The sequence below is a fragment of the Leuconostoc palmae genome (assembly GCF_019656075.1).
In the GTDB taxonomy this organism is placed as follows: Bacteria; Bacillota; Bacilli; order Lactobacillales; family Lactobacillaceae; genus Leuconostoc; species Leuconostoc palmae.
Genome location: NZ_BPKZ01000007.1, coordinates 57,672 through 107,559 on the forward strand (window position 1 = coordinate 57,672; position 49,888 = coordinate 107,559).

Consider the following 49,888-nt stretch of genomic DNA (forward strand, 5'->3'; position numbering starts at 1 on the left):
CGCCCGGCTGTGGGGAAAACCGCGTTTGTACTTAATATTGCCAAAAATGTTGCAAAAGCTGAACAAGTTCCCGTAGTCGTCTTTAGTTTAGAAATGGGTGCAGTTGATTTAGTGACAAGATTAGTAGCAGCAGAAGGTGCAATTGATTCGGCTCATTTAACCACTGGACAGATGTCACAAGATGATTGGCAATCACTAACCTTAGCGATGCAATCCTTAGCTAATATGCAAATATATATGGATGATACGCCAGGAATTAAAATTAATCAAATTAGTGCTAAACTAAGAAAGTTGGAAAAAGATTTATTAAACGATATGTCTACTGACCAACGCATTAATAATCCTCATCCAATTGGAATGGTAATTATTGATTATCTAGGACTAATTGAATCTAATAATACGGAAAGTCGTCAGCAAGCAGTTTCGGAAGTATCGCGTTCCATCAAGAAATTAGCTAAAGAATTACATACACCAATTCTGGCTTTAGCTCAATTAAGCCGAGGCGTAGAACAAAGAACAGATAAAAGACCAGTGTTGTCTGATTTACGTGAGTCAGGCTCAATCGAACAAGATGCCGATATTGTTGCTTTCTTATATCGTGATGATTATTATCGAAATGATGACTCCGATGAAAATAATAATAGTGATCCACGTGATGAGGATGAGGCTGTACCGATTGAAGTGATTTTAGAGAAGAATCGTGCTGGTGCTAGAGGCACAGCAACCTTGATGTTTAATAAACCAACGTTTAAATTCAGTCCAATGGCTCCATTATATCGTGATGAATCAACTTCTGGTTCAAGAAGTAATGCAGGATGGTAAAAAGAGATTAGCTTATTAGCTAATCTCTTTTTATGAGTTAAAATCTATTCTACTAAATCAACAAATTTAGCCTCGGTTAAATCAGCGATGTCGACAGGATTTACTTTATCAGAGCGTCCTAATTCACCACCACTCACTAAAAAGAAAGACATCGTCTGTGCAGTTTTATCTATAAAAATTGGGAAATGTTTGTTTTGCCAAATACCAACCGGATTATTAGCACCATGTACATACCCAGTTGTTTTTTGTAATATCTTTAAAGGTAACATGGTTACTTTTTTGTTTCCTGATGTAGCAGCTAGCTTTTTTAAAGATAGTTGTTCGGTGATTGGTAAGACAGCAATTAAAGGACCTGATTTATCACCAAATAATGCTAATGTTTTATAAATGTCTTGATGATGAATATTAAATTTATTTAATATTACATCACGTTCAGACTCTGATTTATCCAATATATTGAGCTCTAAAGGCTCATAATCTATCTGGTGTTTTTCCATTACTTGTTCTGGTAACGTTTTTTTAATTTTTTTCTTTGCCATAGTAACTTGATTTTAACACATATTGGCTCAACCAAAAAGCCACAAGGTCCGACCAATTTATGATATACTACTTTACATGAAACCAGAAGCAATTTATGTGACTATACAAGCAGATTTAAAACAAAAAATATATAAAGGTGATTTTTCGAATTTGAAATTACCAGATGAACGAACACTTGCTGAAAATTATAATGTTTCGCGTTCTTCTATTAAGCGAGCCTTGAATGTACTAGTGCAGCAGGGCATTATTTTCAAAAAAAGAGGTAGTGGTACCTTTGTTAACCCGTTATATTTGAAAAATCATGATTTATTTCAACATGAAGGCTCTAATTTAGGTGTTTCTGATTCATTTAGAGTTGATGGTAAGGCGCCTAGCATTGAACTATTAGATTTTCGTGTGCTTCCTGCAACCCAAGAACAGCAGCTAGCCCTATTTCTTAATGAAGGAGACTTTGTTTACGAAATTAAGCGTTTACGTCGTTTAGAAGGTATCCCTTTTATGATTGAGAGGGGATATGTACCAATCAATGTTTTGCCAGGATTGAACAAGGAAATTGTTGCCGGTTCGGTATACGAGTACGTTGAGAATAGTAAAAACCGTACGGTGACGAAATCTTTCATGACCATTATGGCAGAACCATCTACAGATGAGGATCAAAGATTACTTGAATTATCCGATAAGGAACCAGTTGGCATTATGGAAGGTATATTTTTTATGGATGACGGGACTCCTTTGGAGTTTTCCACAATGAGATTACACTATAAGTACCTACGTTACAACGCATTTGTCAGCATTGATTCAGAGTAAAAAGACCTTTAGGTCTTTTTTTATTACTTTTTAAATGGTACGTACCAATTGTTTTTATGAACCAACCAAAAAAGAAATCGAAATCAACCAATCAAAGTTTTTTTCTTGAACAAATACTTATAATCGGTTATACTGTAAGAGTAAATAACGGAGAAAGATTCGTGGTTTACGATTCTCTCAAAAAATAAGGAGTACTTAATCTCATGGCAGATTTCGATTCAAAAGAGTACTTAGAACTTGTTGATAAGTGGTGGCGCGCAACTAACTATTTGTCAGCAGGGATGATCTTCTTGAAGAGCAACCCATTGTTCTCAGTTACTAACACACCAATCCAAGCTGAAGACGTTAAAGTTAAGCCTATCGGTCACTGGGGAACAATTTCAGGTCAAACATTCTTGTATGCACACGCAAACCGTTTGATCAACAAGTATGACGTGAACATGTTCTACATCGGTGGACCAGGACACGGTGGCCAAGTAATGGTTACTAATGCTTACTTGGATGGCGAATATACTGAAGATTACCCAGAAATCACTCAAGATTTGGAAGGTATGAGCCGCTTGTTCAAGCGTTTCTCATTCCCTGGCGGAATCGGATCACACATGACAGCACAAACACCAGGTTCATTGCATGAAGGTGGTGAATTGGGTTATTCATTGTCACACGCCTTTGGTGCTGTTTTGGACAATCCTGATCAAATTGCTTTCGCCGTTGTTGGTGATGGTGAAGCCGAAACCGGCCCATCAATGACATCATGGCACTCAACAAAGTTCTTGAATGCTAAGAATGATGGTGCTGTTTTGCCAATCTTGGATTTGAACGGATTTAAGATTTCTAACCCAACAATCTTCTCACGTATGAGTGATGAAGAAATCACAAAGTTCTTTGAAGGTTTGGGTTACTCACCTCGCTTTATCGAAAATGATGACATCCATGACTACGCAGCATACCACGAAATCGCTGCTAAGGTCTTTGACCAAGCCATCGAAGACATCCAAGCTATCCAAAAGGATGCCCGTGAAAACGGTAAGTACGAAGATGGTACAATTCCTGCATGGCCTGTAATTATTGCACGTTTGCCAAAGGGTTGGGGTGGTCCAACGCACGATGAAGATGGTAACCCTATCGAAGATTCATTCCGTGCCCACCAAGTGCCATTGCCTTTGGCACAAAACAAGCTAGAAACATTGCCACAATTCGAAGCATGGATGAACTCATACAAGCCAGAAGAATTGTTCAATGCTGATGGTTCATTGAAGGATGAATTGAAGGCGATTGCACCTAAGGGTGACAAGCGTATGTCAGCTAACCCAATCGCTAACGGTGGTCGTCGCCGCGGCGAAAAGGCAACTGATTTGACATTGCCAGATTGGCGTCAATTCACAAACGACATTACAAGTGAAAACCGTGGACATGAATTGCCAAAGACAACGCAAAACATGGACATGACAACACTTTCATCATACTTGGAAGAAGTTGCAAAGTTGAACCCAACTTCATTCCGTGTCTTCGGACCTGATGAAACAATGTCAAACCGTTTGTGGGATCTCTTTAACACAACTAACCGTCAATGGATGGAAGAAGTTAAGGAACCAAACGATCAATACGTCGGCCCAGAAGGTCGTATCATTGATTCACAATTGTCAGAACACCAAGCTGAAGGTTGGTTAGAAGGTTACACATTGACTGGTCGTGTTGGAATCTTCGCCTCATACGAATCATTCTTGCGTGTTGTCGACACAATGGTGACACAACACTTCAAGTGGTTGCGCCACGCTTCAGAACAAGCATGGCGTAATGATTACCCATCATTGAACTTGATTGCAACATCAACTGCCTTCCAACAAGATCACAACGGTTACACTCACCAAGATCCAGGTATGTTGACACACTTGGCTGAAAAGAAGTCTGACTTCATCCGTGAATACTTGCCAGCCGATGGTAACTCATTGTTGGCTGTTCAAGACCGTGCCTTCTCAGAACGTCACAAGGTTAACTTGATCATTGCTTCAAAGCAACCACGTCAACAATGGTTTACTGCTGATGAAGCTGATGTATTGGCTAACGAAGGTTTGAAGGTTATTGATTGGGCTTCTACTGCACCTTCAGGCGATGTAGATATTACATTTGCATCAGCTGGTACAGAACCAACAATCGAAACTTTGGCCGCTTTGTGGTTGATCAACCAAGCCTTCCCAGAAGTTAAGTTCCGCTATGTCAACGTTGTTGAATTGCTTCGTTTGCAAAAGAAGTCAGAATCACATTTGAACGACGAACGTGAATTGTCTGACGAAGAATTTAACAAGTTCTTCCAAGCTGACAAGCCAGTTATCTTCGGCTTCCACGCTTATGAAAACTTGGTAGAATCATTCTTCTTCGAACGTAAGTTCAAGGGTGATGTCTATGTTCACGGTTACCGTGAAGATGGTGACATCACAACAACATATGACATGCGTGTTTACTCACACTTGGATCGTTTCCACCAAGCTAAGGAAGCTGCAGAAATCTTGTCAGCTAACGGCACAATTGATCAAGCTGCTGCTGATACATTCATTGCTAAGATGGACGAAACTTTGGCAAAGCACTTCGAAGTGACTCGCAACGAAGGTCGCGATATCGAAGAATTTACTGAATGGAACTGGTCACCTTTAAAGTAATTCCATTGCTTTTTAAATGATTGATCAGATGAAAAAGTGAGCTAGAAAATTTTCTAGTTCGCTTTTTTTGTGTCTTTTGAGTAGAATGTTAGTTGACAGCCAATCAATGAGAACGGATGTCATTAATTTAAATGAGTTCGAAGTAGTTTAGGTTGATTTTAATCATAGCAAACACGGAACAATTATCAGTATACGCAACTAAAATGACAGAAATTAGTTGAGAACTAAAATTAAAATATCTTTATTTCGTACGAGGCATTATGGGAGAATTTTTAAAATTAAATCGCAATATTCAACTGCGCATTCTTATGATGTTAATTACCGTTGCTATCGGTTCTTCTGTGGGACCTAATATGACGATATATTATATTGAATATTTTGGACCTTTGGTTATTGGTATCTTACTGATTATTGTCCAATTATCAGGTTTTTTAGCTGGTTTATATGGTGGACATTTGTCGGATTTATGAGGCAGAAAGAAAGTTATGCTAAATGGCATTAGTCTTATGGTTGTTGGTTATAGCATAGCTGCAAGTATGAACTAACCATTCTATGTAAATCCTGACATTACCTTTTTAGGTTTCTTGATGGCTGCTGTTGGGTTAAGTTTTGCTTCACCCGCTGAGGAAGCTATGATGATTGATGTTTCAACAGTTAAAAATCGAAAATTTATTTATGCAATTATATATTGGGTCATTAATTTATCAATCATGATTGGGGTAGCCTTAGGTGGTTGGTTTTTTAAAACAGCAAGATTTGAATTACTGGTTGGCACTGCCATTGGTGCGTTTATAAGTTGGTTAATAGTTTGGTTATGGATATCTGAGACATTGACTTTTGAGCGGTTACCAGAACAGGGAAAATCAGTTTGGGCAGTTGTTAAAAGCTATCGTGCTGTTTTTTTGGACCAAAGATATCTTAAATTTATGGTAGCAAGTGTTGGTGCAACAGTCATTTTTTCATCACCGGATTATTATTTAGCTGCCCATCTTGCTCAGACATTTCATCAAATTACTTTTTGGGGGATACCGATTTTTGGGCAACGAATGCTATCAATTATTACTGTAACAAATACGTTAATGATTGTTTTAATGATGGGATTAATGACTAGATTATTTACTAAATGGTCAGAATTAAAATCTAGTTTAGTGGGGACAGCAATACAAGGTTGTTCGTTTGCAATCATGTTTTTATTAACTGACTTTTGGCCGTTACTGATTTTTGCGGTTTTACTAACAATCGGGGAGATGATAGTGACACCAGCTAGTCAATCATTAAGAGCAGAGATGATGAATCCAGAAAAGATTGGTGTGTATAGTGGTTTTAGTTCTGCTACTAGGCCAATAGGATACATTATTTCTTCAGGCATTGTGAGTGTGTCTGTTATAGTTGGGAATGTAGGGGCAGCTATTTTATTGATGACTATGACAGCTGTTAGTATGTTATTTACATGGTCAGCTGTTATAATGTTAAACAATAAACGCATACGCTGAATCCTACATAATTAATCGAAACAGTGGATACTCCGTTTGCTATAAATTTGTTATAATTAGAATAAATATCATAGCAAAATGATATTTTTATTTAGCTCAATAAAGGAGAACAATAGGCTCAATTTGTGATAATAGCCTTAAATTAATTATGTCAAAAATTAAGATTGTTTCGATTGATATTGATGGCACACTACTCAATGATCAACGAGAAATTACTACTGATGTTAGAAATGCAATTCAAAAAGCTATTGATAGTGGTGTGAAAATTGTCATTACAACTGGTAGACCTTTACCGGGAGTTAAATCTATTTTAAACGAGCTAAATATTACTGGGTCCCAGCAATATGTTATTACTTATAATGGTGGGCTGGTTCAAACAGCAGATGGACAAAAAACACTATTTCGTCAAGAATTGTCAACATCAGAGTTCAAGAAAATTAATGATTTTATGGCCGAACAAGATGCATATGTACAGGTCGAAACACACAATGCCGCTTATACAACTAATCATCGAGTACATCCTTGGGCTAGCTTTGAGAATAGTTTGGTCAATTTACCACTTTTTGTACTTGATTCAGAAACTGAACTTGAACAAGTGGCATTCATTAAAGCGATTGCAAATGATGAAGAAGATAGACTAGACTATATTGAGTCACAAGTACCAGAAACGATTAGTTCTAAAGTTAACGTGATTCGTTCGACAGCTAATAATCTAGAATTTATAGATCGTCAAGCCTCAAAAGGCAATGCGTTATTAGCTTTAGCAAAAGAGCTGGGAATAGATCAATCTGAAACCATGTCTATTGGTGATCAGGCTAATGATTACTCGATGATTGAGCAAGCAGGTATTGGTGTGGCGATGGGGAATGCTATCGATCAAGTCAAAGAGATCGCTGATTATCAAACTGAAACAAATAATAACTCTGGTGTCGCTAAAGCAATCAACGAACTTGTATTACAATAGTATTTGTAAAATTGGAAAGTAGAGGAAACATCATGAATGTATTAATAGAAGGTGAAGTTGCTGAATTGGTGGGAGAACCTGTTAAAGTTGGAGAAATGCTACCACACTTTAAGCTTGAAGATCAAAATGGTGAAAAGGTTAAAACAGCAGATTTAATTGGTAAAGTAACGCTATTTTCGGTTGTTCCTGATTTGAATACAGGAACATGTACGCTACAAACACGTCACTTTAACAAAACAGTAGATCAATTTGATAGTGTCCAATTTATCACAGTATCTACAAATTCTGTGGAAGAACAACGCAATTGGTGTGCTGCTGAAGGTATAAAAAATCTACGTATGCTTTCAGATGAGCAGGAATCATTTGGATATGCAACAAAGTTGTATTTACCAGCAAATGCTATCGATACACGTGCAATATACATTGTTGATTCGGAAGGTGTTATCCGTTATGCACAAATTGTACCAGAGGTTTCCGAAGAACCAAATTATGATGAAGCACTTGAAACACTACGTAATATTATCAAATAAGAACGGCTGGAGCACTCATTGAGATAGAGTGCTTTTATTATATTCAAAAACTCAGTTAGTGAGTGGTTTTTAACTACAATTTTTGTTAAAATTAGTTTGAACATAATCTTTACATAAAATATATGGAGCCAGACATGCCAGAACCTAAATTGAAACTTTTTTCTCTAAGTTCAAACGAGCCACTAGCAAAAAGAATCGCTGATTCAGTTGGTGTCCCCTTGAGTGAAATATCTGTTAAAAGATTTGCCGATGGTGAAGTACAGATCAACATTGAAGAAAGTATTCGTGGTGACAACGTATTTGTCATTCAATCAACATCTTCACCTGTGAATGATAATTTGATGGAATTGTTGATTATGGTAGATGCCTTGCGTCGCGCTTCAGCAAACCAAATTAATGTTGTGCTTCCCTATTATGGTTATGCAAGACAAGATCGGAAAGCACGCTCAAGAGAACCTATTACCGCTAAATTAGTGGCAAACATGTTAGAAAGAGCTGGCGCTACTCGAGTATTAGCATTGGATTTACATGCTGCTCAAATTCAAGGATTCTTCGATATTCCGATGGATCATCTTCAAGGGGCTCCGCTTTTAGCGGATTATCTAATTGAATCAGGTATTGCTGATAAAAAGAATGCTGTTGTAGTGTCACCAGACCATGGTGGTATGACACGGGCTCGTAATTTAAACAATATGCTAGATCTTGAGGCCCCAGTTGCTGTGATCGACAAACGTCGTCCCAAACCCAATGTCGCTGAAATCGGCAGCATCGTAGGAGACGTAGCTGGTAAAACGGCTATTATGATAGATGATATGATTGATACAGCTGGTACCATAACACAGGGTGCTGAATTAATTATGTCTCATGGCGCAAAAGAGGTATATGTAGTTGCTTCTCATGCTGTTTTCTCTGGTCCGGCTATTGAGCGTCTACAAAATTCTGTATTTACCAAGGTTATTTTGACAGATTCAATTAATTTACCAGCAGATAAGAAGTTTGATAAGTTAGAAATCGTATCTGTGGGAGAATTAATTGGTGAAGCCATTCGCCGTATTAGTAATAATGAAGCCATTTCTTCATTATTTAAAACACGTTTCCACCGTCGTTCAAAATAATTTCCGTTACAAGCTGATTATAGTTCGGCTTTTTTTGTGCAATATATTACAGGTTGCTCAAAAAATGATATACTTATAGACAGACGAATACTTATAAAAATGCGAGGAGAACATCTATGAGTAAAATTTTAGTTGTGGATGATGAGAAACCAATCTCAGATATCATTAAATTTAATTTAACAAAAGAAGGCTATGATGTCCTCACTGCAGCAGATGGGCAAGAAGCATTGGTAATGTTTAATGATGAGCAGCCAGATCTGGTGTTATTAGATCAAATGCTACCAGAAATTGATGGTGTGGAAGTTTTGAGGAAAATTAGGTCAAAATCAGAAACACCGGTCATTATGGTTACTGCTAAAGATTCTGAAATTGATAAAGTTTTAGGATTAGAAATGGGTGCAGATGATTATGTTACCAAGCCATTTTCAAATCGCGAATTAGTTGCACGTGTTAAAGCTAATTTACGAAGTCGTAAGTCAGTTTCGCAACATACAGAAGAAGTTGCTGTTAACAATGAAGATATTACATTAGGTGATTTGACAATTCATCCCCAGGCTTATATGGTATCTAAAGCTGGCCAAGATATTGAGTTGACGCACAGAGAGTTTGAATTATTATACTATTTGGCTCAACACATTGGACAAGTTATGACACGAGAACACTTATTGCAGCAAGTTTGGGGTTATGATTACTTTGGGGATGTTCGTACAGTTGATGTTACCGTTAGACGTCTACGAGAAAAAATAGAAGATAATCCTAGTCATCCTAACTGGTTAGCAACACGTCGTGGTGTTGGTTATTATTTACGACCAGAAGCCGAATAATTATTGGCAAAAGATTAACATAATTATCGTTTGCTAACGTCACCAAGACACCCTTTTATCATGCTAGATCAAGGAGACAGACGCGTTGCGTCAGCAAACTATGAACAACCCAACAAATTTTTTCAAATCAATACGCTTTAGGATAGCACTTGTTTTTGTGTTGTTGATGATTATCGCACTCGAACTTTTGGGTGCGTTTTTTGTGCGACAAATAGAACATCAAAATTTAGCCACTTTTCAGCAACAAATTACTTTACCGAAATATATTACTGATCAGATTACTACAGCTTTGAAAAATAAAGATAGTAATGAAGGTAATCATGAAATTCAAGATATCTTATCTAACCTAAGTAATACTAACTTACAAGAAGTACAAGTCATTGATAGGACAGGAACTATAAGAGGTACTTTATCTGTCTCTGGACAACAAACTATTGGGCAAAAAACAACAGATTTGAATGCTCAGAAAGCTATTTCAGGTGAACAATCATTTCTAAAAACTCGAACAATTAAAGAAAATGGTGATAGTAAAGAATTACTGATAACGATATTAGGTAACAACAATAGTCGTGTTAAAGATATTTCAGGTGTGCTAATTGTCAAAGCCAGTTTAGCACCAGTCTACAAAAATATTGAAAGTGTCATGCAACTATTTATTGTTGCTGGATTAATTGCATTGATTGCTAGTATAGGGCTAGCATTATTTTTAGCTCGAACATTAACTAAGCCAATTGAACAAATTGATGAGCAAACAACCAAAATTGCGAATGGCGATTATTCAAAAGTAAATCATATATACGGGTCCGATGAATTGGGACATCTTGCCCGCTCAGTTAACGAACTATCTACACGTGTTGAGGAATCGACAGAAACGGTCAACGCTGAACGTAATCGTTTAGATTCTGTTTTGACACATATGGCAGATGGGGTGCTAGCTGCTAATAGACGTGGTGAAGTGACAATCATTAATCAAGCGGCTGCTGATTTTGTTGGCATTAATAGAGAAGATGCTATTGGTCAAAATGTTATTGAACTTTTGCATTTAAAAGGACAACGAACATTACGAGATATGCTTGAAAATTTGGATGATTTCCGAGTGGATTTATCAGATGATAGCAAAGATTTATTGGTACAAGCTTACGTGTCATTAATTAAACGGCAGTCAGGTTTTATTTCTGGTTTAGTAGTGGTTTTACATGATATTACTGAGCAACAAAGAATTGATTCTGAACGTCGTATGTTTGTGTCCAACGTTTCTCACGAGCTACGAACCCCCTTAACTTCTGTTCGTTCGTACGTTGATGCATTAGCAGAAGGTGATATAGATGATAAAGAAATGGCACAGAATTTTTTGGGTGTTGTTCAAGATGAAACACAGCGCATGATAAGGATGATTAACGACTTGTTAGAATTATCACGTATGGATCAGGGGACAATGGCTGTTAAGTTAGAAGTTGTTAACTTAAATAGTCTGTTTGACTTTGTTTTGAATCGTTTTGATATGATTATCGAAAATGATGCTAAAAACCGAGAGACACCTACTAAAACGTATAACATACAACGTGAGTTTAGCAGTGAAGATATTTGGGTTGAGGTCGATCCCGATAAATTCACCCAAGTACTAGATAACATTATGAATAATGCTGTGAAGTACTCTCCTGATGGCGGTACGATCACGGCAAGATTGATTAAAACGAAAACACGAGCTATTTTAAGTATATCTGATCAAGGATTAGGGATTCCTAGAAAAGATTTAAACAATATCTTTAATCGCTTTTTCCGTGTCGATAAATCTCGTTCTAGAGCACAAGGTGGTACTGGGTTGGGACTGGCAATTTCAAAAGAAGTTGTTGAAAAGTTTAATGGTCGTATTTGGGTTGATTCAGTAGAAAATCAAGGATCTACTTTTTATATTTCTCTAGCATATGTAGATGATGCAGAAATTGAGGAGGAAGACTGGGGTGCGGAATAAAAATCAATTTTTGCATAGTGTCATTATCAGTTCTCTTCTTGTAGTATCGATTATTGTATCAGTAGTTTTAACTGGTTTTATTTTTAGTTCTTTTGGGAGAAGTGATATTGCGGATTCTGCTAATATACAACAACCAGAACAACAAACACAGTTATTTAGACCAACACAATTTATTGTTAACAAAACAAATGGTAAGCAATTTATAACGTTGACAGGGACAGGACAACAATCACAAGTTATTGATGATGCGGTTTCTAATTCTAAAATGTCACAACCAGAAACAAACAAAGTGACAACAAGCAAAGTAGAAGATATATTAGCAACAAAGAAAGCACATATTTTTAGATATCCAGATGTGATTCCAGTAACGTATTTTAATGCTAAATATGGCCAATCTATTAAACATAATCAACCGTTTAATTTTGATTATTTTGTTTTACCTTTTGATCAAAAAAAAGTTGCCTATTTTGTCAATTCACAAACAAATGAGGTAACCAAAGTCAGAGTAGCAAAGTTTGATTTCACTAAAATATGGCAAAAAATAAATAACTTACCAGATGATGTTCCTATTCGTTTCAAAACATATCAAGATAGAGTTATTTTAAATTATGCAAAACAAATTAAGTTACCAGTGTATTCTTATTTAATTAATCAACGTGATCCTAAAATATATGTTTCTGCACTTTTAGGTACAATTAATCAATTATCTGTTACTCAAGATGGTGATAAGACTGTATATACTAATAAATTGAATAATCAGAAATTAATTTACGACCCGGATTGGGAGACTGTGACATTTGAAGATAAAAATCCTAAAAACAAATTACCAACGGACTACTTAGGTCGATTAAACTTAGCATTTTCTCAAATTAATTTGTTACAACTTAATTTAAATGACACACGATTTTATGAAAGTAGAGAATCCGGGCAAAAACTAACCTTTAGAACCTATGTTAAGGGATTTCCGGTTTATTTTCAGTCTGAAAGTGGCGCTATTCACATTGAAATGCAAAAAAATGGGAATCAACAGGCGACTTATTCATTAAATGAAATAGGTGTGCCTGTGCCAAATAATAGTGCTCAAGTGACCTTACCCGATACTGATACTATTTTAAACAGACTGCATGATGCTGGTATAAAATCCAGTGACTATAACTTTATAACACCGGGTTATGAGTGGTTGATTAATCAGGATAGTCAAGCAGCCGTAAACATGGTACCAACGTGGATGATTGAAACACATGATGGTTGGCAAAGTGTAGATAGTTATTTAAAAAACAAGACTGTTAATGATCAATCAAATTAATGAAGGAGAAAAATATGCAAATTAGACAAATTAAAATCCTAATGCTAATCCTATTTGTTTTATTGGATATTTTTTTATTTAATTGGTGGCGTGCAGGCGAGATTTCTGGGACACAAGTCAGTGATGCCAATGCTGATATGATTACAGAAATGCGCAATCAAAACATAAAATTACCTTCGTTTAGTCGAACAGTCAAATATAGCAGTTATATTGCTGCTGAAAAAATGAAAAAAGATAATATGTCAAAATTACCAAATGGATTGGTAATTGAACACAGTAATGATGAGACAGAGTTAGTTGCACGGATTAAAGTAGATAAAAATCAATCAAAACAAAGTTCAGGTAGCGCTGATAACTCAACTATAAAAAAAATTGCTGACGAATTTGGTTATACGTATAATCCTATCAGTACAGCACAACAGAACAATGGCAATAAAATTTATTCTCAAAGTATTAACGGTTTACCTGTATTAAGCAGCGCAGGAACACTAACGTTTAATCATTCAAAAGATGGCTTTACTAATCTAACCAAAAGAGAGTTGACGAATATACAAAAATTAAGAGATGATCGGCCTACAATTACTGAAGAAGAAGCAATTGTGGCTTTATATCGTTACAATGAAATTAATAGTGGTGATGTTTTGTCATCAGGTGATTTGTTTTACTACCAATCACTCTCAGTAAATGGTTACGATATTTATCTTCCTGTATGGGCGTTTAATGTTGAAAAAAATCATCAAAAGTCTATTTTAAAAATAAATGCTTTTACTGGTGATAATTTAACTGAGTAATTTTAATCTTATGTTAATTTGTGTCAGTTAAAATTGTTACAAACAAGGGATGGGTAATATTATGTCACAACAATCTTTAAGTAAAATAATCGTCACTGGTGCGCTAGCTGGTATGGTTGGTGGCGGTGTTTTGTTATATGGACAACGGGAAGTTGCTAGCTTACAAACTAAAACTCAAAAAGTTGATACTAAAGCTAAACAAACAAAAGAGATTCCAACAAATGCTACCGCAACGTCTGCCTACAATAAAGTTTCAGATGCGGTTGTTTCGGTTCTAAATTTTTCTCAGACGAATAAAGAGACTTTTGCTGAGTCTTCTGAAGGTTCAGGAGTAATCTACAAAAAGGCGGGTGATGCAGCCTACATCGTTACGAATAACCATGTCATTAATGGTGCTGCAAAAATACAAGTTTTAATGCATAATGGCAAAAAAGTAGAGGCAACACTTGTTGGAAAAGATGCTATGACTGATTTAGCTGTTTTAAAAATTGATCCTTCTGATGTTACAACGACAGCATCATTTGGTGATTCAAATGACATTCAAGTTGGTCAGAAAGTATTAGCTATTGGGTCACCATTGGGTGCAAAATATGCTTCATCGGTTACAGAAGGCATAATATCTGCTAAAAAGCGATTAGTTGATGCCAGTTCCGAGGGGGGGCAGAATTACGGCGGATCAACTGTTATTCAAACAGATGCAGCAATTAATCCAGGTAACTCAGGAGGCCCACTTATCAATTTTGCTGGGCAAGTTGTTGGTATTAACTCAATGAAGTTGTCTTCATCAGCATCAGGGACAAATGTAGAAGGAATGGGATTTGCTATTCCTTCTGATCAAGTAGTAGACATTGTTAATAAACTAGCTAAAGATGGTAAAGTTACAAGGCCAGCTATTGGTATCGGTTTGGTAGACTTGTCTGCTGTAACAGTTGATGATCAAAAATCATTACTCAAAATACCAACTTCAATAACAGGTGGTGTGGTTGTCATGAGTACAACACCTGATGGTCCAGCTGCAAAAGCGGGCATGAAAAAATATGATGTGATTACAGCAATTGATGGCAAAGCGGTATCAGGGCAAGCAGATCTTCGTGAAGAATTATATAAACACAATCTAAATGATACTGTTACCATAACGTACTATCATCAGTCAGAGAAGAAAAATGTTAAAGTTAAATTGACACAAAAATTGGCAAGCTAATGTTCGCATTAGCTTTTTTTAGATCTTTTTGTGTTTTCTATTTGAAAAAAACTTTTTCCTGAAAATGTTGAAAACTTTGTTGAAAATGTGGATAAAAATATTAAAAAAGTGAAAATATTGTGGTTAATTACAATATTTTTGTGGATAACTTAGATAATTAATTAAAAAAATCTAAAATTGGATCAAAACACAAATAATTGAGTTTTTAATACTAAAAAACACAATGAACAAGTTGTTTTTAGTAATGTACGTTATTTATGTGTTAGTGATAATAAATTTCTACGAAATTTATTTAAATTAGACAATTATTTAACAATATATAGTGTTTCTATATTTATTGTAAAGGGAACACATGTGCTTATCCACAGCTGTGGATAAAAAAGTGGAAAACTGTGGATAAATACAAAATTTGTCGCTCATATTTGATTGAATCAAGCTAAAATAGCGTTGATAAAGTTATCCACTTTTATTTTAAAATTTAAATAATATGTGGATAAATAATCATACGAACAATATCACACTTGATATAATAGCAACATAGCATAAAATAAATATGTTTTGTTCGTGTGGAAATATGTGTAATGAGTCTTTTTAATAACGCATGATGATTTTACAGAAAGCTTAAGTGATATGAATATTAAATTAATTACAGTTGGTAAGTTAAAAGAAAAGTATTTAAAGGAAGGTATTGCCGAGTATAGAAAGCGTATCTCAAGATTTTCAAAGTTTGAAATGATTGAATTACCTGATGAAAAAACACCTGAAAATGCTAGTGAAGTGCAAAATCAGCAAATAATGTCGAAGGAAGCTATGAGAATTAATGCAAAAATTGGTCCACGTGATTATGTCATTGTATTAGCGATTGAGGGAAAACAATTGCCTTCAGAAAAATTCTCTGAAAAATTGGCTGATATTACTGTATCAGGGTATTCGAACATCACATTTATTATTGGTGGATCGTTAGGGTTAGATAAGCATATTAAGGAACGTGCTGATATGAAGGTCAGTTTTGGATTATTGACTTTACCTCATCAACTAATGCGCTTAGTATTGGTTGAACAAATCTATAGGGCTTTTATGATTCAGCAAGGTTCTCCTTATCACAAATAAAAAAGCACAACGTTGACGTTGTGCTTTTTTAAAATTACTTTGTTGTTGGCAATTCTTCTGATTTGCCTTTTGCCCATTGTTGCAACTTTGCGATAGCAGTTTGACGTTGCTTCTTGGCTGAGTTGTGTCCGACCTTACGAGCACGGGCGAATGAATTAAGTGGCTTCTTTAATGCCATGATGGGTACTCCTTTTTAAAATGATTTACATACAAGACATTATTATACGGCATAAATGTTTGAAAATCAACCTATATCAAGATAACTGTTAAAAAATAACCGTTTTTTAGGGTACAATAGATATATGAAATTATGGTCTGAAGAAACAATTAAATCATTTCGTACAACATTATTAAGATGGTACGATCAAGAGGGACGTGCTAATTTACCTTGGCGACTCAATCATGATCCTTATCGTGTACTAGTGTCAGAAATTATGCTCCAACAAACACAAGTAGATACGGTTTTACCATATTATGAACGCTTTCTTGATGTGCTACCCTCAGTGCAAGATTTGGCTGAAGCACCTGAAGAACAAGTGTTAAAGCTATGGGAAGGCTTGGGTTACTATTCTCGTGCACGTAATTTACAAAAGGCTGCTAAATTTGTTGTAGATGATTTGAAAGGATGCTGGCCTGAGAGTTCAGACGATTTACAAGAATTACCTGGTGTAGGACCTTACACAGCTGCTGCCATTGCTTCAATTAGCTTTAGTGAAGTTGTTCCAGCTATTGATGGGAATGCTTATCGTGTATTTAGCAGACTACTAAAGATAGATGCCGACATCGCTAATACTAAATCAAGAAAAATATTCTACGATGCTATTTTACCCATTGTTGATCCAAAGAGACCTGGGGATTTTAATCAAGCTATTATGGATTTGGGATCAAGTTATATGACAGCAAAGAATCCTGATAGTGAAAATTCCCCTGTAAAAGAATTCAATGCAGCATATTTAGATGGTGTCGAACTTGATTACCCAGTAAAGACAAAGAAAAAAAAGCCGATCAAACAACAATTTGTGGCCACTGTTACCGAAAAAGAAGGTAGGTTATTATTCGAGAAGCGACCTGAAAAAGGACTATTATCTGGATTCTGGACATTTCCACTTACGGAAATTCAAAACATTGAAGAAATCAAGGGTGAGCAGTTAACCATTAAACCAGTTATTCATGTATTCACACACAAACGATGGGAAATATGGTTGGTTAAACAAGCAATTACACCCAACAAAAATCAACAGTTTTTCAAACCTGACGAATGGCAACAACTATCGTTACCAACTTTACAACATAAATTGCTAAAAGCATTGGGGGAGTTATAATCATGTTTCCAAATACAAAATTGAAACATCTATTTTTTTGGACAATGGAGCTTTTAGGTATATCATTGCTGATATTTATTGTGTCAGGATTTGATTTCTTAATGCGTCCCATCTCTGTATTTATCTCAACGGTATTTGTACCATTGATTGTTTCAGGATTTTTATATTACATTTTAAAGCCATTGTTATCTTTAATTAAAAAAATGACTATACATGGTAAGAAATTACCACACCAGTTGGCAGTAATTATCACTTTTTTAATTTTTCTTGCTGTGATAGGCGGAGCCTTGATTATGTTAGTGCCTACTTTAATTAAAGAAGTGACTAATCTTGTAAGTGCATTACCAGGATTTGCGCAAGATTTACAACAGTATGCTACCAAAACTATGAACACGAAGTGGTTTAGCAATCTTAATTTATCATTAGATGTTTCAGAAGTTAAAAATGCTATTAGTAAGTACGCGGCTTCATTTCTAACCATTACAGCCGGAACATTGGGAGCAGTTGTGTCAAGCATTACATCATTTACCATTAATATGATAACAATACCGGTTGTTTTATTTTATATGCTAAGTGACGGAGAACGTTTGGTACCAGCTATCAAAAAAATGTTTCCTGAAAGACATGCTGAAAAAATATCTGAATTAACTGCAGAAATGGATCATACTATTGAAAAATACATTTCAGGGCAAGCGATTGAAATGGGATTTGTTGGTTTATCAATGACGATTGGTTATTTTATTATTGGGCAACCATATGCTTGGCTACTAGGTGTTATTGCAGGTATTACAAATATTGTGCCTTATATTGGCCCTTGGATTGGTGTTGTGCCATCATTAATTGTTGCAAGTACACAATCTTGGAAGCAGGTTGTTTTTGTATTAATTGTTATGACTGTAGTACAACAATTAGACGGTAATTTTATTTATCCAAATGTTATCGGGAAGTCATTAGCTATTCATCCATTAACTATTATGTTATTACTGATGGTAGCCGGAAATTTATGGGGTATCGTTGGGATGATTTTAATTATTCCTGTGTATGCCGTGTTACGGGTAATTGTTAAATTTGGTATTGAATTATTTTCACTGACGAGAGCAGAATAGTTTATATTAAAATAAAAAAGGTATTGACGAATCTTAAATTATCAAGTAAACTAATATAGTTGTGTTAGCAACTACATGCGGGTGTGGCGGAACTGGCAGACGCGCTGGATTTAGGTTCCAGTGCCGCAAGGCGTGCAGGTTCGATTCCTGTCACCCGTATAAGAGAATCGAGTGTTCTCTGGGGTATCTAGTATATGAAATATACTTGAGTACTTAGAGTTGCCGACTTAGCTCAGTTGGTAGAGCATCTCACTAGTAATGAGGGGGTCAACGGTTCGAATCCGCTAGTCGGCATAATCAAAAAGCACTAATCTTAGATTAGTGCTTTTTATTTTGTAGTCTAGTGTGCTTTACAATATAGTGATTTCATTTTATAATACTAGTGTGTTAAACAACATAGTAAAGAGGTCTTTTCAGTATGAAGCAACAAGTGTCTAGTCAAATGCTCAAAGGTATTTTGCAAGGAATGATGTTGATTATTTTAGAAAAACAGCCAGACTATGGCTATGGTATTAGTAAACAAATAAACAAATACGGTTTGGCGGAAATTCCAAAAGGTACAATTTATCCACTATTAACAACCATGGAGAAACGGGGGTTAGTGGTAGGCAAGATGCGAGCATCTGCAGATGGACCAGATCGAAAATACTATTATGTGACATCAGTCGGTGTTGAAGCCAAACAAGAATTTATTTTATCGTGGGAAACATTGTCAGGGGCAGTTAATAGTTTGATTAATGAGGGGGAATGACATGAATATCAAAAAAATGATTACGCAAAATAATCAATTAAGAGAAAAATTGACTAATGAAAATAAAGTTTATTATGAAAATTTATTACTCTATTTACGATTTGAAGGTATCATGCGGGATGAAGAAAAAATAGAGGCGTTCTTATTAGAAGTATTGCAAGATATCTTATTAGCCCAACAAGATGGTATATCTGCTAAATCTTATTTTGGGAAAGAACCCAAAGTTATAGCAGATGACTTTCTTGTAACTTTACCACGTAGCTTATGGGAAGGGATTAAATTATTCTTACTTGTTCTAGTTAGTTATGCTGGTAGCAGTATATTACCATCGTTAACTACAACTGGAAAACCAATAGATATTGGTATAATGGTTATTACTAGCATATACGCTTTCATTGTTATTATGGTTTCGTTTAAATACTTGGCCAGTACAATATATAAATTAACTGTTTTTATCAAGCATAAGGTGATTCGGTTGCTGGTATTATGGGTTGTTTTAATGGTTATTTTGGCGCCTGTGCTACTCATCAATTTTTGGGTACATACACCGTTCAAGATTAATGTTAATGGGGTATTAGGTATTGTTATAATCATGGTATTATGGTTAATTGGGTTATTTTTTTATTTGAGAATAGCCGATAACAAATTTTGGACACCATTTGTTTTTGTAGCATTTGTATTTGGTGTAATGGGTATTGCAGCCAGATTACCGTATCTCGCAACGTTTATTAACGTTAACTCAGGTCGTTATGTTTATGCTGGTCTTATGATTTTTACTATGGTAATTTTCTACCTCATCAGTTATTTGACCATCAGAAACATGAAAAAAGATACAAATGAACATTAAAAAACCAAACTGTACGACAGTTTGGTTTTTTAATGCGTTAATCACGACGTGTTAACTTGACAACGCCTTCCCAACGCGCAGTTTGTGGAAACATGTCAATACTTTGAATGTAATCAACCTTGTATGCTTTGGTTAAATCAACTAAATCGCGTGCCAGCGTTGATGCGTTACATGAAATATAAACAAATTTCTCTGGTTTTGTCCGAATAATTTCACGTCGTAACGCGGTATCTAAGCCAGTACGCGGTGGATCAACCACCAACGCGTCAGCTAACCAACCTTCGGTTTGCCATTTTGGAAAGAGTACTTCAGCAGTGCCAACTTCATACTTAGCATTTGAGATATGATTAATTTTAGCATTGATATTAGCGTCGTCAACAGCTTCAGGAATGATTTCCATGCCACGGACTTCGCCAGCTTTATCAGCAAGGCTGAGACCAATTGTACCAACACCAGCATATGCATCGACGAGTTTATCGGCATGTGTTAAATTAAGTGCCGACAGTGCCTCATTATAGACAACGGTCATTTGCGTGTGGTTTAACTGCATGAATGCACGCGGTGATAGTTGGAATGTCTTACCCATCACCGTTTCTTCAATATAATCTTTGCCCCATAACTTAATAGTCTCTTCACCCCAGACAAGGCTCGTACGACCGGGGTTGAAGTTTTGGAAAATACCATTAACTTCTGGTAATGCTTGGTTAATTGCTGCAATAAGTGCGACATCACCAGGGAACCCATCGGTATTTGTGACGAATGTTAATTGTACGTCACCTGTGGTGTGTGACACACGGGCGACAATTGTTTTAACTGTACCACGATTCTTATCTTCATTATAAATAGATACTGATAATTTATCTAATAGATCACGTACGGTGCGTAACACTTTCATTGTCGCTGGTGATTGTGTATGGACAATGGGTAAATCAACTAGTTCATGACTGCCACGCTTGTACATGCCAACACTAAGTACATCATCAATTTTGCGAACGGGGAACTGCGCCTTATTGCGATATTCATAAGGGTTAGCCATGCCAATCGTGTCACGTAGGTCATACTCTGACCAGCCTTTTGGTTGGAATTTTTCTAGTGATTGCGCAATAATATCTTTTTTAAAGGCTAATTGCGCAGAGTAAGTCATGTGCTCAAGTTCAAAACCACCAACTTCATCAGCGAATGTATCTAATGGTTTTACACGATTGGGTGATTTTTCACGAATTTTCAAGACCTTGGCGGCAATATATTTTGGCTGGACGTCTGTTACTTTGACAACAGCGACTTCATTGGGTAAAACGCCGGGAACAAAGACAATCTTACGCTTAAAGTAACCAATGCCCTCACCGTTAATTCCCAAACGTTTGATTGTTAATGGAAAATTCTGTCCAATACGCACAGCAACGCCATCAGTTGAGGCGCGCCGCTGACCATGTTGTTTACGTGGATCAAAATGCTTGCCATAATAGGTCTTTTGGCCTGGTTGAGACTTTGATTTAGATGAATAAGCTCTTTTTTGTTTTTTATTTTCTGTCATAGTTTGTGTGCTGATAACCAGCACAATCCTTTCTGCATTGCAATGCCATGGTGACGTTGTTATCTAACTAGTATAACAGCTGTGTCAATTTAAAATAGTTTACAAATGTAAGTGTTTTGCACTTGTGTTATAACACAAGTGTGTTATAATTATTGTTGTAAAGGAGATGTGGAAAAATGACAAGAAGCATGAACTTTATCAACCGCAGTCACGTTCGTGTCCGCGGACAAACATTAAGTTGGAGTAAACGATGATGAGATTTGATATTAAGGCGTATTTGGATGATAATTCGCTAACAATTTATAGAGTAGCGAAAGATTCTGGTTACGGCTATACAACGATTCACAAGTCGTTTAACAAGACGCAATCGGATGCAACGAGTTTAAATGTGAGAGACTTAGATGCCTTAGCAAAAGCGCAACACAAAGCAATGTGGGAGGTTCTTCGTGATCTCGAACAATTGTATTTTGACTCCGATCAGCACAAGTAATCAGCTATGTTTATCATATTTTAGGGGATGAGTGATAACTGATGAGCACATGTAAAAAGGGGATTTTAACACATGGCAAATAATAACTTTTTTAACGATCCATTTGGATCAGATATGAATGACATTTTTAACAACATGATGGGCAACATGAATGGCTATAACAGTGAAAATAGACGTTATCTTATCAACGGTCAAGAAGTCACACCCGAGCAATTTGCTCAATATCGTCAGAGTGGCAAGCTACCACAAGGTGGTCAGCAAGGACAAGTTTCTGGGAATGGTCGAATGACTGCCCAACAACCAGGTCAGCCTAAGCAAGAGGGTATGTTGGCAAAGCTAGGACGTAATTTGACTCAGGAAGCACGTGATGGCTTGCTTGATCCAGTCATTGGTCGTAACAAAGAAATTCAAGAAACAGCAGAAATATTGGGCCGTCGTACAAAGAATAATCCTGTTTTGGTTGGAGATGCTGGTGTTGGAAAAACAGCCGTTGTTGAAGGCTTGGCCCAGGCAATTGTTAATGGGGATGTGCCAGCAGCGATTAAAGACAAGGAAATTTATTCAATTGATATTTCAAGTTTAGAGGCCGGTACGCAATTCCGAGGTGCCTTTGAAGAAAATGTTCAAAATTTGATGAAAGAAGTTAAGGCAGCTGGAAACGTTATCTTATTCTTCGATGAAATTCATCAAATTCTAGGTGCCGGCTCAACAGGTGGAGAAGATGGTGGTAAAGGATTAGCAGATATTATCAAGCCAGCATTGAGCCGTGGTGAAATTTCATTAATTGGTGCAACGACCCAAGATGAGTATCGTAACACTATCATGAAGAATGCAGCGTTGGCACGACGCTTTAACGAAGTAACAGTTAATGCGCCATCTGCAAAAGACACGCTAGAGATTTTGAAGGGAATTGCTGCTTTATATGAAAAGCATCATCATGTATCACTCCCTGCAGAAGTCTTAAAGGCGGCTGTAGATTATTCTGTACAATATATTCCACAACGTTCACTACCAGATAAGGCAATTGACCTGTTAGATATGACAGCCGCACATTTAAGTGCTAAGAATCCTGTCACTGATAAGGTCAGTCTGGAAAAAGAATTAAGTGAAGCCAAAGCAAAGCAAGACAAGGCTGTAGCAGACGAGGACTTTGAAGCAGCCTTAAACCAAAAGAATCGTATTGCGGAGTTGGAAAAGAAAATTGATGGCGCTGATGAAGCCACAAAGGTTGTGGCAACAACAAATGATGTGGCGGAATCCGTTGAACGCTTAACTGGTATTCCTGTATCGCAAATGGGTGCTTCTGATATTGAGCGCTTAAAGACAATTGGGCAGCGTTTAGCTGGTAAAGTTATCGGTCAAGATGAAGCGGTCAACATGGTTGCACGTGCTATTCGTCGAAACCGTGCTGGATTTGATGAAGGAAATCGTCCAATTGGTAGTTTCTTATTTGTGGGACCAACAGGTGTTGGAAAGACAGAGTTAGCTAAGCAGTTAGCATTAGATATGTTTGGTTCAAAAGAAAATATTATCCGATTGGACATGTCAGAATATTCTGATTTAACAGCTGTTTCTAAGTTAATTGGTACAACAGCAGGGTACATTGGTTATGATGATAATAGCAACACACTGACAGAAAAAGTTCGTCGTAACCCATATTCAATTGTGTTATTAGATGAAATTGAAAAGGCTAATCCTCAAGTACTAACTTTATTACTTCAAGTAATGGACGATGGTCGTTTAACTGACGGGCAAGGTAACGTAGTTAATTTCAAAAACACTGTGATCATTGCAACATCAAATGCTGGATTTTCAGATAAGAGTGATGGTAAACTGATGGATAGATTATCACCTTATTTCCGACCAGAATTCTTAAATCGATTTAATGGTGTTATTGAATTTTCAGCATTGAGTAAAGAAGATTTGAAGCAAATTGTTGACTTAATGTTAGATGATGTCAATAAAACATTAAGCAAGAAAGACTTAGCACTTCAAGTCTCTGAAGAAGTTAAAAACCATTTGATTGAAGAAGGATTTGATGAAGCTATGGGTGCACGACCATTACGCCGTGTTATTGAACAACAAATTCGTGATCAAGTGACTGACTTCTATCTCGATAATCCTGGTGAAAAGCATTTGAGTGCCGATTTAGTTGATGGTAAAGTAGTTATTTCGGCAGTGATTGATAAGTAATTAATAGCAGTATATGTGACTGATAGACAGTTTGTCTATCAGTTTTTTATTCATAATTAATTAATTCGGTTACAATAATTTTGTTTTGTTAACTATTTCACTAAATAACAGTAGTATAGTCTTTGAAAAGTGTTATAAAATTATTGGAGGTTTTTTAAAATGAACTTTTTATAGGCATTGGAACGTACTTTTAGTAATACAAATATTGTGATTGCTATCATATCTACAGTGTTTATTATTCTAATTGGATATATTATGCGTAAAAATAATATTTTTAGTGCCGATTTTGCTAAAGTATTGTCGAAGGTTGTGCTCAGCGTTGCATTACCAGCTTTAGCATTTACATCTTTTATGCAACCAATTAATACCAAGACATTGAGTCAATGTACAAATGTTTTGATTTGGGGCATTGTCATGTATATCATTTTGATTTTTGTGATGAATCCCTTTTTTCGAATTTACAAGACACAAGGTGATCGGCAGATGACTCTAAAAGTCCTGTCGATTTTCGGATCAACCACTTTTTTTGGATTACCGATTGTCGGGGCGGTTTGGGGAGCTAAGGGCATATTGTATGGTTCTGTATTTAACATAGGTTATCGAATTTTTTTGTTGAGGCAAGCCAAAAAGATAATTGATATTAAAAATATTAATTTGTTGCTGCTAGATGTATATTTACCCGATGGTAAGGGAATAGACTTTTTAACATACTTGAGACAAGTTAATAATAGCATAGCAGTGATTATGATTACTGCTGCTGATGATCGTGAGACAATTGTGCAAGCGATGAATAATGGTGTCGTTGATTATTTAATCAAACCTTTCCAATTAAGAAGGTTTGAAAAAGAAATCAATAAATTTTTTATCATGGAAAAAATACCTTTAGATAAGAAAAAATTATCACAAAAAGATATTAACATTTATTTTCAAGGTAATAACATTATGAATGGCAAGAATATTGATTTACCCAAAGGTATCTCCAAAGTTACCTTAAAAATGATGGTAATCAACATTTTATCGTTTCCGAATACATTTTCAAATAAAGATTTATCTGATAGTGTCAAATTATCACGTGTAACGACTAAAAAGTACTTAGATTATCTAGTTTCACAAGACTATTTAAAAGTCAAAGTAATATACTTGGATATCGGCAGACCACTTTCAATATATCTTATTAATCATGATAAGATTGATAATCTTCGTCGTATATCATCACAATGATGATTATTCAACATGCAATACTACATATTTTGGATACCAATACTGGTAGTTTAATTGTGTCATAAGGTGAAATGATCTTAGATCTTTCAGGAATACAAGAGTATATTGAACAAATAGTAGAAAAAATTTATGTAGGGGATGTCAAAAAAGGTACCTTAACGGTGCATGACTATCTTGCAATAGTGTTAAATAATGCTGACTTTTATTTGGTATTAAATCAGGCGGTCTTACCAGCAGCAACGCAGACAGTTGATGAAGCCATTTTAGTTGATTTAATAACACAACAATACCATTTATTGGAGAAAAAAATACCTTATTGCTGGTCATCGTGTCGCTTACTTTTCTGAAAGATTCTTAGCTATTAAACCTGAAACATCTGTAAAAGAAAATATGCAGATTATTAGGCGTACTGTCAAAAATATTGCTGACAAATATGATAATTTACCAGCGCATGAAGGGTTAGCCAAAACACAAGAAGTGATTTATGATGCCTTAGAATCTGGACAATTAGACACAACTACTATTGCAAAAAAAGTGTTTTCAGACAATTTGACTGCTAAAATGCAATATCAAGAAAAAATAGTGGCACAGGTAATCGATAAAACTATTACCATTGAAAATAAAGAAAAGTATCAGAAAAAGTATCGCACACAAAAATTTAAGCTAGATTCTGGTAGCGAAATCTCTATTCCTATATCAATTTATCAAGATCCGTCAAAGGTCGAATTTGTGAACAATTTGAATGGACAATGTCTTTAGTAATTAAAGATATTGAAAGTGTCTTCAATATCTTTAAGGTTTAGTTGTGTTTAAAAAAAACGAAGAATTTTACTGTATAATTGATGTAATAAATTAAGGAAAGGAAGTACACAGGGGGGAGAAATGTGTACAACAAAAAAATGCCATATCAAGATTCATATGTTGCCAAAATACGTGAATATGTTGGGCATGACTTTGAACTCGTCATGCCAACAACAGATGTTGTGATCGAAAATGCTCGTGGAGAGTTATTGATGATTTTTAATCGTGACTTTAATGGATGGGCATTTCCTGGCGGTTATATTGAGCCTGAATTATCTTGGCAAGAAAATGCTGCACGAGAAGTATTAGAAGAAGCAGGAATACGTGCGCATCCGCAAGATTTGAGATTAATTGGATCTATTTCTGGTAAAGAATTTAAAGCAAAGTATCCTAATGGTGATTTGACCAAACTATATACTAATATATTTTATCTCACAAACTGGTCATCAGAAGAAGCTGAAATTGATGAAACCGAAATTGATGATAAAAAGTGGGTATCTCCTAAAACAATTGACCACTTACATTTGACTTTCTCAGGAAGGGCAGTTTATCGTCTATTTCGTCAATATAAAAAGTCAAATGATGTACAAATGTTGACACTTAATTCTGCACTACAACGGTTTATTGATGCACAAAATGGGGAAATTGTTGGTGTAAATAATTATCAAGATGCGCTAAATGAATTAGCTAAAGGACGTAAATTAACGCATTGGATGTGGTTTGTTCTACCACAATTAAGAGATTTAGGAAAAAGTGAACGCGCAGTCTATTATGGTATTAATGGAGTACAAGAAGCGCATGATTATCTTGAAGACGATATATTAAGTGAGCGTCTGAACAAAATTATAATGATTTTATTATCACTTGATGAAACTAATCCAGTAACAATATTTGGGTCTGTAGATGCTGACAAACTGCAAGCCAGCATGACATTGTTTAGTTGCGTTGATAATGAGAGTGATTTATATCAAAAAGTATTGGACAAATTTTTTGCTGGTCAACAACATGATGATACACTGTCCTTAATAAAATAAAAAGCATGTCTATAATGAGACATGCTTTTTATTATGCTCCTGTGTAATTAGGATCTAATTTGTTAACTGGCGGTGTAAACTTTCTCATTGATTCAGCTAAGTGAACAAAGTGTGTTACCAGATGATGATTAGGCGCTTGTGTCCCGTTTTTATCAGCTAAATCGGCAATCCAACCATTAATATAATCAACTTCAGTTGGACGTCCTTTAACGAAATCCTGATACATTGAAGGGAAATGAAGCGGATTAGCTACATTTGAGACGTAGTCTACTTGGGCAACCATCTCATCGCGGGTTTCAATTAACTGAATACCTGCTGCTTCAGCAGCATCGTACGCCTCATTAATTAATGGCCTTGCAATACCTTCTAAGAAACCATCGTAAGCCATTAGTTGTCCCATACGAGATTGAAACATTGTTGCAATCGAATTTTCAACAGCATTAAAAAATACTTTAGTTAATAGAGTACCCATAAAGTTTTCAGTATAAGTTGGGTTTAAATGAGCAGCCGTGAAATCTTTTTGAAGAGCATCCATAGTTTCTGACGGCTTTTCAGTGAGATTAGCATAAACAGATGAACCTGCACCTTCAGCTCCCATGAAATCAACATCACCAAAATCATTAAGTACAGTGGCAATCATTGCTGTACCACCAATGATATGAGAATCATCAAAATATTTTTGAAGTTTTTCAATATGACCCATACCATTCATAGCACCAACAGCCGTTTGCCCAGTTTTGAATTTCGGTGCTAAACGATCGAGAGCATCTTGTAGTTGCATTTGCTTCATAAAAAATATCCAGACATCAGGTGTTCCGGTGTATTCTTCTGGAGAAAAGATATTTATTTTAATTTCGTGACGATCCTTGTGATCTCGAGATTTCCAAACCTTATCGCCTTGTTCGTGAATTTTATCTAAACTAGCCTGTGTTGGTTCTACAAAGTCGACAGGCACACCAGCATTTTCTTGTAATAGAATGCCGTAACGTAGCCCCATTGCACCAGCACCAACCATTGCATATTTCATATGATAACCCCTCTTTGTATTTTATGACATAATTCTAATCTTATTCACATTTTAAGTCAAGTTAGATTATAAAAATTAGACTATGAACATAACTATATTTACCGTATAATATGTGATATAGTGCATTATGCACGTTTTAAGCGAAGGAAGTTAACATGTCTAAAGAAATTTATCTAACAGGCGATCGTCCAACTGGAAAACTTCATATTGGACATTATATAGGTTCATTAAAAAATAGAGTCGCAATGCAAAATTCTGGCGATTTTGAGCCATTTGTAATGATTGCTGATACACAAGCATTCACCGATAATGCTAGAAATCCTGAAAAAATACGCCAATCATTAACAGAGGTAGCACTAGATTATCTTGCCGTTGGAATTGATCCGACTAAAACAACGATTTTTGTTCAATCTCAAATTAAGGGTCTATTTGAATTAACGGAATATTTTATGAACTTAGTTTCTGTTGCGAGATTACAGCGCAACCCGACAGTTAAATCTGAAATTAATCAAAAAGGTTTTGGAGAAAGTTTGCCAGCGGGCTTTTTAACTTATCCAGTATCTCAAGCTGCTGATATCACGATATTCCGAGCAACTAAGGTACCAGTCGGTGATGATCAAGAACCAATGATTGAACAAACACGTGAACTAGTACGTTCGTTCAATAATGCTTATAATAGTGACGTTCTTGTTGAACCAGTTGGTGTTTTTCCTCCAAAAGGCCAAGGAAGATTACCGGGAATAGATGGTAACGCTAAAATGTCCAAATCATTGGGCAATGGTATTTATATTTCCGATGATGCCGATACTTTAGTCAAAAAAGTTAAATCAATGTATACTGATCCACTGCATATTAATATTGATGACCCTGGTCATCTTGAAGGAAATGTGGTGTTTACTTATCTTGATATTTTTGATCCCGATAAAAAACGTGTTCAAGAATTGAAAGATCATTATACATCAGGTGGATTAGGTGATATGAAACTAAAAAAACACCTAATTGATGTTATGGAGGCAGAAATGTCACCAATACGTCAACGTCGTGAAATGTTTGCACAAGATATGCCAGCTGTACTAAAAATGTTGCAAGAAGGATCTAATAGAGCCAACATGGTTGCCGAAGCAACTATGAAGGATGTACGTCATGCAATGGGTGTAGATTATTTTAGCTAAAATAATCACATAATATTTTCGACAATTAATAGCATTAACTCATCTACTATAAATAGCTATCAAATTGACACTATTTTGGAAAAATGATATGATGTTTAGGTTATCAGAGAGGTTGCGACCAACAAAAGTAATGTAAATGAGTTTGCCAAAAACATTGAATTTGCATGAAAGGGGCGGTTGCCGAAATATTACTGAAGGCAAAGTAATATTGGGCTAGCAATTAATAATTGTTAGACTGTCACGTAAACGTGGTGTGCTTTGAAAAGTTAATGTTAAAATGACTTTTTAGACCTCTTTCTATATTAGAAAGGGGCTTTTTATTTGCCCCAATTAGGGAGATTTTTATGACAGAAAACAGTAATGGTGAAATGAAGCGTAACCTGAAAACACGTCATGTATCTATGATTGCTTTGGGTGGCTCAATTGGGACAGGGTTATTTGTTGCTTCTGGTGCGACAGTAGCACAAGCAGGCCCCTTTGGTGCTATTGTGGCTTACTTGGCTATAGGAATTATGGTTTATTTTTTGATGACCAGTCTTGGCGAGATGGCAACTTATTCACCAACGTCAGGATCGTTTTCAGATTATGCAGGTAAATATGTTGATCCAGCATTAGGATTTGCAATGGGATGGAACTATTGGTTTAATTGGGCAATTACATTAGCAGTCGATATTGTTGCTGTGGGATTGGTTTCTAAATTCTGGTTTCCACATACCCCAGCATGGATATTTTCGTCTGTTGCGTTACTATTAATTTTTTTGATTAATTTGTTTTCAGTTGGTGCTTTTGGTGAAGCAGAATTTTGGTTATCAATGATTAAGGTCATAACTATTATTGCCTTTCTTGTTGTAGGTATAGCAACAATATTTGGTATTATTCATTCAGATATTAATGTTATGAAAAACTTGTCTGTTGGGAACCATGGCTTTGTTGGTGGTCCGCAAGCTATACTCTCAGTATTTGTGGTTGCAGGCTTTTCGTTTCAAGGAACTGAACTAATTGGTATAACTGCTGGTGAAGCCAAAGATCCAGATAAGTCAGTGCCTAAAGCAATTAATCAGGTTTTCTGGCGGATATTGCTCTTTTATATATTAGCCATTTTTGTTATTTCTGCTTTGGTATATTATCAGGACCCACGTTTGTTAAGCTCATCGACAGAAAATATCGCAGTATCACCTTTTACAATTGTTTTTAAAAATGCTGGGATAGCCTTTGCAGCTAGCTTGATGAACGCTGTTATTTTAACATCAATTGTATCATCGGCTAATTCAGGTTCGTATGCATCAACACGCATGTTATATGCTATGGCAAGAAAAGGTGAAGCGCCTAAAATCTTTGCTAAAGTCTCAAAACGTGGTGTTCCGGTAGCGGCATTGATACTTACAACGGCTATTGGATTATTAGCTTTTATTTCTAATACTAAAGGCGGTTCAGTGGCTTATACTTGGCTGGTTAATGCTTCTGGGTTGACTGGATTCATTGCTTGGGTTGGTATTGCTATTTCACACTATCGTTTCCGAAGAGCTTATGTTAAACAAGGTAAAGATTTGAATGATTTGAAATATAAAGCTAAGTGGTTCCCATTTGGGCCTTTATTTGCGCTCATCATTTCAATTGGCGTAATAATCGGGCAAGATCCGGGTAGCTTTGCTAATCTAAATCTGGAAAAAATAGCTGTTACTTATTTGTCTGTACCACTATTCATCGTGCTTTATTTTGTGTACAAAGTACGTCATAAAACAAAGATGATCAAACTAGAAGAGGTTGATTTAGAGAAAAAATAATCAAAAATCATTGGGGAATAACCAATGATTTTTTTAACACACAAAGTGAAATTATTACACCAACTGGTGGTAATGCAGCTGAGGCGGTACGCTACTTAACTGCTTTGAACCATACATTACGTGCATCGCTTAATGCAGATGAATTATTATGGCCAATGTCTTTGCCACCTATTTTACCGGAAGATTTGACTAAAATTGAGTTATCACATGTAACCGAAGAAAAAGCAAATTATTATAAGAATTGGTTAAAAAACCATGATATTAGAAGAGCACTTCCCACAGGTGTGCATATTAATATAAGTTTTGATGCTGCATTAATTGATTCTTTACATGCTTATACCCTAGAGGGATATCCAACTAAACCGGAATTAAAAAATGCATTATTTGAAAAAATTGTACATGGCTTTATTCAGTATCGATGGCTATTAACATATTTATTTGGCGCTTCTCCCGTTGCAGAAAAGAATTATTATGTGGATCAGGTTCCTGAATCTCCAGTCCGTTCGTTAAGATCTTCACGCCAATATGGGTTGTTTAGTGCTTATCGTGGTGATTATAGCTCAATTGCTTCCTATGAGTCGAGTTTACTCAAAGCTATTTCTGACAATGAGATTCAGAGTGAGTCAGAATTTCATGGCCCAATTCGTTTAAAAGCGGCTGATGAAATTAAAGGTATGACAGATAAAGGATTGTCGTACATTGAGTTGAGAATGTTAGATTTGGACCCTAGTTCTTCCATCGGAATACGTGCTTCTACAGTTAGGTTTTTAAGATTGTTAACCATGTATTTTGTGATGACACCAGATACTTGGCAAAATAACTCTCAAAAAATAGCGGATCAAATGAATGAAACAGTTGCTTTAGAACCGGCAAAATCAATGACTTTATATCAAACACAGGCCCTGGCTTTTATGTCTGATTTAGAAGAATTTTCTGCATTAGTTGATTATGCTATTGCTAGAGCACAAATGTACCAAGATTTTGCTGATAATGAAGTTAAACATTTACGTGTGTATAAGAAATCAATTAATGGTCAAGAGATGAGTGAGGAAGAACTACGCGTTATGTTATTTGATCAACCATGGCGTCACGTGGAGTATCCCGAATATATTGAATAATACATTAACCGGAATGTGATGAAATATTTCCGGTTTTTATAGTTATATCACATATATTTCATAGCTCTAATTGCTGGAACAGTATAGTATCAAATCAAGATAGGAGAAAATCATGAGTCCAATATTTATGTTAGGTGTTAACATTTTGTCTATATATTTTTGTTTTTGGCTACTTAAACCAATAAATTTTGCTAAAATAATGCCTTATACACCGCAACAAGCAGCTTTACTCAAAGTAGTGTTATCAATTGTTGTTGGATATCTGCTAGCTAGTTTTTTTATTGCCATTACAAATTGGATATTAGATTTTCCAGCGACACTATTGGGTAAGTAGGAAAAAACCAACTAAAAATATGTTATAATTGACTAGATTATGTAGACAATTTGGTGAAAAACACCCGTTTATAAAAATAAAATACTGGAGAATAAGAATGGCAAAAGATATTGGCATTGACTTGGGAACAGCCAATGTTCTCATATATGTAGAGGGTAAAGGAATCGTTTTAAACGAACCTTCAGTTGTAGCCGTAGATGATAAGAGCGATCGTGTTTTGGCGGTTGGATCAGAAGCATATCGTATGGTTGGACGTACACCGGGAAATATACGAGCTGTTCGTCCTTTAAAAGATGGTGTTATTTCTGACTTCGATGTGACTGAAGCAATGTTAACTTATTTTGTGGATAAGTTACATGTCAAGGGATTCATGTCTAAGCCAAATATTATGATTTGTGCGCCAACTAACATTACAGAAATTGAACGAAAAGCAATTATTCAAGCAGCTGAAAAGGCTGGAGGAGCTAAAGTCTATCTTGAGTATGAACCCAAAGTTGCTGCAGTTGGCGCTGGGTTAGATATTTTCAAACCCATTGGGTCAATGGTTATTGATATGGGCGGCGGAACCTCAGACATTGCGGTGCTATCTCTTGGTGATATTGTTGTTTCTGAATCAATCAGGGTAGCTGGCGATAAGATGAACTTCGACATTGTTAGTTATCTAAAGCGTCGTCACAATCTTATTGTCGGAGAGCGTACAGCTGAAACGATTAAGATTCAAATTGGATCTGCTTTGCCAGTTGATGAACCACTAACTATGGAAGTGCGTGGACGTGATAACTTTGAAGGAATGCCTAAAACGGTAACTATTAATTCAAACGAAGTTGAAGAATCTTTGCACGATACATTACAACAAATTGTGAGAGCTGCTCACTCAGTTCTAGCAAAACTACCACCAGAATTAGCAGCCGATATTATTGATCGTGGCATTATGTTAACAGGTGGTGGGGCATTATTGCATGGGATGGATCAGTTATTGTCAGATGCTTTAGAAGTCCCAGTTGTAGTCTCAGATTCTCCATTAGACAATGTCGCTAAAGGAGCAGGGGCACTTCTTGAACACATGAAAGCAACACATAAGGGATTATAAAATGCGCAAGAAAAATCAGAATTTTGGTGTTGAATTGATCGACATTGATGGTCAAACACAAGTCATGATTGACAATAAACAAATCGGGCATGTAGAAGTCAGTGACAGAGGGTTTTCAGGATACTTTGGTAAGCAAGCGGTTATTAACCAAGCAAAAACCCAAGATGAAGCTATTCAAGCTATTTTAGCCAGTTTTAATTTATATCAGTAAACATGGATAAAAAGCCCTTATCATTAAAGTAAATGATAAGGGTTTGTACATAGGTGAGGGAACATTAGATGCAAAATATACCATCACGACAAATTAGTAATCGTACTTCAGGATCTGAGCTTGATTGGGGAATTATACTATCACTGTTATTATTTATGATTATTGGTTTGAGTTCGATTTTTGAAGCAGCATTACATTCACAATATGGGAATGTTCAAATGGCACTACGTGCTACCTTTATTCAAGGATTATTTTGGGTAATTAGTGCGGTTATCATTGCTTTTCTGCTTCGATTTGATGCCTCACAATTATGGCGTTTAGCACCTATTGGCTATGCGCTTGGTATTTTTTTACTAATAGCTATCTTACTATTCTACGATAGGGCGATGGCAGCTTCCACGGGTGCCAAATCTTGGTTTGTTTTTGGACCAGTGTCTTTTCAGCCTTCTGAAGTTGTAAAACCAGCTTTTATTTTAATGTTGAGTCGTGTAGTTGCTCAGCATAATCGAATATATGAACATCATTCTGTACAATCAGATTGGCTACTTCTGGGAAAAATGGCACTGTGCTTTTTGCCTATTGCCTTGCTTATTTCGATGCAACCGGATTTGGGAACATTATTAGTATTCATGTCAATTTTTGGAGGAGTCACACTTGTCTCTGGTATCACCTGGCGTATTTTAGGACCAGTTATAGCTGTAGCTGCTACGGTCGGGGCAACGTTATTAGCTTTGGTCACATCATCGTCAGGGAAAGTTATTTTGGATGCACTTGGGTTTAAATTGTACCAGTTTGATCGAATACAAACTTGGCTTCATCCAGATCAGGATACATCTTCTTCAGGGTATCAAACTTATCAAAGTCTAAAAGCGATTGGTTCAGGACAAATAACAGGACAAGGTTTTGGACACCTCAAAGTATATGTACCTGTTAGAGAATCAGATATGATTTTTTCTGTTATTGGCGAAAGTTTTGGTTTCGTCGGTGGTACTTTGCTTATTATTTTATATTTTGCATTAATTTACCGTTTAATCAAAGCAACGTTTAGAGCGCAAAATGCATTTTATGCTTATATTGCGACAGGTGTTGTTATGATGGTTATGTTTCATGTATTTGAAAATATTGGTATGAGTATTGGTTTACTACCTTTAACAGGTATTCCGTTACCTTTTATTTCACAAGGTGGGTCGTCTTTACTTGGTAATATGATTGGTGTGGGATTGATATTGTCAATTGGCTACCAACAACAAAAAACAACTTTTACAGAATCGACAGGTTTTTCTATCTGATGAGTAATTTAATTCAGTTGCAAGAACAATTTATAAACATAAGAGAAAAAACTCGTTCTGGCGAAATTTTTCAGTCTCTTGGAGATAAAATTGCCAGTGTGTTAAATGATGCTGAAAGAGACGCGTTAACTGATATTCAATTACCCCAAAATGGGGAAGCGGCATTAGAAATCATAAAACGTTATAATCGTCAGTCAGAATCAAGTAATACTGATCATCAAAACATATACAACGTTGACATGATCTCAGATAATGATTTACTAATTGTTGTTCAGCAATTAGCAAATCCATTACCAAAATTTCGTGATACGGGTGCTTTTTTTTTCATCAGTGACGTTATTCAAAACGATTTAATAACTGAAAAACAAATGCATTGGCTAATGGCATATTTGATTGATGATACACGACTATTTGGCCATATATTTGAGCCTAATAATGATGCAATATATCAAAGATCTTTTGCTATCTTAGTCATATCGTTATTACTATTTACTCACCGTACGCGTAAATCATTTTTGACTGTTAATGAATTAGATCATGTCATCAACAAAGTTGCGTTATATGCTGCTTTAGAGCGTGACACACGCGGATTTATTGGTACAAATGGATGGGCACACGCATTTACACACATTGCTAATGCTATTGCTGAATTATTAATGTTTCCTCATCTGATGCGAGCTGATAAGTTATTTTTACTGGCTAGTATGTTAGCAGGTTATCGTGAATTGCAACAACCACTAATGATGGGCGAGACAGAGCGAATTGTTGAAGTCACTAATTTCAGTGCCAACAAACATGCTGTTTATCATGATTATGTGTTATTAACATTGAAATTATGGCGCAAAGATTTAGTAACTAGGAAACCACCACAAGATGAAGGTAGATGGCATCAAATGTACAATAGAACGCGATTTTTTAATACACTGATGCTGCGGGGGAGAGATGATGTTCCAGAAAAAATATATGCCTACATCGAGCAGACTAGAGATTTTTTAACATAAATTTCTAAGTATTGCAGTTGAATATTACTTTATTTTGATATATAAAAAGTTGGAGAAAAATAATGACTAAAAAACATGTTGCTTTAATATTTGGTGGAAACTCTTCAGAACACGATGTCTCAAAAAGATCAGCGCAAAACTATTATGATGCTATTATGGGAACTGGAAAATATGATGTTACCGTATTTGCAATCGCTCAAAATGGCTATTTCCTTGATCCTGAAAGTTCTAAACGCGTTCTAGCGCTCGAAGAAGAGCAACCAATTGTTGATTCATTTATGACTAAAGTAGATCAAAATGATCCGTTAGCGCGTATTGAATCTCTGCGTGAAGCAGGAAATTTTGATATTTTTTTCCCAGTTGTACACGGAAATTTGGGAGAAGATGGCACCTTACAAGGTTTGTTTAAGTTGCTGAATAAGCCTTATGTTGGGGCACCTCTTCGTGGACATGCGGTCAGTTTTGATAAAGTGTTGACAAAAGAATTGTTGACAATTAATGATGTTCGTAATACAAAATATATTGTTGTAGATCAGAAAACTGTTAAAGAGTGGTCGTGGGAAAAAATAGTTGAGACACTAGGAAATGTGGTTTTCGTAAAAGCAGCTAATCAAGGGTCGTCAGTTGGAATTTCACGTGTGAAGTCAGCTGAAGAATATGCAATAGCATTGGCAGATTCTTTCCAGTATGATTACAAAGTATTGATTGAACAAGAAGTTAAAGGTCCTCGTGAACTTGAGGTGGGCGTGATTGGTAACGATGAATTATTAGTTTCTGAAATAGGCGCACATCATGTACCAGAACAAGGAGATGGCGAGGGGTGGTACGATTATAATAATAAATTCGTTGATAATTCAGGTGTTCAATTCGAAATTCCCGCAAAGTTACCATATGAAGTTACAAGAGAAGTTAAGGAAATGGCTCTAAAAGCTTATAAGGTACTGAATCTAAGAGGTGAAGCGAGAATGGATTTCTTGCTTGATGAAAATAACGTGCCTTATCTTGGAGAACCTAACACATTACCAGGCTTCACTAATATGTCTTTGTTTAAGCGTTTATGGGATTACTCTGATATTGATAATGTAAAATTAGTTGATATGATGATTGACTATGGCTTTGCAGAATTTAATAAAAATGCTCAACTTAGTTATGATTTTGTGAGTTTGGGCGAAGAAAAAATAGGGAAGTTTAAGTAATGGTAAAAAATATTAGACACGACAGTTTTGATGGTAAAGCAATAAGAGTAGCTCGAAAAAAAATGCATTTGTCACAAGTTGAGTTAGCCGAGGGCATTACCACACAAGCTACTATTTCGCTTGTTGAAAATCAAAACCGAGTACCTAATGCTGATGTTTTACTTGCTATTTTAGATCGTTTGAATCTTGATATGTCTGAATTTGTATCTGGTGATTTTTTGACCCAAAAAGCCAAAGAATTACTGGGAAAAGTTGTGCTACAGATGAAGCATGATGCGTTGTCAGAATTTGCTGATTTTGAAAAAGCTTTAAGTCAAAACGCGCCAACAGTCCAAGCTTACTATATTTTGAAAGCAGCGAATGCTTGTTATAATGAAAAAAATTATGATCAAGTGATTGCGTTTGCAAATAAGGCAGTTGATGAGAATACACCATCATTAGGTGATTTTTACTTATTTTATGCATATCGTCAAATGGGAACGAGCTACTATTTTAAAGGCGATATAAAAACAGCTCAAGAAAAATTTGAAACAGCGTTTAGTTTGGAACCTAATTTAATAAGTGCCGGAGACATGGAATTCCATGGTGCTTTAAAAGGTAGACAATATTATGCCGAATTTCTCGTTGAAATCAATCAATTAGATAAAGCGGCTGATATTTTATTAGAAGCTTTGGAAGCATTGCGTAAAAGAGTAGATTTGCTCTGGGTTCCAGATTTAAATGAATTGTTAGCTAAAGTAGAGCAAAAAAGAGGTAATAATTCTGAAGCTCAAAAGCGTATACATTATGCACATGTTGCTGCGTATTTGTCTAATAGAAAAAAGACAGAAGCACATCTTGCGGAATTAGATAAGGTTAAAATATAACAAAAAGCTTTCATGCCAAAACATGAAAGCTTTTTGTTTTATATTTTAACTACGAACAACTAGTACATCGACTTTAGCCGTGCGTGTGACAAACTCTGTCACTGATCCAATAACTAAACGTTCAACAGCATTTAAACCAGTAGCACCGATAACAATAATATCAGCAGCTACTTCGTTTGGCACTTCTTTAGCAATGAGTGTCTTTGGTGAGCCATATTCGATCAAATAATCAACATTCTTGACGCCTGCATCTAGCGCTTGTTGCTTATAGTTTTCAAGACTTTTACGGGTCTCGTCTGAAACAGCCTCTACCATTGTGTCATCAAAACTAGCAACATTTTGGAATGCTCGCGTATCAATAACATTCAAAATAGACAGTACACCATTTTCACCGGCATGATTAGCTAATTCAATAGCACGTACAAGTGCAGCTTCTGATTCTTTTGAACCATCCATTGGTACTAAAATTTTATTATAGTTTGCTGTCATGAATTTTCTCCTTATGTGTATCTATGCACTAAGTATAACGCTTTCATTGAAAAAATAATAGCATATTTTAAATTTTGTCTAATATTTTAAAAAAAGCGTTCACATTATGTGAACGCACGGGACATGCCCGGAATACTCATGATACCGTTAATCGCTACGCAGATTTTCCTCGAATTCATCGAGGTGGATAGTTCATATTAATTGTCAGATTACCAAATGAAAGGGCAGATCTTTTAAGTCAATAATTCCTGTCCGTAATAAAGGTTGTAAGGAAAAAACTGATGATGTAGCCATGCGTATATCTGGGTAATTCATATTATATTATAGCGTAATTTCATAATGACAACTAGTCTTGACAAATTTAAAAATTAGTCACTTAGACCATTTTTTTGTGATGTTTTCAATGAACGATATAAATCAAGAAAGGATTGTTCAGTTTTAGAATTACCTTTTGGTGTAAAGTAATTAGCATTTTTAATACGATCGGGTAGATATTGCTGTGGTATCCAATCATTTTTAAATTCATGAGGATAAACATAGTTGACACCACGGCCTAAATCACCTGCACCTTTATAATGTGCATCTTTGAGATGATTTGGAATATCACCTATTTTTCCTAAATGTATATCCGCTAAAGCGCGGTCGATAGCCTGATAAGCAGAATTTGATTTAGGAGATAGTGAGAGTTCAATAATTGCGTTTGCCAAAGGAATTCGTGCTTCAGGTAATCCCAAAGCTTGAGCAGCTTGTGTAGCTAAAACAGCTCTTTGTACGGCAGTAGGATTGGCTAAACCTATGTCTTCATAGGCAATAACTGTTAACCTTCTGGCAAGTATGTTCAAATCTCCAGATTCGATAATTCTTGCAGCATAATGTAATGCGGCATCGGTATCTGATCCTCGAATAGATTTTTGTAAAGCGGAAATGACATCATAGTGAGCATCACCGTCTTTATCAGCAGATAAAGATTTTTTCTGTATGGTTTCTTCGATGATGGGTAATGTAATATGAATGACGTCATCAGTATTTTTAGGTGTTGATAATACAGCAAGTTCTAATCCGTTTAGTGCGCTACGCAAATCGCCATTGGTTGCACGAGTTAGATGGTGTAGTGCTGGTTCGTCTAATTGAATAGAATAATGACCTAATCCGTTTGTTTTGTCATGTAGTGCTCGTATTATTGCTTTCTTAATATCAAGTTCCTCTAGTGGCTTGACTTCAAAGATTTGAGTTCGCGAACGAATCGCTGGCGTAACATTAATATATGGATTTTCGGTTGTTGCACCAATTAAAATAATTGCACCTGATTCTAGATGTGGTAATAAAAAATCTTGCTTCACTTTATTTAATCGATGTATTTCATCGAGTAGCAAAATCACAGTGCCTGACATTTTTGCTTCCTCAGCTACGATTTGTAAATCTTTTTGAGTATCGGTTGCTGCATTAAGTATACGAAATGCGTATTTGGATGAGCCGGCAATTGCGGAGGCAATTGATGTTTTGCCGATACCTGGGGGTCCATAAAGAATCATTGAATGTAACCTTTTAGCAGCAACCATACGCCAAATGATTTTATTTTTTCCAACGAGATGCTGCTGACCAACAATGTCTTCGATTTTATCTGGACGCATGCGATACGCTAACGGTTGTTGCATAAGATAAACTACCTAAAATCATTCTGAAATATACGTTAGAATGTTTCCCTTCTATCAAAATTAATTGAAATATATATTATCAATGTTAACTGCATAGTTTGTTTGCAATAAGACAACTATAGGATCATCTTGTTTATTAATTATGGTCTGATCCGAAATAATTGTAAAAGAATGACCAGTTTTTGAAGCCAATGCAACGTAAAAAGATAAGAGCTCACCAGCAGTCCTTTGATCAATCACCACTTTACCGTCTTTGTAGGTTTTTAGGGTATTTTCAAATAATGATTGTATTTTGCTGTTAGTTATCTGTGATTTTTTTACTGCAGCTACAACACGTTCTCTAAATGTTCCCAAATAACGTCGCTGTTCGTCAGGATTAATTTTAATAGGAGAACCCGATTTTTCTTGTTGAAGGCGTTCATTGATGTCCATTAATTCCAATCTCCGATACGTTTTAGTATATATATTATACTTTAATCACAAATCAGAATTCAAATGTAAAAGAAAAACGTCACCAAACGGTGACGTTTCAACCAAAATTGACTTAAGTGTATTAACCCAAACGGTTGTAGTATTCGACAATCAAAGCTTCGTTGATATCAGCATCTAATTCTTCACGTTCTGGCAAACGTACTAAAGTACCTTCAAGCTTTTCAGCATCGAAAGAAACGAATTGTGGGCGAGCCACAACTGATTCAACGGCAACTTGGATAGGTACAATGTTTTTTGACTTATCGCGAACAGAAATAACTTGACCTGGTGTAACATTGAATGAAGCAATGTCAACACGCTTACCATCAACCAAAATGTGACCATGGTTTACTAATTGACGGGCTTGTTGGCGTGTAGTTGCCAATCCGAGACGGTAAACAAGTGAATCTAAACGTTGTTCCAATAAGATCATGAAGTTAGTACCGTGAGTACCCTTACGAATCTTACCAGCTTTGTTAAACAAAGAATGGAATTGACGTTCTGTCAAACCATAAGTGAAACGCAACTTTTGCTTTTCACGCAATTGTGTACCGTATTCAGAAATTTTTGCGCGACGACCTGCACCGTGATCACCAGGTGCGTATGCGCGACGTGACAATTCTTTACCTGTACCAGACAATGAAACACCTAAGCGACGTGAGATACGCCACTTTGGACCTGTATAACGTGACATGTATATGTCCTCCAAAATGTAGTTTGTCGTACATTTGAGGGTAAATACCAGATGCGTGCAGCGCCTATCTTGACGTTTCTCAGAACCAGTAGCATGGTCTTACTAACGATTTGGGGCGTTGTTGACGCGCTTCTTTATTTACTGCTACTCAATTTACAACTTAGAAAATCATATCAAATTTTGTCTAATTAAGCAAGTTATTAAGAAAAACATAAACGACTTGAGATTTAGCAAAAAAAGAACGAAGCTCTGCATAAGATCACTGTGCGTGTTAGAATTAATGTATCAAGTAAAAATGGGATAAAACACATGAATTTAACTATATTAGCTATCGTACTACTTTTAGTCATTATTGCTTATTTAGCAATCTTTTTTACGCAAAGGACAACTGTAAAGCGGGTCAATCTTTTAAAATTAAAAAAAGAACAATTAACATCATTGAAAGTCAGGGATGAGCTAGTTGAAGGCCGAAAGCTATCATTAACTGGGCAATCTCTGAAAGAATACCAGGCGCTTGAAAGACAGTTTAATGATATAAAAAATAATAAGTTTCTAAAAATTGATCAACAAGCTAACTTGGTTTTGTTTGAAGCTCGTGGTATTAACTTTGTTAAAACAAGACATGAATTAGCGCGATTGGAATCAATGATTGATAATACTGAGCAAACAATAAACGAAGTGCGAAGTGGTCTGTCTGAGTTGAAAAAAATCAACGAAGCTCATCGAGAAGCAATTAATGATTTGAAGAAAAAGTATGATGATTTGCGTAAACGCTTATTAGCTGAAAACTTTAAGTATGGACCTGCAAATGACGGTCTAGATAAGTTTTTGTCACAGCTTGAAAAAGATTATGAAGAATTCACGAAGCTTACTGAAGACGGAGACCATGCTACTGCATCAGACATCTATGAACAGTTAGCCATGGAAACAACTCAAATGGAAACCATGATGAGTGATATTCCTGATTTATTTGAGAAGTTGAATAAAGTATATGTTGAACAGTTAAATGATTTATCGCAAGGACATGCTGATATGTTGAATCAGGGATTTGTATTTCCAAATGATACAGTCGATACAGAGCTAACTGCGATTGATTCTCAACGTCAACAAGTACTAAAGTTATTGGGAGAATTAAAGCTAAAAGAGGTTGTTGAGCAAAGTAGCTACATTGAACGTCGTATTGATTCCTTATACGATTTGATGGAATCTGAAGTTTCGGCTAGACAACAAGTTAAGAAACATGCTAGTCAATTATCTTCTGATTTGTTGCGCATAAGAGAACAAAATAGTGCGCTATCTATTGAATTAGATCGTTTAGGACAAAATTTCCAATTTACACATCGCGAATTGGAATTACGTCGCACATTACTTGAGCGTATCAATGAAGGGGAAGACCAAATTAATCATAATGACGATCTACTGGAATCAGCGGAAATGTCATTTAGTGAGTTACAATCAAAGCAAGAACAGCTCATAGAACAATTTGCAGATATCGAAGCACAACAAGTTGACATTTGGAAAAATATTTCTGGGTTAGAGAAGGCGCAAAAATCCGCCAGAAAATTTGGCGCACAGTATCAAAAAGAAATCGAAAATATTAAACATTCTGTTGAAAGAATGAATTTGCCTGGTTTACCAGCCAACTATCTTGAATACTTTTTTGCAGTTGCGAACGAATTAGAGCGACTTGCTAAATCATTACAAGCTACATTAGTTAATATGGATGAAGTGCAACGCCAATTAAATATTGTTTCTTCAGATATTGATACTCTAAAAGAAAAAACAGAAAAGATTATTGATCAAGCTGCATTAACTGAACAATTATTGCAGTATGCTAACCGCTATAGAGCAGGGAATGATCGTGTTGCTGCAGCTAGTGAGCAGGCAAGAATGTTCTATGAACGTGATTATAGTTTTGATAAAGCTATGGATGTTTTAGGTCCAGCCTTAGATAGTGTTGAGCCTGGTATATATGAAAAGATTGTTGATTCATATATGCGACGTAAAACGCCTTTAGTATAGGAAAATTTTAAAAACAAAAATACTCGTCCGAATATATTCGGACGAGTATTTTTGTTAAGACAACTTTGAATGGCGAACACCATAAGCAAAGTACCATATAATGCCAAGTATAACCCATATACTGAATAATTGTAACGTTTCAAGTGGTAATTTAGTAATTAGATATAAACTAATAACACCAGCAATAAATGGTATGAAAGGGTAACCTGGTACTTTAAACCCATCATGAGTTAAGTCTTTGCGACGACGTAGTATCAAGATTCCGAAATTAATAAAAGTAAAAGCTAGTAGTGTGCCAGCGTTGATTAAGCTAGCTAGTGTATTAAGTGGTATTAATCCTGCAATTATAGATTCTACTATGACTGCTAGTATAAGTGCATTAACAGGTAGACGTGATCCGGAAGAGATACGGCCTAAAGATTTAGGTAATAAACCATCACGACCAAAAGAGTAAGTTAGTCTTGATGAAGCATGTACTAAAGCGAGTATGGCTGTAAACATACCAACAAGGGCACCAACTGTAATGACAACGGCAAATTGAGTTTGGTGAATTGCTTGAAGTGCGAATGCAGCTGGGTCATCAACCCCTAGTTTTTTATAATTAACGATACCTGTTAGTACAACTGAGAACAAAACATAAAGTAAAGCTGAGATAATAACAGTGCCCATAATCCCACGTGCCATAGTTTTTTGTGGTTTTTTTACTTCAGCGGCATGAGCTGCAATGGTATCAAATCCTAGAAAAGCAAAGATAATACTTGCAGTGGCTGCCATAATACCGTTTAATCCAAGAGGACCAGAATGGAATTCTTTTGGATAAAAGGGGACGTAATTTGCATGTTTAATAAAGAATGAACCACCAATGATAAATAGTGCCAAAATAGTAACCTTTAATATAACAGCACCATTTTCAATTTTTTTGGAAGCATTTAATCCTCTTGATAAAATCATTGTGACTATCAAAATAATCAAAATGGCAAATAGATTAATGAAACCGCCTTCCAAAGGACAAGAGAGCAACGATTTTGGTATATGAATGCCAAAAGTTAATAGTAGATTATTGAGATAAGCTGAAAAGCCAGTAGCAATGGCCGATACAGCCAAAAAATATTCTAGAATTAACGACCAACCCAATAGCCATCCGATAATCTCACCATAAATAACACTACCATAAGAATAAGCAGAACCGGCAACAGGCATTGCCGAAGAAAATTCAGCAAATGCCATACCAGATAAACCTGAATAAATGGCAGCTATCAGAAAAGCAATAGACACAGCGGGACCAGCATTTTGAGCAGCTTCATGCCCTGGTAGTATGAATATTCCAGTGCCAATAACAGTTCCAACACCTAAACCAATAAGGTCTTTAGTGCTTAATTCGCGTGACATGTGAGAATCTGCTTGTATATAATTATGTACAGATTCCCTTTTGAATGCTCTCGCAAAAATAGACATAGTATTCTCCAATTTTAATTTAATTCAAACATAAGTCCCATTTTATCAACTTCGTTAACAAATGTCTAACAAGGAGTTATAAGATACGTTACAATATAACTAATAAGGAATAGTACATATGAAAGATAACAAAGTTTTTGTAATTACTGGCGCCACTGGCGTTGGGAAAACCACAATTGCACGCTACTTACAAGAAAATTATCATATGCCACGTGTTGTAACGCATACAACACGTTTACCACGTGAACGAGAAATTGATGGTCTGTCCTATTATTTTGAGACAGAAACAAGTTTTGAATGTAATCATTACTTAGAACGTGTTGTTTATGATGGTGAAAATTATGGATCATCATTTGAAGGGCTTGCTCGTGGATGGGAAAAAAATAAATTTATTACTATTGTTTTAGATACAGCGGGTGCCATAACATATGCACAGGAACTTGGTGATCAAGCGGTGATTATCTTTGTTACTGTGACAACACCAAATACACTTGTTGAGCGGGTTCAAGTCAGAGGAGATAATCCTACTGCAGTAAAAAGACGTATTGAGTCACCAGAATTTTTACGAGATGTTGTTTTGCCTAAGGAACTAGAAGGCATTGCTTATGAGCTAGTTAACGATGATTGGTCTAAGACAAAATCGCGTTTAGATTTGATCGTCTGGGATATTATTAATGGTAGAAGTATCCCTCAAAAAATCGATTTAGAAAAACGTAGTTAATATATTGACATATGAAATTAAAAAGATTATGATTATCTCATAAAAGTTTAAGGATTTTAACAAATGGCTAACAGTATCTCCACAATTAAAAACAGTTTTTACTTTTGGTGTTTTGGATAATCGTCCTTTTACCAAAAGTGTTTTGAGTTGGTATTCGGATGGTTTTATTATTTCCGAGTGCCGTGTGAGCAAAGTCAATGACAGTAGCTAAAGCACATTCGGAGAATACCGAATGTGCTTTTTGTTAGAACAATTACTTATTTATAATTAGGATAAAAATATGCCCAACACAAAATTATCGTTATTGGAATCTTTTAATAAAAAACTGAATCTAGTTCAACCAAGTGCTATCAGAGCGTTTGATAATGAAGTGAGTGATATACCAGATATTTTAAAGTTAACATTGGGTGAACCTGATTTTGATGTACCTGAACACATTAAAAAAGCAGCAATAGCTTCTATTCAGAACAATGATTCACATTATGCAGCGTCAAATGGAACGATTGCATTACGTAAAGCAGCATCACACTTTTTAAGAGATCGTTATGATCTAGAATACAATCCTAACAATGAAATTATTGTAACAGTAGGAGCGAGTGAGGGAATCTATACTGTTTTAACTTCTTTGTTAAATGAGGGTGACAAGGTTCTTCTACCAACGCCAATTTTTCCTTTGTACATACCGGTTACCTTGGTTGGTGGTGGAGAACCTGTATTTATTGATACATCAGCAAATGATTTTGTGTTAAGCCCTGATATGTTAAAAGCAGCGATAGCTGAACATGGGGATAAAATAAAAGCTATTGTTTTGAATTTTCCGTCAAATCCTACTGGTGTTACTTACAGTGAAGAAGACATTAAGGCATTAGCAGATGTTTTGAGCGAGACCAATATCGTTGTGATTTCTGATGAAATTTATTCTGAATTAACCTACAGTAGAAAACATGTTTCAATGGCTAAATATTTACCAGAACAAACACTACTATTAAATGGTGTATCAAAGTCTCATGCGATGACTGGCTATCGTATTGGATTACTTGCTGGTCCCGCTGAATTGATTAATAAATTGAGTCTTATTCATCAATTTACAATCACTACCGCAACTAATTCGGCAATGGCAGCTGCAGCAGAAGCTTTGGGAACAGAAGCTGGACGTCAGGATAGCCTAGACATGAAAGTTGAGTATGAAGCACGACGTAACTTTGTTTATCAAGAGATGACAGAGTTGGGATTTAAAATTCCAAAGCCTGATGGTGCATTTTATATTTTTGCCAAAATACCTACTTTTGATAATAAGTTAGCTGATGATTTTGCCTTTGCACGAGATTTAGCGTACAAAAACAAGTTAGCAGTCATTCCTGGATCAGCGTTTGGACCTGGTGGTGAAGGGTACATTCGTATTAGTTATGCAGCTTCTATGGATAATCTGATTGAAGCTATGAAAAGATTATCTTCTTATATTAAGGAAATAAATCATGGTTAAAATTTTAATGACAAGTGTACGTGATGATGAAGAATTTGCCATTAAACGCTATGCTCAAAATAATGATATTGAGATTGATATTTCACGAGAAGAGTTTCATCCAAGTACAGCACCTGATTTAAGCCAGTACGATGGATTAGTTATTCAACAAACAGCTTCTATTAATGGTGATGCTTCTTTTTATAAGAAACTAGTCCATCAGGGATTAAAACAAATTACTACTCGAACTGCTGGGTACGATATGGTCGAAGTGAGTTTAGCGAAAAACGCTGGTTTAAAAGTTACTAATGTTCCTGCTTATTCTCCCAGATCAGTTGCTGAAATGGCCTTAATGCAAATATTTCGTTTGCTACGTAGAACGTTAGAATTTGAACAGCGACTATCTCGTAATGATTTTCTTTGGCAAGGATTACAATCAAAAGAAATACATACAGTCACTGTAGGGATCATAGGCGCTGGTCGTATTGGTGGTACGCTGGCAAAACTATTATCAGCCCTTGGCACAAAAGTAATTGCATATGATGTCAACCCTAACCCTGCTTTAGAGCCTTATCTTAGTTATGTGACTAAACAGACATTACTAACTGAAAGTGATGTTATAAGTTTACATGTTGATTTAAATAGTACAACGGTTGATTTGATCAATCGTGAAGATTTTTCAAAAATGAAAAAAGATGCATTACTAGTCAATGCATCTCGTGGACCGGTAATCAATACTGATGATTTAATTACTGCCTTAGAGACTAATCAAATTGCAGCTGCCGCATTAGATACAGTTGAAAATGAATCTCAAGTATTTAATAAAGATCTTAGTAATAGTGGTATACCAGATCATCGTATACAAAAGTTACTGATGATGCCTAATGTTTTGATAACACCACATGTCGCTTTTTTTACAAATACTGCAGTGGAAAACATGGTTGACATTTCGTTGGATGATGTGATGACAATAATCTCTGGTCAAAAATCAGAGCATGAAATTTAAAGCGCAATTTTTTGCGCATAAATATATGTTTGAAATGAAGGTGAGATAAACGAATGATGAAAAGAAAAAGCAGTTCAATAAAAAGTTTCTTGTTGATATTCTAAATGGGACCAGTCTAGGAATTGTTATTGCGCTTATTCCAAGTGCACTAGTTAGTCAATTGTTACTACTATTTTCTAGTAATCCAGTTGCCTCTAAAATCGGGTACATGACCACTTTAATTCAAAGCACATTACCGATTGTTTCCGGATTTGCTGTTGGGCAAATTATGCGATTATCTGCAATTGATTCAGGTTCTATTGCACTGGCGATGTTTGTTTCTTCAGGAGTTGTCACGCAAACACCTAAAGGGATGGTCATTTCAGGAACTGGGGTCATTTTAAACATTGTTTTGGTAGCATTACTAGCAACGATACTCGTTAAATTAACCGAAACTGCGTTCGGACATCTAAAAATGTTGTTACAACCGTTAGTTGTTGTGTTAGTTGCGGGGGGATTGGATTAATAACGTTAAATCCATTAAAACAAGTGCAAAATTTAATTGGATAGTCAGTCGCTTATGCTACGGATTTAACGCCTTTGTTAATGGGAATATTATTGGGGATGATTTTTGCCTTCCTTGTTGTATCACCGCTGTCTTCCGTCGGTATTGCTACTGCAATTGGCTTAAGCGGGGTTGGTTCAGGAGCTGCTAATGCTGGTATTGTTGTTGCCAGTTTTACATTGGCGGTAATGGGTTCAAGCGTAAACCCATTAGGTGGTACCTTAGCACATTTTATTGGATCACCAAAAATTCAAATGGCAAACATGTTAACTAAACCTAGATTATTTATACCTACGACGATTGCTTCGGCAATAATGGGTGGTGTTGCAACATTATTTAACATGAACGGCACGCCATTTTCTGCAGGATTTGGATTTTCGGGTCTAATCGGTCCAGTAACAGCTTATAGCCTTTCGGATAAAAACGTATTATCGATAGTAGCAGTGTTGATAACTTTCATTATAGCGTCAGTAATATTGGCAGTTATTCTAAAGTGGGTATTCATGACAAAATTTAAATGGATTAGACCAGCAGATTTAAAATTAACATTGCAATAATCAAGCAGCCGAGAGGCTGCTTTTTAAAAAGCGAACGATAAAAAGAAACATGTATATATAGAGAATAAAAAGCGAACGTAAGAGGGAAAGAAAGAAGGAAGTAAAAGGAAAGTAAAAAAAGTAAAGAAGAGGTGTTGACTGAGGGGAAGAAAGTTGCTATATTAGAACATGTCTTAAGGCAAAGGGGAGCAGCGAGGAATTGCGAGAGAGCGATTGAGGGTTGACAACTTTGAGAAGAGATAGTATAGTAATAAAGTTGTGTTAAGAGCGGAAAGCGCGAGAGAGAAAAACAT

General features: G+C 35.8%; 44 protein-coding genes, 2 tRNA genes, 4 pseudogenes and 1 riboswitch (1 of these 51 running past the window's edge). Of the genes and pseudogenes, 41 read left to right on the forward strand and 9 right to left on the reverse strand.

What is annotated here, in order from left to right:
• Positions 1–822, forward strand: partial view of a replicative DNA helicase gene (gene dnaB, locus K5Q12_RS04965; RefSeq protein WP_220742604.1) — the 3' portion only. 645 nt of this gene lie to the left of the window's left edge; only the last 822 of its 1,467 coding nucleotides appear in the window; its start codon lies beyond the left edge, outside the window; the stop codon is at positions 820–822.
• Between the two features lie 44 nt (positions 823–866).
• Here dnaB and K5Q12_RS04970 read toward each other — a convergent pair whose 3' ends face one another.
• Complete coding sequence (locus K5Q12_RS04970) at positions 867–1,361, reverse strand: aminoacyl-tRNA deacylase (RefSeq protein WP_220742605.1); 495 nt, start codon at positions 1,359–1,361, stop codon at positions 867–869.
• 76 nt (positions 1,362–1,437) lie between these two features.
• On the opposite strand from K5Q12_RS04970, the gene K5Q12_RS04975 reads away from it, so the two are divergent.
• The 13 genes from K5Q12_RS04975 to rlmH all read left to right on the forward strand — a co-directional run bounded on the left by K5Q12_RS04975 (position 1,438) and on the right by rlmH (position 16,132).
• The gene (locus K5Q12_RS04975) at positions 1,438–2,169 is read left to right on the forward strand and encodes a GntR family transcriptional regulator (protein WP_220742606.1); all 732 of its coding nucleotides are present in this window, start codon (positions 1,438–1,440) and stop codon (positions 2,167–2,169) included.
• A 203-nt stretch (positions 2,170–2,372) separates the two neighbouring features.
• Complete coding sequence (locus tag K5Q12_RS04980) at positions 2,373–4,826, forward strand: phosphoketolase family protein (RefSeq protein WP_220742607.1); 2,454 nt, start codon at positions 2,373–2,375, stop codon at positions 4,824–4,826.
• A gap of 260 nt (positions 4,827–5,086) precedes the next feature.
• A complete protein-coding gene (locus tag K5Q12_RS07165) occupies positions 5,087–5,296 on the forward strand; it encodes a hypothetical protein (RefSeq protein ID WP_246570497.1) in 210 nt (69 codons plus the stop codon).
• 96 nt (positions 5,297–5,392) lie between these two features.
• Entirely contained in the window at positions 5,393–6,319 is a 927-nt protein-coding gene (locus tag K5Q12_RS04985; protein ID WP_373306136.1) for an MFS transporter, read from the forward strand.
• 148 nt (positions 6,320–6,467) lie between these two features.
• Positions 6,468–7,283, forward strand: a complete 816-nt coding sequence (locus K5Q12_RS04990) for a Cof-type HAD-IIB family hydrolase (protein WP_220742608.1) — start codon at positions 6,468–6,470, stop codon at positions 7,281–7,283.
• Positions 7,284–7,315: 32 nt separating this feature from the next.
• Entirely contained in the window at positions 7,316–7,813 is a 498-nt protein-coding gene (locus K5Q12_RS04995; RefSeq protein ID WP_220742609.1) for a thiol peroxidase, read from the forward strand.
• A gap of 134 nt (positions 7,814–7,947) precedes the next feature.
• Positions 7,948–8,928: a ribose-phosphate diphosphokinase gene (locus tag K5Q12_RS05000; protein WP_220742610.1), complete on the forward strand. Its 981-nt coding sequence runs from the start codon at positions 7,948–7,950 to the stop codon at positions 8,926–8,928.
• 116 nt (positions 8,929–9,044) lie between these two features.
• Complete coding sequence (gene yycF, locus K5Q12_RS05005) at positions 9,045–9,752, forward strand: response regulator YycF (RefSeq protein ID WP_220742611.1); 708 nt, start codon at positions 9,045–9,047, stop codon at positions 9,750–9,752.
• A gap of 100 nt (positions 9,753–9,852) precedes the next feature.
• Positions 9,853–11,724, forward strand: a complete 1,872-nt coding sequence (walK, locus tag K5Q12_RS05010; protein ID WP_220742612.1) for a cell wall metabolism sensor histidine kinase WalK — start codon at positions 9,853–9,855, stop codon at positions 11,722–11,724.
• Positions 11,714–13,030 carry a two-component system activity regulator YycH gene (locus tag K5Q12_RS05015; RefSeq protein ID WP_220742613.1) on the forward strand — a complete coding sequence of 439 codons (1,317 nt, stop codon included), beginning with the start codon at positions 11,714–11,716 and terminating at the stop codon, positions 13,028–13,030. Before walK ends, K5Q12_RS05015 begins: the two co-directional genes overlap by 11 nt.
• A 14-nt stretch (positions 13,031–13,044) precedes the next feature.
• The gene (gene yycI, locus K5Q12_RS05020; protein ID WP_220742614.1) at positions 13,045–13,821 is read left to right on the forward strand and encodes a two-component system regulatory protein YycI; all 777 of its coding nucleotides are present in this window, start codon (positions 13,045–13,047) and stop codon (positions 13,819–13,821) included.
• Positions 13,822–13,882: 61 nt separating this feature from the next.
• The gene (locus K5Q12_RS05025) at positions 13,883–15,022 is read left to right on the forward strand and encodes a S1C family serine protease (protein ID WP_220742615.1); all 1,140 of its coding nucleotides are present in this window, start codon (positions 13,883–13,885) and stop codon (positions 15,020–15,022) included.
• Between the two features lie 630 nt (positions 15,023–15,652).
• A complete protein-coding gene (gene rlmH, locus K5Q12_RS05030) occupies positions 15,653–16,132 on the forward strand; it encodes a 23S rRNA (pseudouridine(1915)-N(3))-methyltransferase RlmH (RefSeq protein ID WP_220742616.1) in 480 nt (159 codons plus the stop codon).
• A 34-nt stretch (positions 16,133–16,166) separates the two neighbouring features.
• Here rlmH and K5Q12_RS05035 read toward each other — a convergent pair whose 3' ends face one another.
• Positions 16,167–16,310, reverse strand: coding sequence for a hypothetical protein (locus tag K5Q12_RS05035; protein WP_220742617.1), 144 nt, complete (start codon positions 16,308–16,310; stop codon positions 16,167–16,169).
• Between the two features lie 124 nt (positions 16,311–16,434).
• Between K5Q12_RS05035 and mutY the strand changes: the two genes are divergently transcribed.
• The 6 genes from mutY (at position 16,435) to K5Q12_RS05065 (ending at position 20,158) form a co-directional block, all read left to right on the forward strand.
• On the forward strand, positions 16,435–17,454 hold the full coding sequence (gene mutY, locus K5Q12_RS05040; RefSeq protein ID WP_220742618.1) for an A/G-specific adenine glycosylase: 1,020 nt from the start codon (positions 16,435–16,437) through the stop codon (positions 17,452–17,454).
• 2 nt (positions 17,455–17,456) lie between these two features.
• On the forward strand, positions 17,457–18,560 hold the full coding sequence (locus K5Q12_RS05045) for an AI-2E family transporter (RefSeq protein ID WP_220742619.1): 1,104 nt from the start codon (positions 17,457–17,459) through the stop codon (positions 18,558–18,560).
• Positions 18,561–18,637: 77 nt separating this feature from the next.
• Positions 18,638–18,719: transfer RNA gene (locus tag K5Q12_RS05050), tRNA-Leu, on the forward strand.
• A gap of 62 nt (positions 18,720–18,781) precedes the next feature.
• A tRNA-Thr gene (locus tag K5Q12_RS05055) sits at positions 18,782–18,854 on the forward strand.
• A 124-nt stretch (positions 18,855–18,978) separates the two neighbouring features.
• Positions 18,979–19,311 carry a PadR family transcriptional regulator gene (locus K5Q12_RS05060; protein ID WP_004899525.1) on the forward strand — a complete coding sequence of 111 codons (333 nt, stop codon included), beginning with the start codon at positions 18,979–18,981 and terminating at the stop codon, positions 19,309–19,311.
• Position 19,312: 1 nt separating this feature from the next.
• A complete protein-coding gene (locus K5Q12_RS05065) occupies positions 19,313–20,158 on the forward strand; it encodes a hypothetical protein (RefSeq protein ID WP_220742620.1) in 846 nt (281 codons plus the stop codon).
• Between the two features lie 37 nt (positions 20,159–20,195).
• Here K5Q12_RS05065 and rlmD read toward each other — a convergent pair whose 3' ends face one another.
• Positions 20,196–21,692 (reverse strand): 23S rRNA (uracil(1939)-C(5))-methyltransferase RlmD, encoded by a 1,497-nt coding sequence (gene rlmD / locus K5Q12_RS05070; RefSeq protein ID WP_220742621.1) that lies wholly within the window; start codon positions 21,690–21,692, stop codon positions 20,196–20,198.
• 253 nt (positions 21,693–21,945) lie between these two features.
• On the opposite strand from rlmD, the gene K5Q12_RS05075 reads away from it, so the two are divergent.
• The 6 genes and pseudogenes from K5Q12_RS05075 to K5Q12_RS07265 all read left to right on the forward strand — a co-directional run.
• Positions 21,946–22,182, forward strand: a complete 237-nt coding sequence (locus K5Q12_RS05075) for a transcriptional regulator (RefSeq protein WP_220742650.1) — start codon at positions 21,946–21,948, stop codon at positions 22,180–22,182.
• A 72-nt stretch (positions 22,183–22,254) separates the two neighbouring features.
• Positions 22,255–24,375 carry an AAA family ATPase gene (locus tag K5Q12_RS05080; RefSeq protein ID WP_220742622.1) on the forward strand — a complete coding sequence of 707 codons (2,121 nt, stop codon included), beginning with the start codon at positions 22,255–22,257 and terminating at the stop codon, positions 24,373–24,375.
• A 177-nt stretch (positions 24,376–24,552) separates the two neighbouring features.
• Positions 24,553–25,596: an AEC family transporter gene (locus tag K5Q12_RS05085; protein ID WP_308442791.1), complete on the forward strand. Its 1,044-nt coding sequence runs from the start codon at positions 24,553–24,555 to the stop codon at positions 25,594–25,596.
• A pseudogene (locus K5Q12_RS05090) lies at positions 25,596–26,399 on the forward strand (nucleoid-associated protein). Before K5Q12_RS05085 ends, K5Q12_RS05090 begins: the two are co-directional and overlap by 1 nt.
• Before the next feature lie 162 nt (positions 26,400–26,561).
• A pseudogene (locus tag K5Q12_RS07260) lies at positions 26,562–26,915 on the forward strand (NUDIX domain-containing protein); the annotation flags it as partial.
• A gap of 102 nt (positions 26,916–27,017) precedes the next feature.
• Positions 27,018–27,431, forward strand: a pseudogene (locus tag K5Q12_RS07265) (DUF1810 domain-containing protein); the annotation flags it as partial.
• A gap of 31 nt (positions 27,432–27,462) precedes the next feature.
• Here the strand turns inward: K5Q12_RS07265 and K5Q12_RS05100 are convergent.
• Entirely contained in the window at positions 27,463–28,458 is a 996-nt protein-coding gene (locus K5Q12_RS05100) for a ketopantoate reductase family protein (protein ID WP_220742623.1), read from the reverse strand.
• Positions 28,459–28,613: 155 nt separating this feature from the next.
• On the opposite strand from K5Q12_RS05100, the gene trpS reads away from it, so the two are divergent.
• The 10 genes from trpS (at position 28,614) to K5Q12_RS05150 (ending at position 38,519) form a co-directional block, all read left to right on the forward strand.
• Entirely contained in the window at positions 28,614–29,630 is a 1,017-nt protein-coding gene (trpS, locus tag K5Q12_RS05105; protein ID WP_220742624.1) for a tryptophan--tRNA ligase, read from the forward strand.
• Positions 29,631–29,728: 98 nt separating this feature from the next.
• A riboswitch (Lysine riboswitch) is annotated at positions 29,729–29,897 on the forward strand.
• Between the two features lie 77 nt (positions 29,898–29,974).
• Positions 29,975–31,414 (forward strand): amino acid permease, encoded by a 1,440-nt coding sequence (locus K5Q12_RS05110; RefSeq protein WP_220742625.1) that lies wholly within the window; start codon positions 29,975–29,977, stop codon positions 31,412–31,414.
• A 17-nt stretch (positions 31,415–31,431) separates the two neighbouring features.
• Positions 31,432–32,532 (forward strand): hypothetical protein, encoded by a 1,101-nt coding sequence (locus K5Q12_RS05115; protein WP_281418953.1) that lies wholly within the window; start codon positions 31,432–31,434, stop codon positions 32,530–32,532.
• Positions 32,533–32,644: 112 nt separating this feature from the next.
• Entirely contained in the window at positions 32,645–32,866 is a 222-nt protein-coding gene (locus tag K5Q12_RS05120) for a DUF1146 family protein (protein ID WP_220742627.1), read from the forward strand.
• A 97-nt stretch (positions 32,867–32,963) separates the two neighbouring features.
• On the forward strand, positions 32,964–33,956 hold the full coding sequence (locus K5Q12_RS05125; RefSeq protein ID WP_220742628.1) for a rod shape-determining protein: 993 nt from the start codon (positions 32,964–32,966) through the stop codon (positions 33,954–33,956).
• A gap of 1 nt (position 33,957) precedes the next feature.
• A complete protein-coding gene (locus K5Q12_RS05130; protein ID WP_220742629.1) occupies positions 33,958–34,167 on the forward strand; it encodes a DUF2969 family protein in 210 nt (69 codons plus the stop codon).
• Positions 34,168–34,235: 68 nt separating this feature from the next.
• Entirely contained in the window at positions 34,236–35,456 is a 1,221-nt protein-coding gene (locus K5Q12_RS05135; protein ID WP_220742630.1) for an FtsW/RodA/SpoVE family cell cycle protein, read from the forward strand.
• Positions 35,456–36,457 (forward strand): DUF2785 domain-containing protein, encoded by a 1,002-nt coding sequence (locus K5Q12_RS05140; RefSeq protein ID WP_220742631.1) that lies wholly within the window; start codon positions 35,456–35,458, stop codon positions 36,455–36,457. Before K5Q12_RS05135 ends, K5Q12_RS05140 begins: the two co-directional genes overlap by 1 nt.
• Before the next feature lie 62 nt (positions 36,458–36,519).
• Positions 36,520–37,653: a D-alanine--D-alanine ligase family protein gene (locus tag K5Q12_RS05145; RefSeq protein ID WP_220742632.1), complete on the forward strand. Its 1,134-nt coding sequence runs from the start codon at positions 36,520–36,522 to the stop codon at positions 37,651–37,653.
• Positions 37,653–38,519 carry a helix-turn-helix domain-containing protein gene (locus K5Q12_RS05150; protein ID WP_220742633.1) on the forward strand — a complete coding sequence of 289 codons (867 nt, stop codon included), beginning with the start codon at positions 37,653–37,655 and terminating at the stop codon, positions 38,517–38,519. The genes K5Q12_RS05145 and K5Q12_RS05150 overlap by 1 nt, the downstream gene beginning before the upstream one ends.
• A 45-nt stretch (positions 38,520–38,564) precedes the next feature.
• On the opposite strand, the gene K5Q12_RS05155 is transcribed toward K5Q12_RS05150, so the two are convergent.
• From K5Q12_RS05155 to rpsD, 4 genes are all read right to left on the reverse strand, one after another.
• Entirely contained in the window at positions 38,565–39,008 is a 444-nt protein-coding gene (locus K5Q12_RS05155) for a universal stress protein (RefSeq protein ID WP_220742634.1), read from the reverse strand.
• A gap of 368 nt (positions 39,009–39,376) precedes the next feature.
• On the reverse strand, positions 39,377–40,663 hold the full coding sequence (locus tag K5Q12_RS05160) for a replication-associated recombination protein A (RefSeq protein WP_220742635.1): 1,287 nt from the start codon (positions 40,661–40,663) through the stop codon (positions 39,377–39,379).
• 60 nt (positions 40,664–40,723) lie between these two features.
• On the reverse strand, positions 40,724–41,095 hold the full coding sequence (locus K5Q12_RS05165) for a DUF1694 domain-containing protein (protein ID WP_220742636.1): 372 nt from the start codon (positions 41,093–41,095) through the stop codon (positions 40,724–40,726).
• A gap of 121 nt (positions 41,096–41,216) precedes the next feature.
• Positions 41,217–41,828 carry a 30S ribosomal protein S4 gene (gene rpsD / locus K5Q12_RS05170; protein ID WP_220742637.1) on the reverse strand — a complete coding sequence of 204 codons (612 nt, stop codon included), beginning with the start codon at positions 41,826–41,828 and terminating at the stop codon, positions 41,217–41,219.
• 309 nt (positions 41,829–42,137) lie between these two features.
• Here rpsD and ezrA point away from each other — a divergent pair, with 309 nt between their 5' ends.
• On the forward strand, positions 42,138–43,850 hold the full coding sequence (gene ezrA / locus K5Q12_RS05175) for a septation ring formation regulator EzrA (protein ID WP_220742638.1): 1,713 nt from the start codon (positions 42,138–42,140) through the stop codon (positions 43,848–43,850).
• A 54-nt stretch (positions 43,851–43,904) separates the two neighbouring features.
• Here ezrA and K5Q12_RS05180 read toward each other — a convergent pair whose 3' ends face one another.
• A complete protein-coding gene (locus tag K5Q12_RS05180) occupies positions 43,905–45,305 on the reverse strand; it encodes an APC family permease (protein WP_220742639.1) in 1,401 nt (466 codons plus the stop codon).
• A 118-nt stretch (positions 45,306–45,423) separates the two neighbouring features.
• On the opposite strand from K5Q12_RS05180, the gene K5Q12_RS05185 reads away from it, so the two are divergent.
• From K5Q12_RS05185 to K5Q12_RS05200, 4 genes and pseudogenes are all read left to right on the forward strand, one after another.
• Positions 45,424–46,026: an AAA family ATPase gene (locus tag K5Q12_RS05185; protein WP_220742640.1), complete on the forward strand. Its 603-nt coding sequence runs from the start codon at positions 45,424–45,426 to the stop codon at positions 46,024–46,026.
• A 280-nt stretch (positions 46,027–46,306) separates the two neighbouring features.
• Entirely contained in the window at positions 46,307–47,509 is a 1,203-nt protein-coding gene (locus K5Q12_RS05190; RefSeq protein WP_220742641.1) for an aminotransferase class I/II-fold pyridoxal phosphate-dependent enzyme, read from the forward strand.
• On the forward strand, positions 47,502–48,494 hold the full coding sequence (locus K5Q12_RS05195) for a D-2-hydroxyacid dehydrogenase (protein WP_220742642.1): 993 nt from the start codon (positions 47,502–47,504) through the stop codon (positions 48,492–48,494). Before K5Q12_RS05190 ends, K5Q12_RS05195 begins: the two co-directional genes overlap by 8 nt.
• 97 nt (positions 48,495–48,591) lie before the next feature.
• A pseudogene (locus K5Q12_RS05200) lies at positions 48,592–49,595 on the forward strand (PTS sugar transporter subunit IIC).
• Positions 49,596–49,888 lie beyond the last annotated feature (293 nt).

Excerpts from the sequence above, each read along its gene's own strand:
- trpS (WP_220742624.1), top strand. The coding sequence starts at position 28,614 with ATGTCTAAAGAAATTTATCTAACAGGCGATCGTCCAACTGGAAAACTT.
- K5Q12_RS05060 (WP_004899525.1), top strand. The coding sequence starts at position 18,979 with ATGAAGCAACAAGTGTCTAGTCAAATGCTCAAAGGTATTTTGCAAGGA.
- K5Q12_RS05165 (WP_220742636.1), bottom strand. The coding sequence starts at position 41,095 with ATGGACATCAATGAACGCCTTCAACAAGAAAAATCGGGTTCTCCTATT.
- K5Q12_RS05045 (WP_220742619.1), top strand. The coding sequence starts at position 17,457 with ATGTTTCCAAATACAAAATTGAAACATCTATTTTTTTGGACAATGGAG.
- K5Q12_RS05155 (WP_220742634.1), bottom strand. The coding sequence starts at position 39,008 with ATGACAGCAAACTATAATAAAATTTTAGTACCAATGGATGGTTCAAAA.
- mutY (WP_220742618.1), top strand. The coding sequence starts at position 16,435 with ATGAAATTATGGTCTGAAGAAACAATTAAATCATTTCGTACAACATTA.
- K5Q12_RS05180 (WP_220742639.1), bottom strand. The coding sequence starts at position 45,305 with ATGTCTATTTTTGCGAGAGCATTCAAAAGGGAATCTGTACATAATTAT.
- K5Q12_RS05080 (WP_220742622.1), top strand. The coding sequence starts at position 22,255 with ATGGCAAATAATAACTTTTTTAACGATCCATTTGGATCAGATATGAAT.
- K5Q12_RS05110 (WP_220742625.1), top strand. The coding sequence starts at position 29,975 with ATGACAGAAAACAGTAATGGTGAAATGAAGCGTAACCTGAAAACACGT.
- ezrA (WP_220742638.1), top strand. The coding sequence starts at position 42,138 with ATGAATTTAACTATATTAGCTATCGTACTACTTTTAGTCATTATTGCT.
- K5Q12_RS04970 (WP_220742605.1), bottom strand. The coding sequence starts at position 1,361 with ATGGCAAAGAAAAAAATTAAAAAAACGTTACCAGAACAAGTAATGGAA.
- K5Q12_RS04990 (WP_220742608.1), top strand. The coding sequence starts at position 6,468 with ATGTCAAAAATTAAGATTGTTTCGATTGATATTGATGGCACACTACTC.
- K5Q12_RS05140 (WP_220742631.1), top strand. The coding sequence starts at position 35,456 with ATGAGTAATTTAATTCAGTTGCAAGAACAATTTATAAACATAAGAGAA.
- K5Q12_RS05160 (WP_220742635.1), bottom strand. The coding sequence starts at position 40,663 with ATGCAACAACCGTTAGCGTATCGCATGCGTCCAGATAAAATCGAAGAC.
- walK (WP_220742612.1), top strand. The coding sequence starts at position 9,853 with ATGAACAACCCAACAAATTTTTTCAAATCAATACGCTTTAGGATAGCA.
- K5Q12_RS05000 (WP_220742610.1), top strand. The coding sequence starts at position 7,948 with ATGCCAGAACCTAAATTGAAACTTTTTTCTCTAAGTTCAAACGAGCCA.
- K5Q12_RS05100 (WP_220742623.1), bottom strand. The coding sequence starts at position 28,458 with ATGAAATATGCAATGGTTGGTGCTGGTGCAATGGGGCTACGTTACGGC.
- K5Q12_RS07165 (WP_246570497.1), top strand. The coding sequence starts at position 5,087 with ATGGGAGAATTTTTAAAATTAAATCGCAATATTCAACTGCGCATTCTT.
- K5Q12_RS05025 (WP_220742615.1), top strand. The coding sequence starts at position 13,883 with ATGTCACAACAATCTTTAAGTAAAATAATCGTCACTGGTGCGCTAGCT.
- K5Q12_RS05035 (WP_220742617.1), bottom strand. The coding sequence starts at position 16,310 with ATGGCATTAAAGAAGCCACTTAATTCATTCGCCCGTGCTCGTAAGGTC.
- K5Q12_RS05195 (WP_220742642.1), top strand. The coding sequence starts at position 47,502 with ATGGTTAAAATTTTAATGACAAGTGTACGTGATGATGAAGAATTTGCC.
- K5Q12_RS05125 (WP_220742628.1), top strand. The coding sequence starts at position 32,964 with ATGGCAAAAGATATTGGCATTGACTTGGGAACAGCCAATGTTCTCATA.
- K5Q12_RS05190 (WP_220742641.1), top strand. The coding sequence starts at position 46,307 with ATGCCCAACACAAAATTATCGTTATTGGAATCTTTTAATAAAAAACTG.
- K5Q12_RS04975 (WP_220742606.1), top strand. The coding sequence starts at position 1,438 with ATGAAACCAGAAGCAATTTATGTGACTATACAAGCAGATTTAAAACAA.
- yycI (WP_220742614.1), top strand. The coding sequence starts at position 13,045 with ATGCAAATTAGACAAATTAAAATCCTAATGCTAATCCTATTTGTTTTA.
- K5Q12_RS05145 (WP_220742632.1), top strand. The coding sequence starts at position 36,520 with ATGACTAAAAAACATGTTGCTTTAATATTTGGTGGAAACTCTTCAGAA.
- K5Q12_RS05120 (WP_220742627.1), top strand. The coding sequence starts at position 32,645 with ATGAGTCCAATATTTATGTTAGGTGTTAACATTTTGTCTATATATTTT.
- K5Q12_RS05150 (WP_220742633.1), top strand. The coding sequence starts at position 37,653 with ATGGTAAAAAATATTAGACACGACAGTTTTGATGGTAAAGCAATAAGA.
- K5Q12_RS05065 (WP_220742620.1), top strand. The coding sequence starts at position 19,313 with ATGAATATCAAAAAAATGATTACGCAAAATAATCAATTAAGAGAAAAA.
- K5Q12_RS04980 (WP_220742607.1), top strand. The coding sequence starts at position 2,373 with ATGGCAGATTTCGATTCAAAAGAGTACTTAGAACTTGTTGATAAGTGG.
- rlmD (WP_220742621.1), bottom strand. The coding sequence starts at position 21,692 with ATGACAGAAAATAAAAAACAAAAAAGAGCTTATTCATCTAAATCAAAG.
- K5Q12_RS05185 (WP_220742640.1), top strand. The coding sequence starts at position 45,424 with ATGAAAGATAACAAAGTTTTTGTAATTACTGGCGCCACTGGCGTTGGG.
- rpsD (WP_220742637.1), bottom strand. The coding sequence starts at position 41,828 with ATGTCACGTTATACAGGTCCAAAGTGGCGTATCTCACGTCGCTTAGGT.
- K5Q12_RS05135 (WP_220742630.1), top strand. The coding sequence starts at position 34,236 with ATGCAAAATATACCATCACGACAAATTAGTAATCGTACTTCAGGATCT.
- K5Q12_RS05075 (WP_220742650.1), top strand. The coding sequence starts at position 21,946 with ATGAGATTTGATATTAAGGCGTATTTGGATGATAATTCGCTAACAATT.
- rlmH (WP_220742616.1), top strand. The coding sequence starts at position 15,653 with ATGAATATTAAATTAATTACAGTTGGTAAGTTAAAAGAAAAGTATTTA.
- yycF (WP_220742611.1), top strand. The coding sequence starts at position 9,045 with ATGAGTAAAATTTTAGTTGTGGATGATGAGAAACCAATCTCAGATATC.
- K5Q12_RS05130 (WP_220742629.1), top strand. The coding sequence starts at position 33,958 with ATGCGCAAGAAAAATCAGAATTTTGGTGTTGAATTGATCGACATTGAT.
- K5Q12_RS04995 (WP_220742609.1), top strand. The coding sequence starts at position 7,316 with ATGAATGTATTAATAGAAGGTGAAGTTGCTGAATTGGTGGGAGAACCT.